48 protein-coding genes and 1 pseudogene (2 of these 49 running past the window's edge) are annotated in these 57,671 nt (G+C 73.0%); 35 read left to right on the top strand and 14 right to left on the bottom strand.

Translation table 11 applies throughout. The features are described 5' to 3' along the window. The 3 genes from recN to ACWDD7_RS26160 all read left to right on the top strand — a co-directional run. On the top strand, window positions 1-959 hold the 3' portion of the coding sequence (gene recN / locus ACWDD7_RS26170) for a DNA repair protein RecN (protein WP_450459169.1). The gene continues 760 nt to the left of window position 1, outside the view; 959 of the gene's 1,719 nt are visible here — the last part of the coding sequence; the start codon falls outside the window, past its left edge; its stop codon occupies window positions 957-959. Window positions 960-978: 19 nt separating this feature from the next. Next, window positions 979-1,725, top strand: coding sequence for a hypothetical protein (locus ACWDD7_RS26165; RefSeq protein ID WP_450459157.1), 747 nt, complete (start codon window positions 979-981; stop codon window positions 1,723-1,725). Window positions 1,726-1,995: 270 nt separating this feature from the next. After that, window positions 1,996-3,126 (top strand): glycosyltransferase family 4 protein, encoded by a 1,131-nt coding sequence (locus ACWDD7_RS26160; protein WP_450459156.1) that lies wholly within the window; start codon window positions 1,996-1,998, stop codon window positions 3,124-3,126. Window positions 3,127-3,131: 5 nt separating this feature from the next. On the opposite strand, the gene ACWDD7_RS26155 is transcribed toward ACWDD7_RS26160, so the two are convergent. From ACWDD7_RS26155 to ACWDD7_RS26145, 3 genes are all read right to left on the bottom strand, one after another. After that, window positions 3,132-4,814 carry a PucR family transcriptional regulator gene (locus ACWDD7_RS26155; RefSeq protein ID WP_392219354.1) on the bottom strand — a complete coding sequence of 561 codons (1,683 nt, stop codon included), beginning with the start codon at window positions 4,812-4,814 and terminating at the stop codon, window positions 3,132-3,134. Window positions 4,815-4,880: 66 nt separating this feature from the next. After that, the gene (locus ACWDD7_RS26150) at window positions 4,881-6,263 is read right to left on the bottom strand and encodes an FAD-binding oxidoreductase (protein WP_450459155.1); all 1,383 of its coding nucleotides are present in this window, start codon (window positions 6,261-6,263) and stop codon (window positions 4,881-4,883) included. Window positions 6,264-6,314: 51 nt separating this feature from the next. Further along, window positions 6,315-8,117: a glycoside hydrolase family 15 protein gene (locus tag ACWDD7_RS26145; protein ID WP_450459168.1), complete on the bottom strand. Its 1,803-nt coding sequence runs from the start codon at window positions 8,115-8,117 to the stop codon at window positions 6,315-6,317. A 605-nt stretch (window positions 8,118-8,722) separates the two neighbouring features. On the opposite strand from ACWDD7_RS26145, the gene ACWDD7_RS26140 reads away from it, so the two are divergent. The 11 genes from ACWDD7_RS26140 (at window position 8,723) to ACWDD7_RS26090 (ending at window position 21,381) form a co-directional block, all read left to right on the top strand. Next, complete coding sequence (locus ACWDD7_RS26140; protein ID WP_450459154.1) at window positions 8,723-10,372, top strand: CTP synthase; 1,650 nt, start codon at window positions 8,723-8,725, stop codon at window positions 10,370-10,372. A gap of 83 nt (window positions 10,373-10,455) precedes the next feature. After that, on the top strand, window positions 10,456-11,085 hold the full coding sequence (locus tag ACWDD7_RS26135) for an NUDIX hydrolase (protein WP_351876986.1): 630 nt from the start codon (window positions 10,456-10,458) through the stop codon (window positions 11,083-11,085). A gap of 183 nt (window positions 11,086-11,268) precedes the next feature. Continuing rightward, the gene (locus ACWDD7_RS26130; RefSeq protein WP_450459153.1) at window positions 11,269-13,356 is read left to right on the top strand and encodes a tetratricopeptide repeat protein; all 2,088 of its coding nucleotides are present in this window, start codon (window positions 11,269-11,271) and stop codon (window positions 13,354-13,356) included. Between the two features lie 136 nt (window positions 13,357-13,492). Further along, a complete protein-coding gene (gene ald / locus ACWDD7_RS26125) occupies window positions 13,493-14,617 on the top strand; it encodes an alanine dehydrogenase (RefSeq protein ID WP_351876984.1) in 1,125 nt (374 codons plus the stop codon). A 414-nt stretch (window positions 14,618-15,031) separates the two neighbouring features. Then, entirely contained in the window at window positions 15,032-16,165 is a 1,134-nt protein-coding gene (locus ACWDD7_RS26120) for a ParA family protein (RefSeq protein ID WP_450459151.1), read from the top strand. Continuing rightward, the gene (locus tag ACWDD7_RS26115; RefSeq protein ID WP_450459150.1) at window positions 16,150-16,692 is read left to right on the top strand and encodes a hypothetical protein; all 543 of its coding nucleotides are present in this window, start codon (window positions 16,150-16,152) and stop codon (window positions 16,690-16,692) included. The genes ACWDD7_RS26120 and ACWDD7_RS26115 overlap by 16 nt, the downstream gene beginning before the upstream one ends. Before the next feature lie 18 nt (window positions 16,693-16,710). Then, on the top strand, window positions 16,711-17,766 hold the full coding sequence (locus ACWDD7_RS26110; protein ID WP_450459149.1) for a segregation and condensation protein A: 1,056 nt from the start codon (window positions 16,711-16,713) through the stop codon (window positions 17,764-17,766). Then, entirely contained in the window at window positions 17,763-18,419 is a 657-nt protein-coding gene (gene scpB, locus ACWDD7_RS26105) for an SMC-Scp complex subunit ScpB (RefSeq protein WP_450459148.1), read from the top strand. Before ACWDD7_RS26110 ends, scpB begins: the two co-directional genes overlap by 4 nt. A gap of 12 nt (window positions 18,420-18,431) precedes the next feature. Continuing rightward, window positions 18,432-19,493, top strand: coding sequence for a pseudouridine synthase (locus ACWDD7_RS26100; RefSeq protein WP_351876979.1), 1,062 nt, complete (start codon window positions 18,432-18,434; stop codon window positions 19,491-19,493). An 87-nt stretch (window positions 19,494-19,580) separates the two neighbouring features. Beyond that, complete coding sequence (locus tag ACWDD7_RS26095) at window positions 19,581-20,588, top strand: ADP-ribosylglycohydrolase family protein (RefSeq protein WP_450459147.1); 1,008 nt, start codon at window positions 19,581-19,583, stop codon at window positions 20,586-20,588. A 4-nt stretch (window positions 20,589-20,592) separates the two neighbouring features. Continuing rightward, a complete protein-coding gene (locus ACWDD7_RS26090; protein WP_450459145.1) occupies window positions 20,593-21,381 on the top strand; it encodes a nucleotidyltransferase domain-containing protein in 789 nt (262 codons plus the stop codon). Window positions 21,382-21,875: 494 nt separating this feature from the next. Here ACWDD7_RS26090 and ACWDD7_RS26085 read toward each other — a convergent pair whose 3' ends face one another. Next, a complete protein-coding gene (locus ACWDD7_RS26085) occupies window positions 21,876-22,574 on the bottom strand; it encodes a nucleotidyltransferase domain-containing protein (RefSeq protein WP_351881008.1) in 699 nt (232 codons plus the stop codon). Window positions 22,575-22,595: 21 nt separating this feature from the next. Continuing rightward, on the bottom strand, window positions 22,596-23,075 hold the full coding sequence (locus tag ACWDD7_RS26080; protein ID WP_450459144.1) for a Rieske (2Fe-2S) protein: 480 nt from the start codon (window positions 23,073-23,075) through the stop codon (window positions 22,596-22,598). Window positions 23,076-23,273: 198 nt separating this feature from the next. Between ACWDD7_RS26080 and aroH the strand changes: the two genes are divergently transcribed. The 5 genes from aroH (at window position 23,274) to der (ending at window position 27,846) form a co-directional block, all read left to right on the top strand. Then, a complete protein-coding gene (aroH, locus tag ACWDD7_RS26075; protein WP_450459142.1) occupies window positions 23,274-23,636 on the top strand; it encodes a chorismate mutase in 363 nt (120 codons plus the stop codon). Beyond that, a complete protein-coding gene (locus tag ACWDD7_RS26070; RefSeq protein WP_351881017.1) occupies window positions 23,633-24,718 on the top strand; it encodes a prephenate dehydrogenase in 1,086 nt (361 codons plus the stop codon). Before aroH ends, ACWDD7_RS26070 begins: the two co-directional genes overlap by 4 nt. Before the next feature lie 189 nt (window positions 24,719-24,907). Continuing rightward, entirely contained in the window at window positions 24,908-25,603 is a 696-nt protein-coding gene (gene cmk, locus ACWDD7_RS26065) for a (d)CMP kinase (protein WP_450459141.1), read from the top strand. After that, complete coding sequence (locus tag ACWDD7_RS26060) at window positions 25,561-26,271, top strand: lysophospholipid acyltransferase family protein (protein WP_392217243.1); 711 nt, start codon at window positions 25,561-25,563, stop codon at window positions 26,269-26,271. Before cmk ends, ACWDD7_RS26060 begins: the two co-directional genes overlap by 43 nt. A 93-nt stretch (window positions 26,272-26,364) precedes the next feature. Then, window positions 26,365-27,846, top strand: a complete 1,482-nt coding sequence (der, locus tag ACWDD7_RS26055; protein WP_450459140.1) for a ribosome biogenesis GTPase Der — start codon at window positions 26,365-26,367, stop codon at window positions 27,844-27,846. Window positions 27,847-27,906: 60 nt separating this feature from the next. Here the strand turns inward: der and ACWDD7_RS26050 are convergent, their stop codons facing one another. Both ACWDD7_RS26050 and ACWDD7_RS26045 read right to left on the bottom strand, forming a co-directional pair. Continuing rightward, complete coding sequence (locus tag ACWDD7_RS26050) at window positions 27,907-28,305, bottom strand: hypothetical protein (protein WP_392217244.1); 399 nt, start codon at window positions 28,303-28,305, stop codon at window positions 27,907-27,909. Window positions 28,306-28,367: 62 nt separating this feature from the next. After that, window positions 28,368-29,150, bottom strand: a complete 783-nt coding sequence (locus ACWDD7_RS26045) for a hypothetical protein (protein WP_351881583.1) — start codon at window positions 29,148-29,150, stop codon at window positions 28,368-28,370. 538 nt (window positions 29,151-29,688) lie between these two features. Between ACWDD7_RS26045 and ACWDD7_RS26040 the strand changes: the two genes are divergently transcribed. Both ACWDD7_RS26040 and ACWDD7_RS26035 read left to right on the top strand, forming a co-directional pair. Then, window positions 29,689-30,351, top strand: coding sequence for a transglycosylase family protein (locus tag ACWDD7_RS26040; protein ID WP_450459139.1), 663 nt, complete (start codon window positions 29,689-29,691; stop codon window positions 30,349-30,351). A 416-nt stretch (window positions 30,352-30,767) separates the two neighbouring features. Further along, a complete protein-coding gene (locus ACWDD7_RS26035) occupies window positions 30,768-30,983 on the top strand; it encodes an I78 family peptidase inhibitor (protein ID WP_285562498.1) in 216 nt (71 codons plus the stop codon). 100 nt (window positions 30,984-31,083) lie between these two features. Here ACWDD7_RS26035 and ACWDD7_RS26030 read toward each other — a convergent pair whose 3' ends face one another. After that, window positions 31,084-32,109 (bottom strand): phosphatase PAP2 family protein, encoded by a 1,026-nt coding sequence (locus tag ACWDD7_RS26030; RefSeq protein ID WP_450459137.1) that lies wholly within the window; start codon window positions 32,107-32,109, stop codon window positions 31,084-31,086. A 238-nt stretch (window positions 32,110-32,347) separates the two neighbouring features. Further along, window positions 32,348-33,697: a mannosyltransferase family protein gene (locus tag ACWDD7_RS26025; protein WP_450459136.1), complete on the bottom strand. Its 1,350-nt coding sequence runs from the start codon at window positions 33,695-33,697 to the stop codon at window positions 32,348-32,350. Between the two features lie 256 nt (window positions 33,698-33,953). Here ACWDD7_RS26025 and ACWDD7_RS26020 point away from each other — a divergent pair, with 256 nt between their 5' ends. Together ACWDD7_RS26020 and ACWDD7_RS26015 are read left to right on the top strand one after the other, a co-directional pair. After that, the gene (locus tag ACWDD7_RS26020) at window positions 33,954-35,702 is read left to right on the top strand and encodes an MFS transporter (RefSeq protein ID WP_450459135.1); all 1,749 of its coding nucleotides are present in this window, start codon (window positions 33,954-33,956) and stop codon (window positions 35,700-35,702) included. Between the two features lie 88 nt (window positions 35,703-35,790). Further along, entirely contained in the window at window positions 35,791-36,975 is a 1,185-nt protein-coding gene (locus tag ACWDD7_RS26015) for an acyl-CoA dehydrogenase family protein (RefSeq protein ID WP_450459134.1), read from the top strand. Window positions 36,976-37,012: 37 nt separating this feature from the next. On the opposite strand, the gene ACWDD7_RS26010 is transcribed toward ACWDD7_RS26015, so the two are convergent. Next, entirely contained in the window at window positions 37,013-37,450 is a 438-nt protein-coding gene (locus tag ACWDD7_RS26010; protein ID WP_285562494.1) for a cell division protein SepF, read from the bottom strand. Between the two features lie 267 nt (window positions 37,451-37,717). On the opposite strand from ACWDD7_RS26010, the gene ACWDD7_RS26005 reads away from it, so the two are divergent. Continuing rightward, window positions 37,718-38,923, top strand: a complete 1,206-nt coding sequence (locus tag ACWDD7_RS26005; protein ID WP_450459133.1) for a DUF5685 family protein — start codon at window positions 37,718-37,720, stop codon at window positions 38,921-38,923. A 7-nt stretch (window positions 38,924-38,930) separates the two neighbouring features. On the opposite strand, the gene ACWDD7_RS26000 is transcribed toward ACWDD7_RS26005, so the two are convergent. Beyond that, window positions 38,931-39,878, bottom strand: coding sequence for an ABC transporter substrate-binding protein (locus ACWDD7_RS26000; RefSeq protein ID WP_450459132.1), 948 nt, complete (start codon window positions 39,876-39,878; stop codon window positions 38,931-38,933). Between the two features lie 443 nt (window positions 39,879-40,321). Between ACWDD7_RS26000 and ACWDD7_RS25995 the strand changes: the two genes are divergently transcribed. From ACWDD7_RS25995 to ACWDD7_RS25950, 10 genes and pseudogenes are all read left to right on the top strand, one after another. After that, on the top strand, window positions 40,322-41,185 hold the full coding sequence (locus tag ACWDD7_RS25995; protein ID WP_450459131.1) for an amino acid ABC transporter permease: 864 nt from the start codon (window positions 40,322-40,324) through the stop codon (window positions 41,183-41,185). Next, window positions 41,182-42,939: an FAD/NAD(P)-binding protein gene (locus ACWDD7_RS25990; RefSeq protein ID WP_450459129.1), complete on the top strand. Its 1,758-nt coding sequence runs from the start codon at window positions 41,182-41,184 to the stop codon at window positions 42,937-42,939. The genes ACWDD7_RS25995 and ACWDD7_RS25990 overlap by 4 nt, the downstream gene beginning before the upstream one ends. 29 nt (window positions 42,940-42,968) lie before the next feature. Beyond that, entirely contained in the window at window positions 42,969-43,730 is a 762-nt protein-coding gene (locus ACWDD7_RS25985; RefSeq protein WP_351877790.1) for an amino acid ABC transporter ATP-binding protein, read from the top strand. Between the two features lie 1,207 nt (window positions 43,731-44,937). After that, complete coding sequence (locus tag ACWDD7_RS25980) at window positions 44,938-45,720, top strand: DUF1684 domain-containing protein (protein ID WP_450459166.1); 783 nt, start codon at window positions 44,938-44,940, stop codon at window positions 45,718-45,720. A gap of 216 nt (window positions 45,721-45,936) precedes the next feature. Beyond that, window positions 45,937-46,836: a S1 family peptidase gene (locus tag ACWDD7_RS25975; RefSeq protein WP_450459127.1), complete on the top strand. Its 900-nt coding sequence runs from the start codon at window positions 45,937-45,939 to the stop codon at window positions 46,834-46,836. 354 nt (window positions 46,837-47,190) lie between these two features. Further along, window positions 47,191-48,272 (top strand): annotated as a pseudogene (locus ACWDD7_RS25970) (S1 family peptidase). Window positions 48,273-48,522: 250 nt separating this feature from the next. Further along, window positions 48,523-51,975 (top strand): DNA polymerase III subunit alpha, encoded by a 3,453-nt coding sequence (locus tag ACWDD7_RS25965; RefSeq protein WP_450459126.1) that lies wholly within the window; start codon window positions 48,523-48,525, stop codon window positions 51,973-51,975. Further along, on the top strand, window positions 51,972-53,000 hold the full coding sequence (locus tag ACWDD7_RS25960; RefSeq protein WP_450459125.1) for a DNA polymerase Y family protein: 1,029 nt from the start codon (window positions 51,972-51,974) through the stop codon (window positions 52,998-53,000). Before ACWDD7_RS25965 ends, ACWDD7_RS25960 begins: the two co-directional genes overlap by 4 nt. Window positions 53,001-53,750: 750 nt before the next feature. After that, entirely contained in the window at window positions 53,751-54,611 is an 861-nt protein-coding gene (locus tag ACWDD7_RS25955; protein ID WP_450459124.1) for an esterase/lipase family protein, read from the top strand. 69 nt (window positions 54,612-54,680) lie between these two features. Continuing rightward, complete coding sequence (locus ACWDD7_RS25950; protein ID WP_450459123.1) at window positions 54,681-55,301, top strand: class I SAM-dependent methyltransferase; 621 nt, start codon at window positions 54,681-54,683, stop codon at window positions 55,299-55,301. Window positions 55,302-55,368: 67 nt separating this feature from the next. Here the strand turns inward: ACWDD7_RS25950 and ACWDD7_RS25945 are convergent, their stop codons facing one another. Both ACWDD7_RS25945 and ACWDD7_RS25940 read right to left on the bottom strand, forming a co-directional pair. Continuing rightward, window positions 55,369-55,869, bottom strand: coding sequence for a DUF402 domain-containing protein (locus ACWDD7_RS25945; RefSeq protein WP_351876301.1), 501 nt, complete (start codon window positions 55,867-55,869; stop codon window positions 55,369-55,371). Next, window positions 55,850-56,779 carry an N-acetyltransferase family protein gene (locus tag ACWDD7_RS25940; RefSeq protein ID WP_450459122.1) on the bottom strand — a complete coding sequence of 310 codons (930 nt, stop codon included), beginning with the start codon at window positions 56,777-56,779 and terminating at the stop codon, window positions 55,850-55,852. The genes ACWDD7_RS25945 and ACWDD7_RS25940 overlap by 20 nt, the downstream gene beginning before the upstream one ends. A gap of 72 nt (window positions 56,780-56,851) precedes the next feature. Here ACWDD7_RS25940 and ACWDD7_RS25935 point away from each other — a divergent pair, with 72 nt between their 5' ends. Then, complete coding sequence (locus ACWDD7_RS25935; protein ID WP_351876305.1) at window positions 56,852-57,226, top strand: GntR family transcriptional regulator; 375 nt, start codon at window positions 56,852-56,854, stop codon at window positions 57,224-57,226. A gap of 8 nt (window positions 57,227-57,234) precedes the next feature. On the opposite strand, the gene ACWDD7_RS25930 is transcribed toward ACWDD7_RS25935, so the two are convergent. Continuing rightward, on the bottom strand, window positions 57,235-57,671 hold the 3' portion of the coding sequence (locus tag ACWDD7_RS25930) for a DUF72 domain-containing protein (RefSeq protein WP_351876307.1). Its footprint extends 334 nt past the window's final position; the window shows 437 of its 771 coding nt (coding positions 335-771); its start codon lies off the right edge, out of view; the stop codon is at window positions 57,235-57,237.

The raw sequence follows: 57,671 nt of genomic DNA, 5'->3' as shown, positions 1-57,671 counted from the left end.
GGGCCCTGGAGACCGTACGCTCCCACGACCCGGCGCTGGCCGCGCTCGCCGAACGGATCGGGGAGATCGGCATCCTGCTCGGCGACGTGGCCGGTGAGCTGGCCGGATACGCCGACGACCTGGACGCCGACCCGCTGCGGCTCGCCGCCGTCGAGGAGCGCCGCGCCGCCCTCAACGCGCTGACCCGCAAGTACGGCGAGGACGTGAACGCCGTGCTCGCGTGGGCCGAGCAGAGCGCCGCGCGGCTGACCGAGCTGGACGGCGACGACGAGCGGATCGCCGAGCTGACCGCCGAGCGGGACGCGCTGAGCACCGAACTGGGCGCCCTCGCCCAGGCGCTGACCGACGCCCGTGCCGAGGCCGCCGAGCGGTTCGCCGCCGCGGTGACCGCGGAACTGGCCTCGCTGGCCATGCCGCACGCGCGTGTCTCCTTCGACATCCGGCAGACCGAGGACCCCGAGGGCGTCGAGGTCGGCGGGCGCACGGTCGCCTACGGCCCCTCGGGCGTGGACGAGGTCGAGCTGCTGCTCGCCCCGCACCCGGGCGCCCCGCCGCGGCCCATCGCCAAGGGCGCGTCCGGCGGTGAGCTGTCCCGGGTGATGCTCGCGGTGGAGGTCGTCTTCGCGGGCACGGACCCGGTGCCGACGTACCTGTTCGACGAGGTCGACGCGGGCGTCGGCGGCAAGGCCGCGGTCGAGATCGGCCGCCGTCTGGCCAAGCTCGCCAAGAGCGCCCAGGTCGTCGTCGTCACCCACCTGCCCCAGGTCGCCGCCTTCGCCGACCGGCAGCTGCTGGTCGAGAAGACCAACGACGGCTCCGTCACCCGCTCCGGCGTCAAGGTCCTGGAGGGCGAGGACCGCATCCGTGAACTCTCCCGCATGCTGGCGGGCCAGGAGGACTCGGAGACGGCCCGCGCCCACGCGGAGGAGCTGCTGGCGACGGCGCGGGCGGACCAGTAGGGGGACTTAGGGTGTCGGGATGACCGGCACCCGAAAGTCCCGCTCCTTCCTGCTGTCCGCCGCGCTCACCCGGGCCGGCTACGTCCTGCTGCGCGCCACGGCGCCCGGGCGGCCCGCGCGTTGGGAACGGGAGAACCACGCGGGGCGGACCGTCGAGCTGTACGCCGGGCCCGCGGCGGCGGTCGGTACGGCCGTCGCCGCCGCGCGGGTGCACCCCGGGGCCGGGCTCGCCGTGCTGGCGGCGGGGGCGTGCGGGGCGTACGACGACGCGGCCGGCGACCACCGCCGCGGCCTGCGCGCCCACCTCGGCGCCCTGCGCGACGGTGAAGTCACCAGCGGCGCGGTCAAGCTGTTCGGGATCTCCGCGGCCGGGCTCGTGGCGGGCGCGCTGCTGAAGGAGCGGCCGCTGGACAGGCTGCTCGCCGGAGTCGTCATCGCGGGGGCGGCGCACTTCGTGAACCTGGTCGACGTACGACCGGGACGGGCGCTCGGCGCGGTCCTCGCGCTCGGCGCGCCGGGGCTGCCGCGCGGGGGAGCCGGCGGGGAGCTGGCCGCCGTCGCGATGGGCGGCGCGGCGGCCGTGCTGCGCGAGGACGCAGGCGGGCGGACGATGCTCGGGGACACGGGGGCGCACGCGCTCGGCGCCGCGCTGGGGGCGGCCGTGGTGGCGGGCAACGGGCGCACGGGGCTGCTCGCGCACGCCGTCGCTGTCGTGGCCGCCGCCGTATACGGCGACCGGATCACCCTGTGGGCACGGGCGCTGTGACCGTCTGACCTCGGGGGACGCGAGGGAGGTCCGGTCATCCCGGGACCGACCTCATTCACCCGTGTGAGTGATGTGCTCCGGCGCATTGCCCCGGCCCGCCGCCCCGTGCGCCCGCCCGGTATTCCCCCGACGGCCCTGCCTGCTGGCATGCTGGGCGGGGACACCGGCCGCGTGGGAGGCGCGCGGGGCACGTCCCACCGCCTCTGTGCGCCCGCTACCTTCTGTACGTTGCCTCGTGACCGCCCCACGCCGAACCAGGAGCCCGGCCTCGTGAGCCCCCTGAGCAGCAACGCACCGCACGGCCGGCCGCCGCTGCGCACCGTGCAGGTGCTGGGCGGGGGCAACGCCGGCGGGAGCGCGCATGTGCGCTCCCTGTCCGCGGGACTGGTCGCCCGGGGCGTGCGGGTCACGGTGTGCGCCCCCGCCGAGGCCGACCGCGCCTACGACTTCGCCGGCACCGGCGCCGGCCATGTGCATGTGCCGCGCAGCAGCGACCCCGCCTCGGTGGCGGCGCTCCGGGCCGTCTGCGCCGACGCCGATCTGGTGCACGCGCACGGCCTGCACGCCTCCTTCCGGGCCGTCCTCGCGCTCGGCGGGCGCACCACCCCACTGGTCGTCACCTGGCACAACCGGGCGTACGCCGAGGGCGCGCGGGCCCATCTGCTGCGCCTGCTGGAGCGGCGCGTGGCCCGCGCCGCGACCGTGGTCCTGGGCACCAGCCCGGACCTGGTCGACCGCGCCCGCCGCACCGGCGCCCGGGACGCCCGGCTCGCCGCCGTGACCCTGCCCCGCCGGCCCACGGCCGTTGCGGACGACCCCGACCGGCTGCGGCCCAAGGCCCGCGCGGAACTCGGCGCCACGGAACGCCCGTTGCTCCTCGCCGCGGGCCCCCTCGACCGGCACCGCGGCCACGAGACCCTGCTGGACGCGGCCCGCGCCTGGCGGGACCTCGACCCCGCGCCGCTGGTCGTCGTCGCGGGGGAGGGCCCGCTGCGACCGCTGCTCCAGCGGCGCATCGAGACCGAGCGGCTCCCGGTACGGCTCCTCGGCCACCGCGAGGACCTCTCCGAACTGCTCGCCGCCGCCGACCTGGCCCTGCTCACCAGCCGCTGGGAGTCCCGGTCCGCCCTCGCCCAGGAGGCGCTGCACGCCGGCGTCCCCCTGGTCGCCACCCGCGTCGGCGGCATCCCCCACCTCGTGGGCGACGCCGCCGAACTCGTCCCGTACGGCGACCCGTCGGCCCTCGCCGACACCGTCGGGCGCCTGCTCGCCGACCCCTCCCGCCGGGAACTGCTGCGGGAACGAGGCGTGCGACAGGCCGCCGGGTGGCCGACCGAGGACGACACCGTCGCCCAAGTCCTCAGCGTGTACGACGAGTTGACCCAGCCGATGATTCTCTGAACGGGCTAGGGCACATGGCGCCGGGCCCGCAGCGCGAGGCTCAACGCCAGGACGGTCTGCGGGTCGTCGAGGTCGGTGCCCAGCAGCTCGCCGATGCGGGCGAGGCGGTTGTACAACGTCTGCCGGTTCAGGTGGAGTTCACGGGCGGTCTCGGCCTTGCGGCCCGCGTGCGCGAGATACGTCTCCAGGGTGGGCAGCAGCGGCGGCTTGGAGCGGCGGTCGTGGTCGCGCAGCGGGCCGATCGCCCGGTCCACGAAGGCCGCGAGGTCCGGGTGCTCGCGCAGCCGCCACAGCAACAGGTCGATGTCGAGGCGGCGGGCGTCGTGCCAGGGACGGTCGGTCAGCCCCTGCGCGGCCGCCGCCGTCTCCGCCGCGTGCCGCAGCCCCGCCGAGGCCGCCGCCCAGCCGCCGGCCATCCCGACGACCACCACCGGCGGCGGGGTGCCGGGCCGCCGCATCCCGGCGCGCTCCAGCCCCGCCCGCAGCGCCGCCGCCACCCGGTCCGCGACCGTCGCGCGCTCCGCTTCCGAGCGCAGCCCGAGCAGCACCAGCACCCGGCTCTCCACCGGCCGCACGCCCAGCAGCACCGGCACGCCCACGGCGGCCAGTTCCTCGGAGACCGCGCGGGCGAGGACCGCCCAGCCTCCCCCACGCTCGTCTCCGCTCGCGCGGGCGGTACCCCCGGCGGGGGAGAGGGGATCGCCGACCCGCATCACCACCGGCAGCAGCGGGCCGCCGCCGGGCTTGAAGCCGAGGACCCGGGCCTGGGCGGGCGCGTCCTGCGCGGAGACACGGCCCTCCGCGAGATCGGTGAGGAAGTCGCCGCGCCCGCGCGCCGCCAGCTCCTCCTCCTGCCGGGCCTGCATCAGCACCACGGCCAGGATGCCCGCGGCCCGCTCCGCGGCGATCCGGTGCACCGGTGCCAGCGGCGAGCACACCGGCAGCAGCACGAGGCGGGCGCGCACCGAGCCCGCCGTGCCGGGACCACCGCCCGGGACGTCCACCAGCACCGAACCGGCGGGTGGCGGCGCTTTCTTGTGCGGGCCGCGCAGCCCCTCCCACACCTGGAGCGGGTCCGCGCCCTCGGGCCCCTCGCCGGCCGCGTACACCAGCCGGCCGTCGGCGGTCTCCAGGAACACCGGGTTGCCGCTGAAGCCGGCCAGGATGCCCAGCACCTGCGGCACCCCGCCGCCGCCCAGCAGCGCCTCGGTACAGCGCCGGTGCACTTCTTCGGCCCGCTGGAGCAGCGCGTAGTGGCCGTTGACGATCTCGGTGTGGATCTCCTCGGTGACCGCCACGAACGGCACCTCGCGGTGCAGCTGCACCAGCGGCAGGTCGGCCGCCCGCGCGGTGTCCACCAGCGCGGCCGGCAGCCGGCTGAAGCGCGGGCCCAGCTCCACCACCAGCGCGGCGATCCCGCGCTCGGCCAGCGTGCGCACGAACGCCCGCTGCTCGGCCGGCCGGGTGCCGAGCCCGTAGCCCGTGGTCAGCAGCAGCTCGCCGCCCTTGAGCAGCGAGGCGATGTTCGGCACCTCGCCCGCGTGCACCCAGCGCACGGTACGGCTGAGCCGGTCCGCGCCCGCGACGATCTCCGGCAGTCCACTGCGCAGTCCGGGCAGCTCCAGTGCCCGCTGAACGGTGATGCCCGCGCCCTGGGTGGCGGGTCTGCTGTCCGTACCGCTGTCCATGAAGCGGACGCTACCTGCGAAAACGCCGGAAGAACATCTCCTGGCGGGACCGGTCCGACGCCGGGGCTAGACCGGCCTGATGTTGTGGTTGAAGCGGAAGACGTTGTCGGGGTCGTAGCGCCGCTTCACCTTCTCCAGGCGCAGGGTGTTCCCCTCGCCCAGGCCCGCGCGGACCCGCTCGGGGCCCTCGTCGCCGATGAAGTTCAGGTAGACGTCCCCCGTGCTCCAGGGCCGTACGGCCGCGCACACCTCCCGCACCCAGCCGACGCACCGCTCGTCGTCCGCCGGGTCCGCCCAGATGCCGAACGGGTGCACCGCCCAGGGCGCGTCCCGGTACGGCACCGGGTACGCGTGCGGCCCCCTCGCGACGGCCCCGCCCTGCGGGAGCAGCACGTGCTGGGTGGGGGTCGGGGTCGGCACCCCGTGCCCGAGGGCGCAGAAGACGTCCACCGCGTCGTCCGGGAGATCGCCGAGGTACTCCGCGGACCAGTAGTTCCGCAGCCCCGCCGGAGCGTCGAGCATGCGCTGCACCTCGGTGTACGGCCGCGCGCCCACGACCTGTGCCTCGTGCGGCAGCGCCAGCAGCGGCCCGGCCAGCTCGCGCAGCTCCTCCTCGCCGCCCGCGTACGTCAGCAGCGCCATGTACAGCGGCCGGCCCACCAGCGGGGGCGGTACGAAGTCCGCCGGCGGGCCGGTGACGTACAGCACCGCTCCGCCCACCGCGTCCGGGCCGGTGCGCAGGATCTCCCGGAAGGCGCGGACCACCGCAGGACCCGACTCCGGCAGGCACAGCGCCAGCGCCACGGAGAACAGCGGAAGCTCGTGCAGCTCCAGGGTGAGCGCGGTGGCGACGCCGAAGTTGCCGCCCCCGCCGTGCAGCGCCCAGAACAGCTCAGGGTTCTCGTCGGCGCTCGCGTGCACCCGCTCGGCGTCCGCGGTCACCAGCTCCACGGCGACGAGGTTGTCCACGGCCAGCCCGAACGCGCGGTCCAGCCAGCCGGTGCCCCCGCCCAGGACGAAACCGCCGACCCCGGTGGTCGACGCCCGGCCCCCGGTCGTGGCCAGCCCGTACGGCTGCGTCGCCCGGTCCAGCTCGCTCATCGTGGCCCCGCCCTCGACCCGGACCGCCTCCGCGGCCGGATCGACCGTGACCCCCCGCATCCGCCGCAGATCCACCACCAGCGCGCCGTCACCGAGCGCGGAGCCCGCCACGCCGTGCCCGCCGCCGCGCACCGCGACCGGCAGATCCAGCTCGCGCGCACACCACACCGACCGCACGACATCGGCCGCGTTCGCACACCGCGCGATCACGGCCGGGCGCCGGTCGATCATCCCGTTGAAGACGGCACGGGCGTCGTCGTAGCCCGGGTCCTCCGGGGCGAGGGCGTCGCCGACGAGATCGTCGCGAAGGGCGGCGAGGGCGGTACGGGCCTTGGAACGGGACGCCATGGCAGCCCCCTTCCGAAAAGGGGGGATTCGTGCGCTTTCAGCCTAGAGGGTCTAGCCCCCGTACGCCCCCGAAGCCGTCAGCCGCAGCGCCGTGTCGATCAACGGCACATGGCTGAACGCCTGCGGGAAGTTGCCGACCTGCCGCTTGAGCCGCGGGTCCCACTCCTCCGCCAGCAGACCGAGGTCGTTCCGCAGTGCGAGGAGCCTCTCGAAGAGCTTGCGGGCCTCGTCGACGCGGCCGATCATCGCGAGGTCGTCGGCCATCCAGAACGAGCACGCGAGGAACGCGCCCTCGTCGCCCGGCAGGCCGTCGACACCCTCGTCCTGGCCCTCCGTGGGGTAGCGCAGGATGAAGCCGTCCGAGGTCGACAGCTCGCGCTGGATCGCCTCGATGGTGCCGATGACGCGCTTGTCGTCCGGCGGCAGGAAGCCCATCTGCGGGATCAGCAGCAGGGAGGCGTCCAGCTCCTGGGAGCCGTAGGACTGGGTGAAGGTGTTGCGCTCCTTGTCGTAGCCCTTCTCGCACACGTCCCGGTGGATGTCGTCGCGCAGCTCGCGCCAGCGCTCCAGCGGGCCGTCCGCGTCGCCGGACTCGATCAGCTTGATGGTGCGGTCCACCGCGACCCAGGCCATCACCTTGGAGTGCACGAAGTGCCGGCGCGGGCCGCGCACCTCCCAGATGCCCTCGTCCGGCTCCTGCCAGTGGTCCTCCAGGTAGCGGATCAGCTTCAGCTGGAGCAGGGACGCGTAGTCGTTGCGGGCCAGGCCCGTCATGTGGGCCAGGTGCAGGGCCTCGGTGACCTCGCCGTACACGTCCAGTTGGAGCTGGTGGGCCGCGCCGTTGCCCACCCGGACCGGGGCCGAGTCCTCGTAGCCCGGCAGCCAGTCCAGCTCGGCCTCGCCCAGCTCGCGCTCGCCGGCGATGCCGTACATGATCTGGAGGTTCTCGGGGTCGCCGGCGACCGCGCGCAGCAGCCACTCACGCCAGGCGCGCGCCTCCTCGCGGTAGCCGGTGCGCAGCAGCGAGGACAGGGTGATCGCGGCGTCGCGCAGCCAGGTGTAGCGGTAGTCCCAGTTGCGCACGCCCCCGATGTCCTCGGGCAGCGAGGTGGTGGGGGCGGCGACGATGCCGCCGGTGGGGGCGTACGTCAGTGCCTTGAGGGTGATCAGCGAGCGGATCACGGCCTCGCGGTACGGCCCGTGGTACGTGCACTGCTCGACCCACTCGCGCCAGAAGTTCTCCGTGGCCTCCAGCGACTGCTCCGGCTCCGGCAGGGCGGGCGGCCGCTTGTGCGAGGGCTCCCAGGAGATCGTGAACGCGATCCGGTCGCCCGGGGCGACGGTGAAGTCGGCGTAGGTGGTCAGCGACTTGCCGTAGGTCTCGGCCTCGGTGTCGAACCACACCGAGTCGGGTCCGGCGACGGCGACCGTGCGGCCCTCGTGCTTGTGCACCCAGGGCACCACGCGGCCGTAGGAGAAACGCATCCGCAGTGCCGAGCGCATCGGCACCCGGCCGGTGACGCCCTCCACGATCCGGATCAGCTGGGGCGCGCCGTCGCGCGGGGGCATGAAATCGGTCACGCGGACCGTGCCGCGCGGGGTGTCCCACTCCGACTCCAGGATCAGCGAGTCGCCGCGGTAGCTCCGGCGGGCGGCCGTGGGCGGCTGGACGTCGGCCGCGTGCGCCGGGCCGAGCCGCCAGAAGCCGTGCTCCTCGGTGCCCAGCAGGCCGGCGAAGATGGCATGCGAGTCGAAGCGGGGCAGGCACAGCCAGTCGACCGTGCCGTCCCGGCAGACCAGTGCGGCGGTCTGCATGTCTCCGATGAGTGCGTAGTCTTCGATGCGCCCGGCCACGTGCAACTCCAGTCGAACGGCCACGTCACACCCCCGCGCGAGGGGGCTGTCGCTAGTGCGGTCAAGGGGTCGTTGTTGTGCGTCGTTGAGCTGTGAAGCAAAGCAGTCCGCCGAGCCCTGAGGCAAAACGACAGTCTTTGCTCAACGAACTGCCGCGCTCTCGTTGTTCCGGGTGATGCAGGCGGGGGTGTGCCGTCGTCCGGCCGGGCCCGGCAGTGAATGTCCGAGCAGGATACGACGCACCCGGATGATCCGCGTGCCGCTCCGGGCAACCCGTGTGCGCCGAACGAGTGACTCCCCGGTGATGCTCGTGTGTGTCGCGCGGGACTGTGCTGACCCCTGGGGCCCCTGGGCGGGCTGTGTCGTCGTATCTCCCCGGTACGGGCCGCTTCGTGCTCGGTCACGTGCGGAAGGTGGCCGAAAGTCGACGCCTCCGTGCACGGAGCGTGGCCGGAAGCCATCCCCTCCGGGCGCTGATACCCTGGTAGCCCGTGGACCGGTGGGCCCGAAACCCCCGAACCGCAGCGACGGCACCCTCGGAGCGATCCGGGACGTACAAGCCGCACCGCACGACAGCCAGCGACCACGGGAGCCCCCTCTTGGCCATGCCGCCCAAATCCACGACGACCAAGCACATCTTCGTCACCGGGGGTGTCGCCTCCTCGCTCGGCAAGGGCCTCACCGCCTCCAGCCTGGGCATGCTGCTCAAGGCCCGCGGACTGCGCGTCGTGATGCAGAAGCTCGACCCGTACCTGAACGTCGACCCGGGCACGATGAACCCCTTCCAGCACGGTGAGGTGTTCGTCACGAACGACGGCGCCGAGACGGACCTGGACATCGGCCACTACGAGCGCTTCCTCGACCGCGACCTCGACGGCTCGGCCAACGTCACCACCGGCCAGGTGTACTCGACGGTGATCGCCAAGGAGCGCCGCGGCGAGTACCTCGGCGACACCGTGCAGGTCATCCCGCACATCACCAACGAGATCAAGCACCGCATCCGGCGCATGGCCACCGACGAGGTGGACGTCGTCATCACCGAGGTCGGCGGCACCGTCGGCGACATCGAGTCGCTGCCGTTCCTGGAGACCGTCCGCCAGGTCCGCCACGAGGTGGGCCGGGACAACGTCTTCGTGGTGCACATCTCCCTGCTGCCCTACATCGGCCCCTCCGGCGAGCTGAAGACCAAGCCGACCCAGCACTCGGTCGCCGCCCTGCGCAACATCGGCATCCAGCCGGACGCCATCGTGCTGCGCTGCGACCGCGAGGTCCCCACCGCCATCAAGCGCAAGATCTCGCTGATGTGCGACGTCGACGAGGCCGCGGTCGTGGCCTGCCCGGACGCCCGTTCGATCTACGACATCCCGAAGGTCGTGCACGCCGAGGGCCTGGACGCCTACGTCGTGCGCAAGCTCGACCTGCCCTTCCGGGACGTCGACTGGACGACCTGGGACGACCTGCTGGACCGCGTCCACAACCCCGACCACGAGGTCACCCTCGCCCTGGTCGGCAAGTACATCGACCTGCCCGACGCCTACCTGTCGGTCACCGAGGCGCTGCGCGCCGGCGGCTTCGCCAACCGCGCCCGCGTCAAGATCAAGTGGGTCACCTCCGACGACTGCAAGACCCCGGCCGGCGCCAGGGCGCAGCTCGCCGACGTCGACGGCATCTGCATCCCGGGCGGCTTCGGCGACCGCGGTGTGCTCGGCAAGGTCGGCGCCATCCGCTACGCCCGCGAGAACAAGATCCCGCTGCTCGGCCTCTGCCTCGGCCTCCAGTGCATCGTGATCGAGGCCGCGCGCAACCTGGCCGACATCGCGGACGCCAACTCCACCGAGTTCGACCCGGCCACCGCCCACCCGGTCATCTCCACCATGGCCGAGCAGCTGGACATCGTGGCCGGCGAGGGCGACATGGGCGGCACCATGCGCCTGGGCATGTACCCGGCCAAGCTGGCCGAGGGCTCCATCGTGCGCGAGGTGTACGACGGCAAGGAGTACGTCGAGGAGCGCCACCGCCACCGCTACGAGGTGAACAACGCCTACCGCGCGGAGCTGGAGAAGAAGGCGGGCATCCTGTTCTCCGGCACCTCCCCGGACGGCAAGCTCGTGGAGTACGTCGAGTACCCGCGTGACGTGCACCCCTACCTGGTCGCCACCCAGGCCCACCCGGAGCTGCGCTCGCGTCCGACCCGCCCGCACCCGCTCTTCGCCGGCCTGGTGAAGGCGGCGGTCGAGCGGAAGATCGCCAAGTAACCCGGGAGTTGTACGGTGGCCGGGGCGCGCGCATCCGGGAGGAGCGTGCCCCGGCCACTCGCGCACATGGGGAAGGACAGGGCATGACGACGATCAAGGACACCCCCGAGGAGTGGGAGATCCGGGCGACGGAGACCCCCTTCGTCGGCAACAAGACGTCGGTGCGCACCGACGACGTGGTGATGCCCGACGGCTCGGTGGTCCACCGCGACTACCAGGTCCATCCGGGTTCGGTCGCCGTCCTCGCCCTGGACGAGGAGGACCGGGTGCTCCTGATCAACCAGTACCGCCACCCCGTGCGCCAGAAGCTGTGGGAGATCCCGGCCGGACTGCTCGACGTGCCCGGCGAGAACCCGCTGCACGCCGCCCAGCGCGAGCTGTACGAGGAGGCGCACGTCAAGGCCGAGGACTGGCGGGTGCTGACCGACGTTTACACCACCCCCGGCGGCTGCGACGAGGCCGTACGGGTCTTCCTCGCCCGTGAGCTGTCCGAGGCCGAGGGGGAGCGCTTCGCGGCGGAGCACGAGGAGACCGACATGGAGCACGCGCGGGTGCCGGTCGACGAGCTGGTGCGCCGGGTCCTCGCCGGTGACGTGCACAACAACTGCCTGGTCGTCGGCGTGCTGTCCCTGGTGGCCGCGCGCGGCGGGGACGGTCTGGACGCCCTGCGCCCGGCGGACGCGCCGTGGCCGGCCCGCCCCTTCACCTCCTGATCCCTCTCGCCGAGGCCGTCGCCCGCATTGGTGTGACCATCGCCTGATCCGATCGGGCGATGTCCCCCGCCGTCCCCGCCGTGCTCCGAGCGGAACGTCGCAGAGCGTGAACTAGGCTCTTGAACGCCCGTCCCGGAAGATCCGGCGGGCTTGCGCGTGCGGTGTGGGACGGGAGTGTGGCCCGTGACGGATCAGGCGGTGGACACAGGCGGTGCGCGGCTGTCCGCGCCCTCGGCCGACGGGGACCGATTCCTGGGCCGTACACGGGAGTTGAAGGAGCTGTGCGCCGACATCGAGCGCGCGGGCCTGGACACCCTGGCCGGCCGCAAGGCCCCCCGCGCGCGGGTGCTGCTGATCGCCGGCCGCCCCGGTTCCGGCCGCACCACCCTCGCCGGGGAACTCGTCCGCCAGGTTGCCCACCGTTACCCCGACGGGGTGCTGCGGACCCGGCTCGCCGAGCCCGACGGCACCCCCGTACCGGTCGATCGGGCCGCCCGCGAGCTGCTCGCCGCGCTGCGGGTGCCCGCCCCGGCCGGCGCCGCCGAGGAGGATCTCTCCGAGGCCCTGCGCACGGCCCTCACCGGCCGCCGGTGGCTGCTGCTCCTGGACGACGCCACCGGCGCCGAACAGGTCGACGCCCTCCTGCCGGACGCCCCGGACTGCCTGGTCGTGGCCGTCTCCAAGGGTCCGCTCACCGGCATCTCGGACGTCCGCCCCTGCACCCTGGGCGGCCTCGACACCAAGTCCGCCGTGGAACTCCTCACCCGCTACACCGGATCGGTCCGCGTCACCGTGGACCCGCGCTCCGCCGAGAGCCTGGTGGAGGCGTGCCAGGGCCACCCCGCCACGCTGGTGCTGGCCGGCGGCTGGCTCGCCGCCCGCCCCAAGGCGTCGGTCTCCGACCTCGCCAAGCGGATGCACACCTACCCGCAGGACGGCGCGGAGGAGACGGACGCCTCCCCGCTGGCCCGGATCTTCCGGCTGATCCACGAGGACCTGCCCGGACCCGCCGCCCGGATACTGCGACTGCTGAGCCTCGCCCCGGCCGGTCCGGTCGACGACCACACCGCCTCCGCGCTCGCCGGCTGCTCCGTCGAGGCCGCCCGCGCCACTCTGGACGACTTCGTCGCCCTCGGCCTGCTGCGCCCGGTCGACTCCCCGCTCGCCGAGTACGACATCCCCGGCTGGCTGCATCCGCTGCTGCGCGGCCTCGCCGAGGCCCAGGAGCGGCCGGGGGAGCTCCAGCTGGCCCGCGCGCGGATGCTGGAGCGGACCGTGCGGCTGCTGCACTCCTGCCGGGCCATCACCGAGACGGACAGCCCCCAGTCCCGGGAGAAGATCCAGGCTCTGCCCTCGGCGCTGCGCTTCGCCGACCCCCGCGCCGCCGCCGACTGGCTGCGCGTCCGCAAGCCCGCGCTGCTGGCCTCCGCCCGGCTCGCGGTGGCCGACGGAGAGCTGGACACCCTCGCGAGGCGGCTGCTGTCGCAGCTGGTCAGGGCCGTGGCCGCGCATGTCGGCACCCAGGCGGCCGCCGTCGACCTGTACGGCGTCCACGGCCTCGTGCTCGACGTCGCCGAGCGGCGCGGACTGCCCCGGGAGCGGGCGGCGGCCCTGCTGAACCTGGGTGATCTGGACGCCCAGACCGGCCGTACCCGGGACGCGCTGGCCCGCTACCGGGCCGCGCTGGACGCCGGACGCGCGGCGAACGACCCGTACGCGACCGGCCGCGCGATGGAATCCGTAGGCGGCGCGCACCTGGAGCTGGGGGACTACGACCGGGCCGCCGACTGGTTCGGGCGCGCGCTGGCCGACCGGCTGGCCCGCGGGGAGCGCGCCGAGGCCGCCCGGCTCTACGGCCGGATCGCCACCGCCCACACCTACGCGGGCCGCTACGGCGAGGCGCTGCGCAACTGGCGGGCGGCCTGCGCGGCCTACCGCAAGATCGGTGATGTCGCCGCCCACGCACGGGCGTTGAGCGAGACGGCCCGGGTGCAGGAGTACGCCGGACGGCCCCAGGAGTCGCTGGCCACCTGCCAGGAGGCGGTGGAGTGGGCACGGCGTGCGGACGACCTCCGGTTGCAGGCCGCGCTGGAACTGCGTCTCGCCGACACCCTGGAGCACCTCGGCGACCCTACGGCGGCCCGGTTGCACCGCGCGGCCGCCGGGCGTCTGCTGGGCGAGGAGGCACCGGAGCAGCCGTCGGACACGGCTACAAGCCCGGAACCGGACGGGAACACCTGCGAAATCCGCAGTGCATCCGATGAAGATTGATGCAATGAAAGGCTAGACAGGCGGAACACCTTCATTAAACTGGCTCTGCCGCATCTTCCTGCGGCCTCTCCCGGTATGCCTAGGCATGTCTGGGTACGTCTGTAATGCACCCCCCATACCCTCTGAGCCAAGGACCGTGATCGACGTGAAGGTCGGCATCCCCCGCGAGGTCAAGAACAACGAGTTCCGGGTGGCCATCACCCCCGCCGGCGTGCACGAGCTGGTGCGCAACGGCCACCAGGTCGTCATCGAGCGGGGCGCCGGCCTCGGCTCCTCGATCACGGACGACGAGTACGTGGCCGCCGGCGGCCGGATCCTGGACACCGCCGACGAGGTCTGGGCCGCCGCCGACCTGCTGCTCAAGGTCAAGGAGCCGGTCGCGGAGGAGTACCACCGCCTCCGCAAGGACCAGATCCTCTTCACGTACCTGCACCTGGCCGCGTCCAAGGAGTGCACGGACGCGCTGATCGAGTCCGGCACCACCGCCATCGCCTACGAGACGGTCGAGCTGCCGAACCGCGCGCTCCCGCTGCTCGCCCCGATGTCCGAGGTCGCGGGCCGGCTGGCCCCGCAGGTCGGCGCCTACCAGCTGATGCGCGCCAACGGCGGCCGCGGCGTGCTGCCCGGCGGTGTCCCGGGTGTGACCCCGGCCAAGGCCGTGGTCATCGGCGGCGGCGTCTCCGGCTGGAACGCCACCCAGGTCGCCGTCGGCATGGGCTTCGACGTGACCCTGCTGGACCGCGACATCAACAAGCTGCGCGAGGCCGACAAGATCTTCGGTACGAAGGTCAAGGCGATCATGTCCAACACCTTCGAGCTGGAGAAGGCCGTCCTGGACGCCGACCTGGTCATCGGCGCGGTGCTGATCCCGGGCGCCAAGGCCCCGAAGCTCGTCACCAACGAGCTGGTGGCCCGCATGAAGCCCGGAAGTGTCCTTGTCGACATCGCGATCGACCAGGGCGGCTGCTTCGAGGACTCCCGTCCCACCACCCACGCCGAGCCGACCTTCGAGGTCCACAACTCGGTCTTCTACTGCGTCGCCAACATGCCGGGCGGTGTGCCGAACACCTCCACCAACGCGCTCACCAACGCGACGCTGCCGTACATCGTCTCCCTCGCCAACAACGGCTGGGTCGAGGCGCTGCGCCGCGACGCCGCGCTCGCCAAGGGTCTCAACACCCATGACGGCAAGGTCGTTTACAAGGAGGTCGCCGAGGCCCACGGCCTGGAGCACGTCGAGCTGGCCTCGCTGCTCGGCTGACCCTCGTGACCTGGTGGGTCGCTAAGTCACCCACAGGCAAAAGGCGATTCGTCAACACGTCTCGTCAACCGCCCACGTCCGGCCGGACCTTGCCCGACAAGGTCCGGCCGGATGTGTGTATGGTCACTTTGCGACGCTCGGTCAACTCGCCTCGAACGTAACCGTTCAACCGATTCGCACCCCGGTGAAACCTGCTGTGCGACGGCCGTACGCCCTTGACAGCGACATGTTTCATTGCCGACACATCCTGCCGGGTCCGGCGGATTGTGTTGCTGCGGACCGCCGACACGCCATAGAGTCGCCAACCGTCGGCATGGTGCCACGCTGACCTTGTCTAGAAGTTTCCTGGTCACCAAGGAGGTAAGACGACTTGTGAATGAGTCGACATTTTCTCCCGGGGGTGGTCAACCAGGAATGTCCGCAGGAGGCCAGGGGCCCGCGGGATTCGAGGCTGTCGGCTCCGTAGCTGTGCGCACCTTCGCAGCCCACCAGAGTCCGGGATCTCCGATGCCCCGGACAGCACACCAGAGCATGGATGGCCATCACGTGAACGCCATGGCCGGCGACGGAAGTGGCGCGCCCCACAACCACTTCGCCGACTACGACGAACTGCCCGAGGGGCACTTCTACGACCCCGACGCCGAGTACGAGCCCGATCCGGAGTACGCGGCCACGCTCGCGCCCGACGCGGCCCGCCAGCGCCGTGAGCGCATCGGTCCCACCGGACGCCCGCTGCCGTACTTCCCGATCCCGGGCCCGCTGACCGACCACGGCCCCGCGAAGATCATCGCGATGTGCAACCAGAAGGGCGGCGTCGGCAAGACGACGTCGACCATCAACCTGGGTGCCGCGCTCGCCGAGTACGGCCGGCGCGTGCTGCTCGTGGACTTCGACCCGCAGGGCGCGCTGTCGGTGGGTCTCGGCGTCAACCCCATGGAACTCGACCTCACCGTCTACAACCTGCTCATGGAGCGGGGCATGTCCGCGGACGAGGTCCTGCTGAAGACCGCGGTCCCCAACATGGACCTGCTGCCCTCCAACATCGACCTGTCGGCCGCCGAGGTCCAGCTGGTCTCCGAGGTCGCCCGCGAGTCCACGCTCCAACGGGCGCTCAAGCCGCTGCTGCCCGACTACGACTACATCGTGATCGACTGCCAGCCCTCGCTGGGCCTGCTCACGGTGAACGCGCTGACCGCCGCGCACAAGGTGATCGTGCCGCTGGAGTGCGAGTTCTTCGCGCTGCGCGGTGTGGCCCTGCTGACCGAGACCATCGAGAAGGTCCAGGAACGGCTCAACCCCGACCTGGAGCTGGACGGCATCCTCGCCACCATGTACGACTCGCGCACGGTCCACAGCCGCGAGGTGCTGGCCCGCGTGGTCGGGGCGTTTGACGACCACGTCTACCACACGGTCATCGGGCGTACGGTCCGCTTCCCGGAGACCACGGTCGCCGGTGAGCCGATCACCACCTACGCCTCCAACTCCGTCGGCGCCGCCGCCTACCGCCAGCTCGCCAGGGAGGTGCTCGCCCGGTGTCACGCCGAGTGAGTCTGCCGGGGGCCGACGAACTCTTCCGTACGACAGGGGGCACGGCGCTTCAGCCGTCGACCCCCCGGCGCGCCGCGGGCGGTGAGGCGCGGGTGCCGGCACCCGCGCCGGACAGCGACGACGTGGCCGCCGAGGACGCGCCGCAGGCCGTGCCCGTGCGGAACGGGGACGGCGAGGGCGCGGAGCACGTGGCGGCGGAGGCGGACTCCGCCGACGCCGAGGCCCGTGGCCGGCGCCGGCAGTCCGCGCCGGACGGTGCCGCTGCCGCCGCCCAGCCGCGCAAGCAGCGGGGGCGGGCGGCGAACCGGCGGCCCAGCGGGCGCGAGCGGCACGACGAGAAGATCACGGTGTACGTCTCCGCCGAGGAACTGATGGACCTGGAGCACGCGCGTCTGGTGCTCCGGGGCGAGCACGGGCTGGCGGTGGACCGCGGCCGCATCGTGCGCGAGGCGGTGGCCGTGGTGCTGGCCGACCTGGAGTCCCGGGGGGACGCGAGCATCCTCGTACGGCGGCTGCGCGGGCGTTAGCGGTAGCCTGCGGGGGCCATGACCTCGTACGACCGCTCCGTCCTCCCCGGCGACGCCGGCCGTCGGCGTGCGCTCGGGCGGGGACCGGGGGTGTCCCGACAGGCGCCCGGAACCGTCGTCACCGAGGAGCCGGCCGGCGCGGCCGACGCGGCCGAAGCGCCCGCCGTCGTAGCCGTCACCGAGGAACCCGGCGCGCCCGCGGAGCCCGCGCCCGCGGAGCCCGCGCCCGCCGAACCCGGGGAGACCGTCCCCGAAGAGGCGCCCGACGGTGTCTTCAAGGTGCGCCTCGCCAACTTCGAGGGCCCCTTCGACCTGCTCCTCCAGCTGATCTCCAAGCACAAGCTGGACGTCACCGAGGTCGCGCTGTCCAAGGTCACCGACGAGTTCATGGCGCACATCCGCGCGATGGGCCCGGACTGGGACCTGGACCAGACGACCGAGTTCCTGGTCGTCGCGGCCACCCTGCTCGATCTGAAGGCGGCCCGGCTGCTGCCCGCCGCCGAGGTGGAGGACGAGGGCGACCTGGCGCTGCTGGAGGCGCGGGACCTGCTGTTCGCGCGGCTGCTCCAGTACCGGGCGTACAAGCGGATCGCCGACATCTTCGACGCGCGCGTCGTGGAGGAGGCCCGACGGTACCCCCGTACCGTCGGCCTGGAGCCCGAGCACGCCGACCTGCTGCCCGAGGTCGTGATCAGCATCGGGCCCGAGGGGTTCGCGAAGCTCGCGGTCAAGGCGATGCAGCCCCGGCCCGAGCCGCAGGTGTACGTCGACCACATCCACGCCCCGCTGGTCAGCGTGCAGGAGCAGGCGGGGATCGTGGTCGCGCGGCTGCGCGAGCTGGGGGAGGCCAGCTTCCGGGCGCTGGTGGAGGACACCGACGACACGCTCACCGTCGTGGCCCGTTTCCTGGCGCTCCTGGAGCTGTACCGGGAGAAGGCCGTCGCCCTGGAGCAGGAGGCCGCCCTGGGCGAGCTGCTGGTGCGCTGGACCGGCGGGGCGGGGGCCGCGGCCCCGGTGGTCACCGACGAGTTCGACCGGCCGCCCGAGCAGCCCGAGGAGGAGAGGAAGCCGTGAGCGAGACCACCGAGACCCCCGAGACCCCGGCGGGTCCGGACGTCGTCGCGGAGCTGGAGCTGCGGCCCGCCCTGGAGGCCGTTCTCATGGTCGTGGACGAGCCCGCGACCGAGGAGCACCTCGCCGGCATCCTGGAGCGGCCGCGGCGGCAGATCGCGGACGCGCTGCGCGCGCTGGCCGACGAGTACACCGTGCAGGGCCGCGGCTTCGAGCTGCGCCAGGTCGCGGGCGGCTGGCGCTTCTACACCCGCGCCGCCTACGCGCCCGCCGTGGAACGCCTGGTCCTGGACGGCCGGACCGCCCGGCTCACCCAGGCCGCGCTGGAGACCCTCGCGGTCGTCGCCTACCGGCAGCCGGTCAGCCGCAGCCGGGTCTCCGCCGTGCGCGGAGTGAACTGCGACGGTGTGATGCGCACCCTGCTCCAGCGCGGTCTGATCGAGGAGGCGGGCGCGGAACCCGAAACAGGTGCGATCCTGTACAGGACGACGAACTACTTTCTGGAGCGGATGGGCCTGCGCGGCCTGGACGAGCTTCCGGAACTCGCGCCCTTCCTCCCGGAGGCGGAGGCGATCGAGGCCGAGACCCAGGAAGGTGTTCCGTCGTTCGACCCGGACGCGCCCGACGCGCCGGGTGCAGAGGACGCAGACGACTAAGACGGAACTTTGATGCGAAGCAGCGGCAGCGGCAAGAGTGGCGGGCGCGGTAACTACCGCGGCGCCGGCAACAACCGGGACGAGCGGCAGGGGCAGGGCCGTCCCCGCAAGCCCCGCCCGGAGGAGCGCCGCTACGACGTGGGCCCCGGCGCGACCCAGGACGGCCCCAAGTCCGGGCGCGGCGGCGCGGCGCGCGGCGGAGCCAAGGGCGGTCCGAAGCGGCCCCAGCAGGGCGGCCGTACGACGCCCTCCCGCTCGCGCGAGTACGAGACGCGGGTCGAGGAGCGCAACCGGGACCGGTACGCGGACAAGAAGGACATCAAGCTGCCCAAGACCTTCCCGGGCGCCGAGCAGGAGGGCGAGCGGCTCCAGAAGGTCCTCGCCCGCGCGGGCTACGGCTCCCGGCGCGCCTGCGAGGAACTGATCGAGCAGTGCCGCGTCGAGGTCAACGGCGAGATCGTCACCGAGCAGGGCAAGCGGGTCGACCCGGAGAAGGACGAGGTCAAGGTCGACGGCCTGACCGTGGCGACCCAGTCGTACCAGTTCTTCTCGCTGAACAAGCCCGCCGGTGTCGTCTCCACCATGGAGGACCCGGAGGGCCGCCAGTGCCTCGGCGACTACGTCACCAACCGTGAGACGCGGCTCTTCCACGTCGGCCGGCTCGACACCGAGACCGAGGGCGTCATCCTGCTCACCAACCACGGCGAGCTGGCGCACCGCCTCACCCACCCCAAGTACGGCGTGCAGAAGACGTACCTCGCGCACATCGTCGGCCCGATCCCGCGCGACCTCGGCAAGCGGCTCAAGGACGGCATCCAGCTGGAGGACGGCTACGCGCGCGCGGACCACTTCCGGGTGGTGGAGCAGACCGGCAAGAACTACCTGGTCGAGGTGACCCTGCACGAGGGCCGCAAGCACATCGTGCGCCGCATGCTCGCCGAGGCCGGTTTCCCGGTCGACAAGCTGGTGCGCACCGCCTTCGGCCCGATCACCCTGGGCGACCAGAAGTCCGGCTGGCTGCGCCGCCTGTCGAACACCGAGGTCGGCATGCTGATGAAGGAAGTCGATCTCTAGGCGGCCCCGGGCGGTCTCCGGACGCGTCTTGCGCTGATCACCGTCCCCCTTTATTGTCACCATGACGATAAAGGGGGATGATCTTATATGTCCAAGCGGCCCGCGACCGGCTCGCTCCTCGGCCTCGCCCTCGGGGACGCCCTCGGCTTCCCGACCGAGTTCAAGACCGTCGAGCTGATCGAGTCGATGTTCGGACCCTGGCGGGAGATGCCGCTGCCGCAGCGCGCCCGCGTCTCCGACGACACCCAGATGACCCTCGCCCTCGGCCGGGGCCTGCGTACCGCCATGGAACGCGGCTACCTCGCCCCCCGGCGGCTGGAGCGGCCGGTGCGCGAGGAGTTCGTGGACTGGTACCACTCGCCCGACAACAACCGGGCCCCGGGCAACACCTGCCTCACCGCCTGCGGGCTGCTGGAGGCCGGGAACCGTGCCTGGCAGGACGCCAGCCAGGTCGGCTCCAAGGGCTGCGGCGCCAACATGCGCGTCGCGCCCATCGGGCTCGCCCCCGGCCTCAGCGACGAACAGCGCGCGGGCGCCGCCCAGTTGCAGTCCGGACTCACCCACGGCCACCCCACCGCGCTGGCCGCCTCCGACCTCACCGCCCGCGCCGTCCGGTTGCTCGCCCGGGGCACGGAACCGGCCGCCCTCGTCGGGGAGTTGCGCGACTACGCCCTCGCGCACCGCACCCGCTACGACCACACCTGGCTCGGCGACCTGTGGGCCCGTGCCCAGGACCCCAGCCCCGAGCACTTCATCGCGCGCGGCTGGGACGAGTGCCTGGCGATCCTGGACCGGCTCCAGGCGGCCGTGCGCACCCACCGCCCGGCGGCCGACCCGTGCCTGGCCACCGGCGAGGGCTGGATCGCCGAGGAGGCCCTCGCCACCGGGCTGCTGTGCTTCCTGCTCTTCCCCGACGAGCCGCTGAGCGCCCTGCGCCGGGCCGCCTGCACCGCCGGCGACTCGGACTCCATCGCCTGCCTGACCGGCGCTTTCGCGGGCGCGTGGCTCGGCGCGGACGCCTGGCCCGCCGACTGGGTCGAGCGCATCGAGTACCGGGAGGATCTGTTGGCGCTGGGCACACTCTGGGACGCTTAGGCCCATGATCGACAACCTCGACATAGACCTCGCGCCCGTGGTCGCCGAACAGCCCGACCCCCTGCTGTTCGCCACCGTCTCCGGGGCCCATCTGTACGGCTTCCCCTCGCGGGACTCGGACGTGGACCTCAGAGGCGTCCATCTGCTGCCCGCCGCCGAACTCGTGGGCCTGCGCGAGCCGGAGGAGACCCGGTCGAAGACCTGGGTGCGCCACGGCGCCGAGCTGGACCTCGTCACGCACGACCTGCGCAAGTTCGTACGGCTGATGCTGCGCCGCAACGGCTATGTGCTGGAGCAGCTGCTGTCCCCGCTCGTCGTGCACACCACCGACGCGCACCGGGAGCTCGCCGCACTCGCCCCGGGCGTGATCACCAGCCATCACGCCCACCACTACCGGGGGTTCGCGGCCACCCAGTGGCGGCTGTTCGAGAAGACCGGTGAACTCAAGCCGCTGCTCTACACGTTCCGCGTGCTGCTCACCGGCATCCACCTCATGCGCACCGGCGAGGTGCAGGCCCACCTGCCCACGCTGATCAAGGAGTCGGACGCGCCCTCCTACGTGTCCGAGCTGATCGCCGCCAAGGCGGAGCGGGAGCACGGGACGTTCTCCGGCGTCGACCAGGTGCGTGTCGCCGCCGACGTGGAGCGTCTGCACACGGCCCTCGACGAGGCCCAGTCCACCTCCGCCCTGCCGGACACGGCCACCGGCCACGAGGCGCTGCACGACTTCGTCGTACGGGTGCGTCTGGACGACCGCGGCGTCGGCTCGGCCCCGGTCCCGCCGGGCGACTGAGGCGTCCGCCCCGGCCCCCGCCCGGCGGGGCCGGGGCGTCCGGGGCGGCACCCGCCCGGCGGCGTGGGTGCGGGGCTTCCGGGCCGGTATGCCGGGCGGCTCCGAGGGGGTGGGTTCCAGGGGCGGCCCCGTGCGCGGCTGACGTGCTCGGTCCCCTGCGTGGCTGCGTGGCTGCGTGGCTGCGGGCTTCAGGGCCCGCCCCCTGCCCGCTTGGTGGGCGCGGGCCTCTGGGGGCCGCCCTGTGGGTGCGGGCCTCCGGGTACGGCTTGCGGGTGGGGGATGCCCGGCGGCTCATGGGGTGGCGCTCCGTCCGGTCGTCCGCCCGCGCCGGGAGCCCTCTGGGCGGGGCCGGCGCGGGCGGACGGTTCGGGCGCCGGGCACCGACGAGGCGGCCGGGCCGGCCGCACCCGCGCGCGGTCCGCCGAGACACCCGTTGAACCGGCTCCGGCCCTCGCCCCGGCCCTCGCCCCGGCGCGCGGCACGGGCCGGACGCGTCACGCGAGCCGGGCCGACTCCAGGGCCGAGGCCCGGCGGGTGCGGAACAGGAAGTCGGCCACCCGGGCGTGGTCCGGTTCGGGTGGCAGGGGGGTGCGGTGCAGGGCTTCCTCGGCCTCGGCGCCGAGCCGGGCCATCCATGCCTCGGCCTCGGTCCAGGGCACCTCGCCCCGCTTCACCGCCAGCAGCGGCTCGCGCTCCTCGCCCACGTCGATGCGCAACTCGCCGGTGCGCAGCAGATCGCGGCAGCTCATCAGCAGCCGCAGCAGGTGCATGGCGTGCTTCCAGCGCGGGGCACCCGTCGTCCGTACGTCCGCGTCCAGCTTCCTGCGCTGGCCGAGGGCGTAGCGGGTGAAGGTGTCGTACGCCTTGCGGGAGAGGAACGCGCCGCGCAGGGACAGCAGTTCGCGGCCGGTGTCGTCCAGGTGCTCCACCAGCGGGGAGTGCAGGCACTCCAGGATGTTCGGGTTGCCGCGCAGCGCCAGCTCGCAGAACCGCTCCAACTCCCAGGAGAACCGTTCCTCGCCCGGCCCCTCCACATGCGTCGGCGGCTTCTCGAACCGCCAGAACAGGGCGGTGGGCGCGAGGTACACGCCCCGCCGGTCGGTGTCGCTCGCGTCCGTGGCCAGGCCGAAGGCCCGGGACCCCATGACGCAGGCGTAGATCGTGTGGTCGCGTACCAGGTCCTCGGGCTGCATGCCCGGAGCCTACGCGGCACCTCAGCCCAGCTGGATGGAGTTTCCGGCGACCTTGATCGGGTGCTCGGCCAGCGGCTTGGTCGCGGGACCTTCGGCCACCGAACCGTCCTCGATCTTGAAGCGGCTGCCGTGACAGGGGCAGTCGATGGTGCCGTTCTGCACCCGGCTCACCGTGCAGCCCATGTGCGTGCAGACCGCCGAGAACGCCTTGAACCGACCCTTCGACGGCTGCGTCACCACGATCTTCTGCGCGTCGAAGACCTTGCCGCCGCCCTCGGGGATGTCGCTGGTGTTCGCCAGCTTCTTCCCGCCGGGCGCCGCGGAGGTGCCCGTCGCGGTCGGGGACGCCGTGGTCATGGGACTCGTCGGATGCGTCGGCGAGGGGCTGCCGGTGCTGTCGGCCGCGGCGCTCGTGTCGCCGCCGTTGTTGCTGCCGCAGCCGGCCGCGAGCGCCGCCGCGCCCGTCGCGATCACCGTGCGCCGCGTCGCGCCCTGGTTCATGTCACCACTCCGTACACATGTCGGGATGCGGATACTGATGCCTGGATGCAGGCACTGGAACCTGAACACAGGCGTGGAAACCGGATAAAACCGGCCCTGCGCATCGTCTCAGCGATCGGGCGTCGCGCGCCCTGCCCACGCGGGCTGACTACGCTGGACGGGCGAGCACGACAACACCTGTCAGCGAGGAGCAGCGCCGTGGCGGTACGAGCGGTCCGGGGGGCCGTCCAACTGGAGCGGGACGAGGCCGGTCACATGAGCGAGCAGGTCGGAGCCCTGCTCACCGCCGTCCTGGAGCGGAACGGACTGACCGCGGACGACCTGATCAGCATCTGGTTCACCGCCACCCCCGACCTGCACAGCGACTTCCCGGCGGCCGCCGCCCGGGGGCTCGGCATCGTCGACGTGCCCCTGATCTGCGCCCAGGAACTGGACATCGCCGGCGCCATGCCCCGCGTCGTCCGCGTCCTCGCCCACATCGAATCGGACCGGCCCCGCGCCGACATCGCCCACGTCTACCTCGGCGCCGCGGCCGCCCTGCGCAAGGACATCGCCCAGTGAGAACCGCCCTCGTCATCGGCACCGGCCTGATCGGTACCTCCGCCGCGCTGGCCCTGACGCAGCGTGGCGTCACCGTGCACCTCGCCGACCACGACCCGGAGCAGGCCCGCACCGCCGCCGCGCTCGGCGCCGGCACCGAGGCGCCCCCCGAGGGCCCCGTCGACCTGGCGATCGTCGCCGCGCCGCCCGCCCACGTGGCCGCGGTACTCGCCGACGCCATGCGCCGGGGAGTGGCCCGCGGCTACCTGGACGTGGCCAGTGTCAAGGGCGGCCCGCGCCGCGAGCTGGAGGCGCTCGGCCTGGACCTCTCGGCCTACCTCGGCACGCACCCGATGTCCGGCCGGGAGAAGTCGGGCCCGCTGGCCGCCACCGGCGACCTCTTCGAGGGCCGCCCCTGGGTGCTCACCCCCACCCGGGACACCGACACCGAGGTGCTCAACCTCGCCCTGGAACTGGTCTCGCACTGCCGGGCCGTCCCCGTCGTCATGGACGCCGACGCCCACGACCGCGCCGTCGCCCTCGTCTCCCACATGCCCCACCTGGTCTCCAGCATGGTCGCCGCGCGCCTGGAGCACGCCGACGAGGCCGCCGTACGGCTGTGCGGGCAGGGCATCCGGGACGTGACCCGGATCGCCGCCTCCGACCCGCGCATGTGGATCGACATCCTCTCCGCCAACCCGGGCCCGGTCGCCGACCTGCTCGCCGACGTGGCCGTGGACCTGGAGGAGACCGTGGGCGCCCTGCGCGCCCTCCAGTCCTCCGACGAGGACAAGCGCCGTATCGGCGGCACCGGCATCGAGGCCCTGCTGCGCCGCGGCAACGCGGGCCAGGTCCGGGTACCCGGCAAGCACGGGAGCGCGCCGCGGGTGTACGAGACCGTCGTCGTGCTCATCGACGACCAGCCCGGCCAGCTGGCGCGCATCTTCGCCGACGCGGGCCGCGCCGGGGTCAACATCGAGGACGTGCGCATCGAGCACGCCACCGGACAGCAGGCCGGTCTGGTGCAGCTCATGGTGGAACCGCAGGCTGTGCCGGTGCTCTCCAGCGCGCTGCGCGAGCGGGGCTGGGCACTGCGGCAGTAGCCCGGCGCGGGCCGGGGCCGGGCGGCGGGGCGCGGGAGGGACGGCGGAAGCCGGGCGGCCATGAGCGTGAGGCGGTCACGAAGGCCGGCGGCGATGTGCGTCCGGACGAGTGACCCACACCCAGTAACCTTGTGCGGGGCGCTCTCGCACCCCGACCCCGCCCACACCGCACCAGGAAGGTGTCCCCCCGTGGAAAACGGCGCCGCCCCGACCGCCAAGCCCGTGATCGTCGCGATCGACGGTCCCTCCGGCACGGGCAAGTCGAGCACGTCGAAGGCCGTGGCCGCGCAGCTCGGCCTGAGCTACCTGGACACCGGCGCCCAGTACCGGGCGATCACCTGGTGGATGGTGCACAACGGCATCGACCTGGCGGACCCGACCGCCATCGCGGCCGTCGCCGGCAAGCCCGAGATCGTCTCCGGCACCGACCCGTCCGCCCCGACCATCACGGTCGACGGCGTCGACGTGTCCGCGCCGATCCGCACCCAGGAGGTCACCTCCAAGGTCAGCGCGGTCAGCGCGGTGCCCGAGGTGCGCACCCGGATCACCGAGCTGCAGCGCTCGCTGGCCGGCGGCGCCGAGCGGGGCATCGTGGTCGAGGGCCGCGACATCGGTACGACCGTGCTGCCCGACGCCGACCTGAAGATCTTCCTCACCGCCTCCCCCGAGGCCCGCGCCGCCCGGCGCAGCGGTGAGCTGAAGGGCGCCGACCTGCACGCCACCCGCGAGGCGCTGATCAAGCGCGACGCCGCCGACTCCAGCCGCAAGACCTCCCCGCTCGCCAAGGCCGACGACGCGGTCGAGGTGGACACCACCGAGCTCACCCTCGCCCAGGTCATCGAGTGCGTCGTCACCCTGGTCGAGGAGAAGCGGGCGGCGAAGTGAGTCTGCCCTCCGGGAGACGAGACGTGGGGCTTCCCTCCGAAAGGGGCGCCGAGGTCGGCCGGCGCATCGGCGTCGGCCTGATGTACGGGCTGTGGAGGCCGCGCGTGCTGGGCGCCTGGAAGGTGCCCGCCAGCGGCCCGGTGATCCTCGCGGTCAACCACTCCCACAACGTCGACGGACCCATGGTCATGGGCGTGGCGCCCCGCCCGGCGCACTTCCTGATCAAGAAGGAGGCGTTCGTCGGCCCGCTGGACGCCTTCCTGACCGGCATCGGCCAGGTGAAGGTGGACCGCGCGGCCGCCGACCGCACCGCCATCACCCAGGCCCTCGGGATCCTGGACGCCGGGGGAGTCCTCGGCATCTTCCCGGAGGGCACCCGGGGCGACGGCGACTTCGCCTCGCTGCGCGCGGGCCTCGCCTACTTCGCGGTCCGCAGCGGAGCGCCGATCGTGCCCGTGGCCGTGCTGGGAAGCTCCCACCGGCCGGGGCGGTTGATAAAGGCGCTGCCCCCGCTGCGCTCGCGCGTCGACGTCGTCTTCGGCGACCCGTTCGACGCGGGCGACGGCTCCGGGCGGCGCACGCGCCGGGCGCTGGACGAGGCGACCGAGCGCATCCAGAAGCAGCTCACCGGCCACCTGGAAAACGCCAGGCGCCTGACCGGGCGCTAGGCGACACTTGAGTAGTGGATCAGCCCATCGAGGGATATGCCCACCAGGGCCTGTTCCACCGATCACCACGATGAACGACGAGGTACGGACTTCATGAACGACGACATCCAGCCCGACGGCTCGGCAGAGCACGAGTACGAGCACGGGGCTCTCGGCGACGCCGAGTACGCGGAGTTCATGGAGCTCGCCGCGGTAGAGGGCTTCGACATCGAGGACGTCGAGGGCGCCATCGAGGCGGCGGGCCACGGCCCGCTGCCCGTGCTCGCCGTCGTCGGCCGCCCCAATGTCGGCAAGTCGACCCTGGTGAACCGGATCATCGGCCGCCGCGAGGCGGTCGTCGAGGACAAGCCCGGCGTCACCCGCGACCGCGTCACCTACGAGGCCGAGTGGGCCGGCCGCCGCTTCAAGGTCGTCGACACCGGCGGCTGGGAGCAGGACGTCCTCGGCATCGACGCCTCCGTGGCCGCCCAGGCCGAGTACGCGATCGAGGCCGCCGACGCGGTGGTCTTCGTGGTCGACGCCAAGGTCGGCGCGACCGACACCGACGAGGCGGTCGTACGACTGCTGCGCAAGGCCGGCAAGCCCGTGGTGCTGTGCGCCAACAAGGTCGACGGCCCGAGCGGCGAGGCCGACGCGGCGTACCTGTGGAACCTGGGCCTCGGCGAGCCCCACCCGGTCTCCGCGCTGCACGGCCGCGGCACCGGCGACATGCTGGACGCCGTCCTGGAGGCGCTGCCCGAGGCGCCCGCGCAGTCCTTCGGCACCGCCGTCGGCGGCCCCCGCCGCATCGCGCTCATCGGCCGCCCGAACGTCGGCAAGTCCTCCCTGCTGAACAAGGTCGCCGGCGAGGAGCGCGTCGTCGTCAACGAGCTGGCGGGCACCACCCGCGACCCGGTCGACGAGATGATCGAACTGGGCGGCGTCACCTGGAAGTTCGTGGACACCGCGGGCATCCGCAAGCGCGTCCACCTCCAGCAGGGCGCCGACTACTACGCCTCGCTGCGCACCGCGGCGGCCGTGGAGAAGGCCGAGGTCGCGGTCGTCCTGATCGACGCCTCGGAGAACATCTCGGTCCAGGACCAGCGGATCGTCACCATGGCCGTGGAGGCGGGCCGTGCGATGGTCATCGCCTACAACAAGTGGGACACGCTGGACGAGGAGCGCCGCTACTACCTGGAGCGGGAGATCGAGACCGAGCTGGCCCAGGTCGCCTGGGCGCCCCGGGTGAACGTGTCGGCGCGTACCGGCCGCCACATGGAGAAGCTGGTCCCGGCCATCGAGACCGCCCTCGCCGGCTGGGAGACCCGCGTCCCCACCGGCCGGCTCAACGCCTTCTTCGGCGAGCTGGTCGCGTCCCACCCGCACCCGGTCCGGGGTGGCAAGCAGCCGCGCATCCTCTTCGGCACCCAGGCCGGCACCAAGCCCCCGCGGTTCGTGCTCTTCGCCTCCGGCTTCATCGAGGCGGGCTACCGGCGCTTCATCGAGCGCCGCCTGCGCGAGGAGTTCGGCTTCGAGGGCACCCCGATCCACATCTCGGTCCGGGTGCGCGAGAAGCGCGGCACGAAGAAGAAGTAAGCGCGGTACGACGCGGAGGGCGGCCCCTGGGAACAGGGGCCGCCCTCTTGTGCGCGGGGGTCACGCGCCGCGGCGCGGTCCGGGTGGCAGCGCCGCGGGCACATGGTGCATCCCGGTGTCCTGCTGCGGCCGTCCGATGGTGCCGACGCGCTGCCACTGCGACTGCTGGCGGGCGCTGTACGCCCCCGCGCTGTAGGCGCTGTACGAGCTGCTGAACGACCCCGCCCGGTGGCCGCCGTACGACCACCCCGTGCGGTCCGGCAGACCGAAGGGCACGAACCTCATCCCCTCCTCGCCGCTGCGGTCACCCGGCAGCGTGCGAAAGGCCTTGACCCACTCCGCGGCGAGCATGTCGAAGATCGGCGTGGCCGAGGCACCACCCGCCCCTTCCTGCCCCGTCCGGGCGGACGGAACGGAGGAGAACGAGGACCGTCGGGGCGAAGTGTCGTATGCGTGCACGTATGTCCAAACGACGGTGCACGGGAAGAGATGCGGTTTCGCAACCTTCCTTTGCGTGTGGCTCAGGTCCCCGCGAGCGGCAGCGCGGCCGCCACCAACCTGCCGTTGGCCGCGGCCTTGTCGAGGGAGTCCCGCAGCAGGTCCTCACGCGGCTGGCGGCCGATGGAGCCCACCGGTGCGGCGAACATCAGTACCTGCTGGTGCTTGTTGGCCGCGGCCCGCCAGCCGTCGGTGACCTGGAGCGGCTGGTGGGCCTGCCACCAGGCGACCGGGTGGCCGCCGGGCGGGCCCGGCTGGAGGACCGCGTGCAGCTGGCCCACGGCCAGCAGCACCGACCAGCCGTGCAGCACCGGCGGCACCGCGACCAGCTCGTTCACCGGCATGAAGCCCTGCTCGACGAGGAGCGGCAGGAAGTCGTCGCCGACGCCGGCGGTGCCCGGACGCACGATGGGTGAGGTCGGCTCGACCACCAGCGCGGGGTGCAACTCGCCCTCGATCAGGACGAGTCCGCTGGTCACGCCGAGCACCGCCTGCTCGGGCGCGGGCCGCTGAGGCTCACCGCCCTGGAGCTGTGCGCCGATGGAGCGGACGGCGCCCTGCAACTGCTCCTCGGTGACCTGGACGACCTGCGAGGGCAGGCAGCTGGCGTGGGCGAAGGCGAGGACCGCGGTCTCCTCGCCGACGAACAGGACGGTGCTGGTGCGCTCCTGCTCGGAGTCGCCCGGGGTGCGGCAGGACGTGCAGTCGTAACTGCCCGGGGCGTTCTCTCCGGCGAGCAGCCGGTCGGCTTCTTCGTCGCCGATCTCGGCGCGTACGGCGTCACTGACGTCGAGCATGCGCGGCACGGGTGGCTCCCTTGGGATGCGTGCTGGACCGGTCGGGTGGCTCCCGGCCGATGAGCCCCAGGGTTCCGGGCTCATGAAGAAGACAACGGGCGTCCTGTGGTGGGGGTCACGCATGGCGGAGCACCGGTTCGAACCGACCGCCGCGCAGGGTCACCTTCGGTGCGGAATCGGCCACTCCCCGTCAACTCGCCGCCGCGTCAAGCCGCTTGAACGGGTGAAGTGGCTCACAGGAGGTCGTCGGGTGGAGGTGGAAAGTCGGTAAATCAGCGGATGTAGTGGGTGTCCGGAAATCGCCGATACCGGCGGTAACCGCCAACTGGCCTGGCACGACGGTCATTTGGTTGATGTCCGGCGCGCGCGTTCCCTACATTCCTCCGCCGTGTGCAACGAGCACCGCTCGGGTTCGTCCGTCACCCGGCACCGGCAGCGCGTCATCGCCGGCACCGGGGCACGGACGGGGCGGGCGCGACGAACCGCGGTCCTGCGCGGGAAGACGCGCTCCGCCCGGGGGAACCCGGGTTGTCCGAGAGGGAGTTACATGTCCGAGTGTGCCGATACCAGCCGTACCACCGTCCGTGACGACAGCGCGCGCAGGGGCCGTACGACGGCCGTGCTCGCCGGCGCCGCGCTGCTGGCCCCGCTGGGGCTGCTGGCCGCGACCGGCGACGCCGCCGCCGCGGACAACGGAGTGTGGGACCGCATCGCCCAGTGCGAGAGCGGCGGCAACTGGCACATCAACACCGGCAACGGCTACTACGGCGGACTTCAGTTCTCCGCCCACACCTGGCGCGCGTACGGTGGCGCCGCGTACGCTCCCACGGCCGACCGGGCCTCCAGGGGCGCGCAGATCGCCGTCGCGACGCGGGTCCAGCGGGCCCAGGGCTGGGGCGCCTGGCCGGTCTGCTCCAGGCGCGCGGGAGCGATCGGCTCCGCCCCCTCGCAGGTGAGCCTCGACAAGGGCAGCACCACGAAGCAGCCGGCCCCTTCCCGGACCCCGAAGGCGCCGAGGACGCCGAAGGCGTCGAAGACCCCGCGGCACCCGTCCCGGGGCACGGGCGGCTACACCGTGCGCGCGGGCGACACCCTGTCCGGGATCGCCTCACGGCACGGCGTCGACTGGCACCGCCTCTACGCGGCCAACAAGGCCGTCGTCGGCAACGACCCCGACCTCATCGTTCCCGGCACGCACCTGACCCTCTGAGCCGACGGCGACCGCGGGTGCGCGTCGTCGCACCCCGGGCCGGCGCGCGGCGCGGATACCCGCGAGCGCCCGCGGCACACATGCCGCGCACCGGCATGTGCGGAATCCGTGAAATTTCCTATGGTCTGTCAGCTCCGGTGGTGTGGCGCCGGATTCCCCCGGGGAATCATGCTTCGGGGACCCGCCCCGGTCCTCGCCGCGGCACTTTCCGCCGGGCAATTCGAGGGGGCGTCGCGACATGCGGGAATTCCGTTCGAATCCCTCGTTGGGCGGTACGGAAACCCCCGATCGAGTGAGGGAGTTCGACCGAAACGAGCCCCTGGAATCTGTGACAGAAGTGTGACGGGAGTCTGATGTTGCTCTTACCCTGCCGCGCCCGGCTTCCGTCACCGCGTGTGTCGCCCTAGCGTGGCCGTATGGCACCGATTCCCACTCCGCCAGCGGAGCCCCAGGACAGCCCGGACGGGTACGTCGGCCTCGACGCCGAGCAGGCCGAACGGCTCGCCCGGGAGCGTGGCTGGTCGACCGTGCGGTCGCTGCCGCCGGGCGCGATCATCACCATGGAGTACCGGGTGGGGCGGCTCAATTTCGAGGTGCGGGACGGCCGGGTGGCCCGCTCCTGGAAGGGCTGACCCCACCGGCGTGGACATGACGAAGGCCCCGCTCCCGAGGAAGGGAGCGGGGCCTTCGCCGAGGCGCGGGCCGTGGTGCGTACCGGAGCCCGCCTGGCCGTCAGCCGCCGGTGAGGGGGCGGGCCGGGGAGGTGCCGCGCGGTGCCCGGTCGGCGCCCGGCGGGCGGCGGGGGCCCGCCGGGGTGACCGGGCTGCGTTCCGAACGTGCCGTGTGCGGTCCGGGCGCCAGGTGCGCCAGGCCCCGGGAGGCGCGGGTCGAGGAGACCGGCTCGCGGGCCGGCGCGGACTGCTCGGCCGGGGTGCCGCGCGGCGAGGTGAACACCACCGGGGCGACGGGGAGGACCGGTTCGGGCAGGGGTCGGCTGCGGCGGGCGCGCCAGCGGTCCCGCAGGTCGAACAGCCACACCTCGGTCCGGGCGATCAGCGGCTCGAACCAGGGCAATGCGAGCAGGATCAGCAGGCCGGCGGCCCAGCCGAGGAGCACGTCGCTGAGCCAGTGCGTACCGAGGTAGACGGTGGTGAGGCCGACGCCGAGCGAGGTGATCGCGGAGACCGCCGAAAGCCAGCGGCGGGCGCGGGGGGTGGAGGCCAGATAGGCCAGGATGCCCCAGGTGACCACCGCGTTGGCGGTGTGGCCGCTGGGAAATATATCGCCGCCCCGGACCATCTCGTTCGAGCCGATCACGGTCGCGTAGTGCGGACCGAGCCGCCCCATGCCGTACTTGGCGGCGCCGACCGTGACGTTCAGCAGCAGGAGCGAGGTGGCGAGGGTGAGCAGCGGACGGAGCGTGTGCTGCCGCCAGGAGCGCCAGCCGAGCCAGGCCGCGACCATCACGGCGGTGGGGCCGCGCTGGCCGAGCACCACGTAGTAGTCGAGGAAGGCGTGGATCTGCGGCCACTGCTGGTACGGCCGGAAGAACATGACCTGCCAGTCGAGCCGGACGAGCCAGGAGGTGGTCACCACGGCCCACACGATCGCCAGATAGAAGGCGAGGGTCGCGGAGAACAACACGACCCGGTGCCGGCTCATCACCGGCACATCGATATGGGCCGGCCGTTCCGGCTCGCGGTCCAGCCTGGCGAACACCCGGTCCAGACGCCGGGTGAGGTTCCGTTCGGTACGCACCCAATCGACGTTACAGCGAGTGAGCTGTGGTCCCGGTCGAAACAGCGGCTTTGTGATGACGATGTGATGTGGGAAACCTCTCAAGGGCGGCCGAATTTCACCGGATTACGCAATCGGGCGAGGCCGTCCTCTGTAATTCCTTTGATCATGCCGGGTGTTGTTTATATGGCACTTATAAATGCGTTAACCCGGTCCTGGGCCGCAATTCTCCGGGGTGTCATCGGGCGGCCCGAGTGGATCACGGAGGCCCCGAGCCGTTCAGCCAGAACGCCCCGTAGACCGCGGAGACGATCGCCAACCCTGCCGTGACCAGGGCGGATCGGGGGGTCCGCAGCCTGGCGAGCGCGGCGGCGAGGGGGAAGAGGACCGGGAAGGCGGGCAGCAGCATCCGGGGCTTGGACCCGAAGTAGCTCGACGCACACAGCGCGAGCGCGAGCACGACGCCGGTGTACACGAGCAGTCCGAGCGGCTGGCCCCGGCGCACGCCGGTGACGTACAGCCAGAGCAGCAGCGCGACGCCGACGGTCAGGCCGACGCCGGCGAGCGCGGCGGGGAATGACGTGAACTTCTCGGCCACGAAGCGCGCGAAGGCGTACCCGCCGTCGAAGCCGTTGCGCCAACCGGCCTGCACGTCCAGATAGCCGAGCGGGCCCTTGCCGGTGCGGTGACCGACCCACAGGACGTAGCCGGCCGCGCCGAGCGGGGCGACGACCACGCCGAGGAGACGGCGGACGGCGGACGACAGGGGAGCGGTGGATGAAGGCGAAGGGGCAGCGATGAGCGAAGAGGGGGCGCTGGGTGAAGAGGGGGCGCTGGGTGAAGAGGGAGCGGTGGAACAAGAGGGAGCGCTGGGTGAAGAGGGAGCGGTGGAACAAGAGGGGGCGCGTGTCGGCGGTCGGGCGCCGGCCGTGCGCGCCGCGCTTCGGTCCCGCACGAACGAGACCGCGGCCGTGACCCACACCGCCGCCACCACCGCACCGCCCACCGGCCGGGTCAGCCCCGCGAGCGCCGCGAGCAGACCCGCGCTCACCCACCGCCCGGTCAGCACCGCGTACAGCGCCCAGGCGGCCAGCGCCGTGAACAGCGACTCGCTGTACGCCATCGACTGCACGGCCGCGACCGGCAGGACGGCCCACAGGAGTACGGCGCACACACCCACCCGTGGCCCGTACACGTGCTCGGCCACGGCGAAGATCCCCGCCGCCGCGGCGAGCGAGGCCACGAGGCTCACCACGAGACCCGCGTGCGCGTACGGCAGCGGCGTGGCCGCGTGCAGCAGTCGCTCCAGCCAGGGCAGCAGCGGGAAGAACGCCAGATTCGAGTGGACGTCGCCGTTCGGCAGCCGCACCTGGTAGCCGTAGCCCAGTTCGGCGACCCGCGTGTACCAGAGGGAGTCCCAGCGCGCGCTCAGCAGCGTCAGCGCGCTCTTGCCGCGCGCGGCGCTCCACACCGCGAGCACCACCAGCCCGAGGACGCGGACCGCCGCGTAGCCGAGGACGGCCGGCAGCGCCCGGCGCGGCAGCGGTGCGGAGGGCGGGGCGTGGGGCGGGGCGTGGGGTGCGGCCACGCCGGTCCTCAGATCGGTCACGGGCTCGATTATCGACCGGACGGGGGAAGGGACCGTCCGCCGGGGCGCGGTCAAGCCGGTGCGACGTGGTGTACCGCACAAGGGTTCCCTCTGCCAGGTGAGAGGTCCGCCACGTGCGGCCGCGGCGGACTCGCGTAGGCTGACGAGTCATCCCCGTGGGTCAAGCGCGGGCCGGGGACACCGTTCTTCCCGGCCGTACGACAAGGGAGCCCCTGTCGCTGCGCCCCACGCGAGGGAAGATCTGGGAGGTACGTACATGTCCGGGACGACCACGGCCGGTGTCCGGCCGCGCGGTCGGGCGACCGGGCCCGGTGCCAACCGCTGGGTCGTCCTCGTCGTCCTCTGCGTCAGCCTGCTGCTCGTCGCCCTCGACGCGACCGTGCTGCACGTGGCGGTCCCCGCGGTCAGCGAGGACCTGCGGCCCGGCGCCGTCCAGCTGCTCTGGATCGTCGACGTCTACCCGCTGGTCTGCGCCTCGCTGCTGATCCTCTTCGGCACCCTCGGCGACCGCGTCGGACGCAGACGGGTCCTCCTGCTCGGCTACGGCCTCTTCGGCGTGGCCTCCGCCGTGGCGGCGTGCGCGCACACGGCCGAGGTGCTGATCCTCGCCCGCGCCCTGCTCGGCGTCGGCGGTGCCATGATCATGCCCGCGACCCTGTCGATCCTGCGCCAGTCCTTCCCCGACCGGCGCGAGCGCGCGCTCGCCATCGGCGTGTGGAGCGCGGTCGCGGCGGTCGGCGCGGCGGTCGGCCCGCTGCTCGGCGGCTTCCTGCTGGAGCACTTCTGGTGGGGCTCGGTCTTCCTGATCAACATCCCGCTGATGCTGATCAGCCTCCCCGTCGGACGCATCCTGCTGCCCGAGTCCCGGGGCGGGGCCGACGGCCCCTGGGACGTGACCGGCGCGCTGATGGCGGCGGCCGGCCTGTTCGGCGTCGTCCTCGGCGTCAAACGGCTCGGCGGCGGCGAGGCCCCCGTGAGCCCGGGAACCCTGCTGCCGCTGCTGGTCGGCGCGGCCCTCCTCGTCGTCTTCGTGCGACGGCAGCGGCGGCTGCCGCATCCGCTGGTGGACCTGTGCATGTTCCGCAGGCCCGCCTTCAGCACCTCGGTGGGCTGCATCGTGCTGGCGATGCTCGCCCTGGTCGGCCTGGAGCTGATCGCCGCGCAGTACCTCCAGCTGGTGCTCGGACTCTCGCCGCTCGCCACCGGACTGCGGCTGCTGCCGCTGACCGTGGCCGCGATGGCGGCGGGCCTGCTGGGCGCGCGCGTGCTGCGCCGGTTCGGGCCGCGCCGGATGGTGTGTGTCGGGTTCTGCCTGACGGCGGCCGCGGTGCTGACCCTGACCGCGATGGGCGGCACCGACAACGCGCCGCTGCTGCTGTCCGGCTTCGTACTGCTCGGCTTCGGCCTGGAGACCACGCTGTTCGGCGCCTACGAGTCGATGCTCAGCGAGGCTCCGGCGGACCGGGCCGGTGGCGCGGCGGCGATCGGCGAGACCTCGTACCAGCTGGGCGCCGGCATCGGCATCGCGCTGCTCGGCAGCGTGATGAACGCCGCCTACACCCCCCGGCTGCGTTCGGTCCCCGGCGTCTCCGCCCCGGACGCGGCCCGCGCCGGGCACTCGCTGGGCGAGGCCTACGACGTCGCCGACCGGCTCGGCGGCCCCGCCGGGGCGGCGCTGCGCCAGGTGGCGCGGGACTCCTTCGTGCACGGGCTGCACCTGACGCTGCTGGTGAGCGCGGGCCTGTTGCTGCTGGGCGCGGTGATGGCGCTGCGGCTGCCGCGGATCATGCAGTGCGACGCGGAGACGGACGCGCAGACGGTGCCGGGCGGCGCCGAGCCGGAGGCCGTGCGGGGCCGTGGCGGGCCGGACGCGGTGCCGGGCGGCGCCGAGCCGAAGATCCTGCCGGGGGGTCCGGAAGCGGACGCCGTGCCGGCCGTCGCCGGGCCGCTCGCGGCCGGGGTGCCCGCCCCGCGCCCCGCCGAGAAGCCGCGGGTCTCCGCCTGACCCCTCTGGACGTGCGGGAAACTGCCCCGTAACGTCGGCTGCGAAGCCGTAACTAGCGCTGCTAGTTTTTAGTACCGGAGGGTGTCCCATGTCCGCGAAGCTGCCCCCGTTCGACGCCACCGACCCGCTGGGGATCGACGATCTGCTGGACCCGGAGGACCTGGCGATCCGGGACACCGTCCGCGGCTGGGCAGCCGACCGCGTGCTGCCGTACGTCGCCGACTGGTACGAGAAGGGCGAGCTGCCGCAGATCCGGGAACTCGCCCGCGAGCTGGGCGGCCTCGGCGCCCTCGGGATGTCCCTCAGCGGGTACGGCTGCGCGGGCGCGTCGGCCGTCCAGTACGGCCTGGCCTGCCTGGAGCTGGAGGCGGCCGACTCCGGCATCCGCTCGCTGGTCTCCGTGCAGGGCTCCCTCGCGATGTACGCCATCCACCGCTTCGGCAGCGAGGAGCAGAAGCAGGAGTGGCTGCCGCGGATGGCCGCCGGCGAGGTGATCGGCTGCTTCGGCCTCACCGAGCCGGACCACGGTTCCGACCCCGCCTCGATGCGGACCCACGCCAAGCGGGACGGCGAGGACTGGGTGCTCAACGGGCGCAAGATGTGGATCACCAACGGCTCGGTCGCCGGGGTGGCCGTCGTCTGGGCCCAGACCGAGGAGGGCATCCGCGGTTTCGTCGTACCGACAAACACGCCCGGTTTCTCGGCGCCCGAGATCAAGCACAAGTGGTCGCTGCGCGCCTCCGTCACCAGTGAGCTCGTCCTGGACGACGTGCGGTTGCCCGCGAGCGCGGTGCTGCCGGAGGTCGTCGGGCTGCGCGGCCCGCTGAGCTGTCTGTCGCACGCCCGCTACGGCATCGTCTGGGGCGCGATGGGCGCCGCGCGCAGCAGCTTCGAGGCGGCCGTGGAGTACGCGAAGACCCGCGAGCAGTTCGGGCGGCCCATCGGCGGCTTCCAGCTCACCCAGGCCAAGCTCGCCGACATGGCGGTCGAACTGCACAAGGGCATCCTGCTCGCCCACCATCTGGGGCGGCGGATGGACGCCGGCCGGCTGCGCCCGGAGCAGGTCAGCTTCGGCAAGCTCAACAACGTCCGCGAGGCCATCGAGATCTGCCGTACGGCGCGGACGATCCTCGGTGCCAACGGGATCTCCCTCGAATACCCCGTGATGCGGCACGCGACCAACCTTGAGTCGGTGCTCACCTACGAGGGCACCGTCGAGATGCACCAGCTGGTGCTGGGCAAGGCGCTCACCGGGCTCGACGCGTTCCGGTGAGCCACCGGATGGGGCGGGGCCGGTGAGCGGCCCCGCCTCAGCTCTGGTTGAAGAAGCCGTCCGAGCGGTGCGCGGACGCCTCACCGCTGATGATCTCCGTGTCGGCCGGCGTCAGCAGGAACACCCGGGTGGAGACCCGGTCGATGGAGCCGCGCAGACCGAAGATCAGACCCGCCGCGAAGTCCACGACCCGCTTGGCGTCGCCGGGCTCCATGCCGGTGAGGTTCATGATGACCGGGACCCCGTCCCGGAACAGCTCGCCGATGGCACGGGCGTCCCGGAAGCTGTCCGGGGTGACCGTGGCGATCCGCCGGCTCCTCTCCTCGGCCTTGTCCGTGGCCACCTGCACCCGGGGGTCGGTCACCCAGGCGTCCCCGGACGCGGTGCCCTCGGAGTAGTCGTCGTCGTAGTAGCGCTCGTCATCGTTGTCGTCGACGAGGCCGAGCCACGCACTCGCCTTGCGTACCGATCCCATGGACGCCTCCTCTCACAGCGGTCTCTCGTGCTGTCCGTTCCCCTATGGTCATCCATGATGCTGACAACGCGCCAAGTGGATAGTCGCCGCGCGGGGGGTTTGTGACGGTACTGGTGCACAGCCGATCCGTCGAGACGCCTTGTCCCCCAAGGGTTGTGACACGTACGGCTGCTGACTGTGAGTGAAATATGATGGTCGGCGGCGGATGGGTGACGCTCGGTGCGTCCGGGTGAAGCCGATGACACGTCAACGCACGGGGGAAACGCTGTGTTCGGAATAGTCAGGCCCTGCTCGCACCGGCTCGGTGACCGCTTCAAGGCCGAGTGGATGGCGCATCTGTGCGGACTCTGCCTCGCGTTGCGCGGCGACCATGGTCAGCTCGCACGTGTTGTCACCAACTATGACGGTTTGTTGATCTCCGTGTTGACGGAGGCTCAGCTCGGTCGCGGCGAGGGCGGACGGCGGACGGCGGGGCCGTGCGCGCTGCGCGGGATGCGGACGGCGTCGGTCGCGCAGGGTGAGGGCGCGCGGCTCGCCGCAGCCGTCTCCCTGGTGCTCGCCGCGGCGAAGGTCCGCGACCATGTCGCCGACCGGGACGGACTCCTGGCCCGCAGGCCGGTGGCCGCCGCCGCCCGCAAGGTCGCGGCGAGCTGGGGCCGGGCCGGGGAGCACAGCGGGTCGGCGGTCGGCTTCGACACCGGTGTCCTGGTGGACGCCGTCGACCGCCAGCTCGGCATCGAGACGCTGGCCGGGCCCGGCACCCCGATCCTGACCGTCACCGAGCCCACCGAGACGGCCACCGCCGCCGCCTTCGCGCACACCGCGCGGCTGGCCGGCCGGCCCGGCAACGCGGTGCCGCTCGCCGAGACCGGGCGGCTCTTCGGGCGGCTCGCGCATCTGCTGGACGCGGTCGAGGACCGGGAGGCCGACGCCGAGAGCGGCGCCTGGAACCCGCTGACCGCCACCGGCACCTCCCTCGCCGAGGCCCGCAGGCTCGCCGACGACGCCGTGCACGGCATCCGACTGGCCCTGAAGGACACCGAGTTCCGCGACGGCGCGCTGGTCCATCTGCTGCTGGTGCACGAGCTGCGGCGCTCGGTGGACCGGGCGTTCGGCACGACGTCCTGCGGACACACCGCTCCGGAGGCCGCGTTCGGGCCGCCGACGGGGCCGTACGCGCCGGGGAACCCGGGCACGCAGGGGCCGTACGCGCCGGGCGACCCGCACGGCAACCCCTACGGCGGCCCGTCGAAGGGCCCGGACAAGCGGGGCTTCTGGGCCGGTTGCGCCGCCGCGCTCGCCGTGTGCTGCACCTGCAAGGTGTGCTGCGCCGACGAGTTCGAGGGCCCGTGGTCGCGGAAGCGGCGCGAGGGCTGCTGCGCCTCCTGCGACTGCAACTGCGACTGGTCGTGCTGCGAGGCCCTTGAGTGCTGCGAGTGCTGCGAGTGCTGTACCTGCGACTGCGGCTGCTGACCCCCGCTCAGTTCCCGAGCTCGGGCGGGGAGATCCGTGACTTCGTGATCGCCGAGCCCGTCGTGCCCCACTTCTCCAGGATCTTGTCGTAGGTGCCGTCGGCGATCAGCCGGTTCACCGCGGCCTGGAAGGCGGGCGCCAACGTGGTGCCCTTCTTGAAGGCGAAGCCGACGTCGAGCCGGTGGAACTCGTTGAGGAACTTCAGGCCGCTCTGGCGGGCGACGGCGTAGCGCAGGCCGTTGATCGTGGACATCACCACGTCGCTGCGGCCCTGTTGCACCGAGGACCAGATCGCGCTGGGCTCGGCGTACGTCTGCACCCGGTACGGCTTCTCGCCCGCATCGGCGCACAGGTGCTCGTTCTCCTCCAGCGTGGCCTCGAACGTCGTGCCGGCGCCGGTCGCCACGTTCAGTCCGCACAGCTGCTTCAGATCGGTGATCCTGGTCAGCCTGCTGTCCTTGCGGGTGGCGAAACCCTGGCCGTCGTTGATGTAGGTGACGAAGTCGATGGTCTTGCGGCGCTCGTCGGTGACCCCGAAGTTGCTCGCGCCGAAGTCGTACTTGCCGCTGTCCAGGGCGGGCAGGATCGCCTCGAAACTCGCCTGCTCCACGGTCAGTTCGACGCCGAGCACCTTGGCGACCGCCTTGGCGAAGTCGACGTCCTGGCCGGTCAGCGTTCTGCCGTCGGCGAGGTAGGTGGTGCCGGGCGGGGTGCCGCCGACGCTGATCGCGACGGTGAGGTGCTTGGTGCCGGCGGGCAGCAGCCCCGCCGCCGCGGGGTCCGTCTTCTCGGCCGACACCACGTCCGTGGTCGGCACCGCGTCGGACGCGGCCGCCACCCCGGGGGCGTCCGCCCCGCCCGCGGCGCCGGAGCCCGAGCCGCAGGCGGTGAGGAGCAGGGTGGCCGAGGTCAGGGCGGTGAAGGGCATGACGAATCGATAGATCGACGTACGCATCGGAGGCGTTCTCCTGAACGGAAAAGGGTGTGCGAGAGCGCGAGGGGAGGGGGCGCGTGTGAAGGCACGGTGGAGCGAGGAAGGCGCGGAAACGCGGGGAAAAAGCGGAGAGCGCCGAGGAGGCCCGCCGGCGGCGGGCATGCGCAGGGGGTCAGCTCAACAGGAGGAGGACCACACGCGACCGAAGTCGATGTGGGAGCGGGTGACCAGCCACTGCTGTGGATGCATGGGGCAAGTGGAACAGGCATCCGGTTCCGCGTCAACCGACTTGAGACGTACCGCTCACCATACGGACACCCTTGACAGCGCGGGCGACCGCTTGCGTACTCTCGGTGCACGGCCCTGCTGAGGGGCTCGGCCGTGACCGCGCCATGTGTACGGCGCACCCGTGTGAAGGCATCACCCGTTCCGACGTTCGACCGATCGCGTCACGGAGCCTTCGCATGTCATCCGACACCCTCGCCCACGCGTCCACCGCCCCGGAGATACCCGGTCCCGCGGCCGTCCCCGTCCCCCGGATCGTGCCCCAGCGCCGCTACGGACAGTGGACCGCCGCCGTCGCCGTCCTCGTCCTGCTCGGCCTCGCCCTCACCTCCGTCGTGCGCAACCAGGCGTTCCAGTGGGACGTCGTCGCCGACTACTTCACCACCGGCGCGGTGCTGCGCGGACTGTGGCTCACGCTCTGGCTGACCGCCGTGGTGATGGTCCTCGGCTTCGCCCTCGGCACCCTGCTCGCCGCCTTCCGGCTGTCCGCCAACCCCGTGCTTCGCGCGGTCGGTTCCGGATACGTCTGGCTGTTCCGGTCGATCCCGATCCTGGTGCAGCTGCTGCTGTGGTTCAACATCGGGGCGCTGTACCCGACGGTGCTCGGGGTCAGGACGGTCAACCTGCTCAGCCCGGTCGCCGTCGCCGTCGTCGGCCTCACCCTGCACGAGGCCGCCTACGCCGCCGAGGTCGTGCGCGGCGGCATCCTCTCCGTCGACCGGGGCCAGATCGAGGCCGCCCAGGCGCTCGGCCTGAGCCGCCGGCGCCGCTGGTGGCGGATCGTGCTGCCGCAGGCGATGCGCTCCATCGTGCCGCCCGCCGGCAACATGCTGATCGGCACCCTCAAGGGCACCTCCATCGTCAGCGTCATCGCGGTCGACGACCTGCTGTTCTCCGCCCAGTTGATCTACCACCGCACCTACCAGGTCATCCCGCTGCTGATGGTCGCCACCCTCTGGTACGCCGTCGTCACCAGCGTGCTCGGCATCGGCCAGCACTACGTGGAGAAGTACTACGCCCGCGGCACGGAGCAGGCCCGATGAGGCCCCGGCTGGTGATCGTGGGCGCCGGGCCGCGGGGGACCGGCCTCCTCGAACGCGTCGCCGCCAACGCCCCGGAGCTGTACGCGGGTTCGGGTCTCGACATCCATCTCGTGGACCCGCATCCACCGGGCGGCGGACGCATCTGGCGCGAGGAGCAGTCGCCGCTGCTGTGGATGAACTCGCACGCCGAGGACGTCACGATGTTCACCGACGACACGGTGCGCATGGACGGACCGGTGCGCGAGGGCCCCACGCTGCACGAGTGGGCCGCGCTGGACGGCCGCACCTTCGCCGACCGCCGGATCCAGGGCCGCTACCTGCGCTTCGTGTACGAGCGGGCCCTGGCCGAGCTGCCCCCCCACATCACCGTGCGCCACCACCCCACCCGCGCCCTGCGCGTCGGCGGCCCCCGCGAGGGGCGCCAGCAGGTGTGGCTGGAGGGCAGGACCCGCCCCCTCCTCGCCGACCTGGTGATCCTCGCCCTCGGCCACCTCGACGCCGAACTCGAACCGGAACAGGCCGAGCTGGCGGCGTACGCCCGCGCGCACGGCCTCGTGCACCTGCCGCCCGACTTCACCGCCGACAGCGACCTGTCCGCCCTGGGGCCCGGCGAACCGGTGCTCGTACGGGGCTTCGGACTGGCCTTCGTCGACCTGATGGTGCTGCTCACCGAGGGCCGCGGCGGACGGTACGACGGCGACACCTACCTCCCCTCGGGCCGGGAGCCGGTGCTGTACGTCGGTTCGCGGCGCGGGGTGCCGTACCACTCGAAGATCGGCTACGACTGGACCGGCGACCGGCCCCCGCTGCCCCGCTTCCTCGGCCCCGCCGAGATCCGGGAACTGCGCTCCCGGCCGGACGGCTTCGACTTCCGGCGCGATGTGTGGCCGCTGGTCGAGAAGGAGTTGGGCTTCGCCCACTACCACCGGCTGTTCACCGCCCACCCGGAGCGCACGGCGAGCGCCTGGGCCGACTTCGAGGAGAAGTACGCGGCCGCCTCCGGCCCCGCCGATCTGGACGCGCTGATCGCCGCCGCCGTACCCGACCCCGCCGACCGGCTCGACCTCACCGCGCTCGACCACCCGCTCGCCGGAGTGCGCCACGCCTCGCCCGAGGACTTCCAGGGCGGCCTGCGCGCCTACATCGAGGCCGATCTGGCGAGACGTCACGATCCTTCCTTCAGCCCCGACCTGGGTGTCTTCCTCGGACTGCTGTCGGTCTACGGGCAGTTGGTGCGGCTCGGGGACATCGGGCCCTGGTGGCACGGGTTCTTCAGCTGCCTGGCGTCCGGGCCGCCCGGCCCCCGGCTGCGGCAGATGCTCGCGCTGTCCCGGGCGGGGCTGCTGCGGTTCCTCGGCGCCGACATGGCCGTCACCGCCGAGGACGGGGTGTTCCGGGCGTCCAGCCCCACCGTGCCGGGCCACTCGGTCACGGCACGGGCGCTGGTCGAGGCCCGGCTGCCCGCGCCCACCGTCGGCCGCGCCCGCGACCCCCTGCTGCGCGAACTGCACGCCGACGGCGCGGCCGAGACCCCCGAGGGGCTGCTGCGGGTCGACCCCCGCGACGGCCGCGTCCTCGACGGCGCCGGGCGCCCGCACCCCCGCCGCTTCGCACTCGGCCCCTACACCGACGCCCGCACCCCCGGCGCCTTCACCCGGCCGCGCACCGGTGGCCCGGCCTTCCGCCAGAACGACGCCACCGCGCGGGCGGCGCTGGCCTTCCTGCGGGCCGGGGCCGGACACGCCGCCGCATGAACCTCCCTCCTGCACAAAGGAATCACGTCATGACCGTCATGGTCGACATCAGGTCGGTGCACAAGAGCTTCGGCCCGCTCGACGTCCTCAAGGGCATCGACCTCCAGGTCCGCACCGGCGAGGTCACCGTCGTGCTCGGCCCCTCCGGCTCCGGCAAGTCCACGCTGCTGCGCACCATCAACCACCTGGAGAAGGCGGACCGCGGCGAGATCACGGTGGACGGCTCGCCGATCGGATACCGGCGCGCCGGGGACCGGCTGTACGAACTGCCCGAACGGAAAGTCCTGCGCCGGCGGACCAGGATCGGCTTCGTCTTCCAGGACTTCCGCCTCTTCCCGCACCTCACCGTCCTGGACAACGTGGTCGAGGCGCCGGTGTCCGCGCTGAGGCGGCCCCGCGAGGAAGCGGAGGAGCACGCGCACCGGCTGCTCGCACGGGTGGGACTCGCGGACAAGTCCCATGCCTATCCGGGGCAGTTGTCCGGTGGGCAGCAGCAGCGCGTCGCCATCGCACGGGCGCTGGCGCTCAGGCCCCGGCTGCTGCTCTTCGACGAGCCGACCTCGGCACTCGATCCCGAACTGGTCGGCGAGGTCCTCGACGTCATCCGCGATCTCGCCGCCCAGGGCACCACGATGATCGTCGTCACCCATGAGATCGCGTTCGCGCGGGAGGTCGCCGACACGGTGGTCTTCATGGCCGACGGGCGGATCGTCGAACAGGGGCCGCCGGACGCGGTGTTGGGAGCGCCGCGGGAGGAGCGGACACGGGCGTTCCTGGCGAAGGTGTTGTGAGGATGGGAGCGGACGCGGGGCGCGTGCCACCGGGGCGGGGAAGGGGACGGGCCCGCGGAGCGCGGTGGCCGGAGGCGGGCGGATGAGCGGGCGGTACCGCCGCGGGATGCTGCATCTGGCCGCCGCCGTCGACCTGCCGGACCGTCCCGGCGCAGGCTCCCGCACCGAACTGGTACGACTCGCCGAGCACGGCCGGCTGGACTTCGTGACCCTGGCCGACTCGACCGGACGGCCGGGACCCGAGGTGCTCGACCTGCTGGCCGCGGTGGCGTCGGCGACGCGGCGGATCGGGTTGGTGGGGGTGGTGCCGGGTGCGGTCACCCTGCGGGCGGCGCCGGCCGCTCCGGAACCGACGGCCCCGGCCGCCCTGGAGTCGGCCGCCTGGGCCGTCCTCGACCGGGTCGCCGGGGGGCGCGCGGGCCGGTGGATCGAGGCGCCGGGTACGGAGGAGGCGGCGCGGGCGGCCGACCGTACCGTCCCCGGGGCGGCCGGACCGGCAGGTACCGCACGGGGGTCGTGGGACGTCCCGGAAGGTGCCGCCGAAGGGGTGCGGGACGTACCGGAGACCGCCGTCGGCGTCCGGGGGCCGACGGCACCCTCCGGGGCCGCGCCCGTCCGGGACCCCCTGGACCCCCTCGCCCCCCTCACCCCCCTCACCCCCGTCTTCCCCCGTACCCACCCCGTCCGCGTCGCCGACGCCGGCACCCGCCCCGCCCGAGCCCTCGCCGCCCGGTTCGCCGACGTGGCCCTGGTCCGCGCCGCGACCCCGGCGCAGGCGGCCGCCGTGCGCGAGGAACTGCGGTCGCGGGCAGCTCGGTCCGGGCGGGACCCGGGTGCCCTGCGGGTCCTGGTGAGCCTGCGGGTCGACCTCGGCGGCGGGGAGCGCGCGGCCGAGCCCGGTCACGGCGGGGGCGGCCCCCGGCCCACCGTGCGGGGCCCGCTGTACCGGGGCGGGCCGGTCGACCTCGCGGACCTGCTCACCGCCTGGCACACCGAGGGCGCCGTCGACGGCTTCCACCTGGTCCCCGTCGAACCCCGCCGCGACCTGGAGCGACTGGTCAACGGCACGGTGGCGCTGCTCCAGCACCGCGGCCTGTTCCGCACCTTCTATCCGGGTGGCACCCTGCGCGAGCACCTGGGCCTGGCCCGCCCCGTCCACCACTCTCCGCGGCCGAAGAAGACAAAGCACACAAAAGGATGGAACAGCATGGCAATCGACGCGTCCGACGCATGGAAGCAGTGGCGAGAGAAGCGGGAGGAATCGGTCACCGCGCCCTATGGGCCGCTCGCGCTGACCGCCACCCACTGGATCGAGGACCAGCCGGAGGGTCGACTTCCGGACATTCCGGGGACCTGGGCGGCGGACGGCGAGGGTGTGGTGCTGACGGCCGTCGAGGCCGACGGACTCCAGGTGGACCGCCGCCCCTTCGGCGGGGAGGTCCGGCTGACCGCCGATACCGGCCCGGAGGCCGCCGCCCGCGTCTCGCTCGGCGAGAAGCGACTGGTCGTGCTGGTCCGCGAGGGCGTGTGGGGGGTGCGGGTCTACGACCCCGGCGCCGAGGCCCGGCGCGCCTTCCGGGGCATCGAGGCCACCGCGTACGACCCCGGTTGGGCGGTGCCGGGCCGCTTCACGCCGTACGACGCGCGGCGCGTCGTGCGACTCGGCAACGCGGACGGCCGGGCCCGCGGGTTCGCGCTCGCCGGTGAACTCGCCTTCACCGTGGGCGGGCGGGAGTGGACGCTGGCCGTGGCGCGGCAGGGCGAGGGGCCGCTGTGGGCGGTGTTCGCCGACGCCACCAGCGGCGACACCAGTTTCCGGTTCCGCTTCCTGTTCCCGGAGGCGCCGGACGCGCAGGGGCGTACGACCGTCGACTTCAACCGGGCCCAACTCCCGCCCTGCGCCTTCGCCGACCACTTCCTCTGCCCCTTCCCGCCGCCCGGGAACACGCTGGACATCGCCGTCGAGGCGGGGGAGCGGGTGCTGAGCTGACACCAACGGAAGTTAAAGCGAGGGGTGTCGGGGCAAAGGAGGGCTAAAGTCCGACGGCCGAAAGGCACCCTTGTGCCTATCGGTCGTCCGGCCGAATACTCCCCCTCAGTGCCTGTCAGGGACATGTAAATCCGGAACCCCGGAGGTGTCCCTGGCTGCGCCTCACCGGGCCCCGACCCCACGCGGGCCCCCGAATCCCCATGGAGGGAACGAAACGTGAGGATCGAGCGCACCACTCCCCGCACCGGCTCGGCGAGACGGACCCGGCTGATCGCCGTGGCCGCGGGCTTCCTGGCCGCGGCCGCCTTCGCCGCCCCCACCGCGAGCGCCAGCGACGCCCACCCCTTCAGCGCCGCCCAGCTCACCCGGGCGAGCGACTCGGTGATGAAGGCGGACGTCCCCGGCACCGCCTGGGCCGTCGACGCCAAGAACAACCACGTCGTCGTCACCGTCGACAGCACGGTCTCCAAGGCCGAGATCGCCAAGATCAAGAAGCAGGCCGGCGCCGAAGCGGGCGCGCTCACCATCAAGCGCACGGCCGGCACGTTCAACAAGCTGATCAGCGGCGGCGACGCCATCTACGGCGGCCAGTACCGCTGCTCGCTCGGCTTCAACGTGCACAGCGGCAGCACGTACTACTTCCTGACCGCAGGGCACTGCGGCCAGGTCGCCTCCACCTGGTACAGCGACTCCAGCCACAGCACGGTGCTCGGCACCAACGTGGGCTACAGCTTCCCGGGCAACGACTTCGCGCTCGTCAAGTACACCAACTCCGCGATCTCCCACCCGAGCGCGGTCGGCAGCCAGACCATCTCCAGCGCGGCCACCCCGAGCGTGGGCCAGACCGTCTACCGGCGCGGTTCCACCACCGGTACGCACAGCGGCAAGGTCACCGCGCTCAACACCACCGTCAACTACGGCAGCGGCGACATCGTCTCCGGCCTGATCCAGACCACGGTCTGCGCCGAGGGCGGCGACAGCGGCGGTCCGCTGTACAACGGCACCGTGGCCTACGGTCTGACCTCCGGCGGCAGCGGCGACTGCACCTCCGGCGGCACGACCTTCTTCCAGCCGGTGACCGAGGCCCTGAGCTACTACGGCGTCACGCTCCCCTAACCGGCACCGGCTTCGGCCCGGCTGCCGTGAGCCCCCGCACATATGCGTGTGTGCGGGGGCTTCTTCATGCCCGCCTCGTGGAGGAAGGGAGCAGGCGGTGAACAGGAACAAGCCATGATGCGCCGTCACGTTCGGGTGAGGGCTACTCGCTCGTAGTGTTTGCACCCCGAAATTTCCTGGGTGGTGACGGTCGGTCACCCGTGAGCGGGCGCGGACAGGCCCTTCCGTCGCGCGTCCGGAACTCGGCCTTGTGTGTCCCCTGTGGGTTTCGGAAGAGTGGGCGCCCGTCAACCAGCCTTCCGGCCGTCGGGTCCCCACAACCCGGACGGCCGTCCCCCCACAGGAGGACGTGAGTTGAAGCACCGACGCATATCCAGGCGCCGGCTCGTCATGGCCGGCGCGGGTGTCGCCGCACTGGCGCGACGGGTGTCACCTTGCAGAATGCGAACGCCAGCGAGCCCGCGAAGCCGGTGTCCCGGCCCCGGCTGATGTCCGCTCCGGCGGCCGCGACGCTGGCCTCCGACCTGAGTGCGCGCCTCGGTTCGGACGCGGCGGGCAGCTACTACGACGCCGAGGCCAGGAGCCTCGTCGTGAACGTGCTCGACAAGGCCGCCGCGAAGGCCGTCGAGGCCAAGGGCGCCAAGGCCAGAATCGTCACCCACACGCTGGCCCAGCTCGACGGCGCCCGTGCGACGCTGAAGAAGGACGCGACCATCCCGGGCACGTCCTGGTCCATCGACCCGGTGTCGAACAAGGTCGTCGTCACGGCCGACAAGTCGGTCACCGGCGCCCGCTGGGACAAGCTGAGCAAGGTGGTCGACGGGCTCGGCGGCAGGGCCGAACTCAAGCGTTTCCAGGGCGAGTACAAGCCCTTCGTCGCCGGCGGCGACGCCATCAACGGCTCCGGCGGCCGCTGCTCGCTCGGCTTCAACGTGGTCAAGGACGGGCAGCCGTACTTCCTGACCGCCGGGCACTGCACGGCGGCCATCTCCACCTGGTCGGACGCCGACGGCAACGAGATCGGGCAGAACGCGGAGTCCCACTTCCCGGGCACCGACTTCGGTCTGGTCAAGTACACCTCGGACGCCGCCCGCCCGAGCGAGGTCGACCTCTACGACGGCTCGACCCAGAAGATCACCGGCGCCGCCGAGGCCACGGTGGGCATGAAGGTCACGCGCAGCGGGTCCACCACCCATGTGCACGACGGCACGGTCACCGGCCTGAACGCCACCGTCAACTACCAGGAGGGCACGGTCAGCGGGCTGATCCAGACCGACGTCTGCGCCGAGCCCGGTGACAGCGGCGGTTCCCTGTTCTCCGGCAGCGACGCGATCGGCCTGACCTCCGGCGGCAGCGGCGACTGCACCTCCGGCGGGGAGACCTTCTTCCAGCCGGTCACCGCGGCCCTCTCCGCCACCGGCACCGAGATCGGCTGACCGAAGCCGTTCGGCCGGCGGCCCCCGGTCGAACGGCTCCCGCGGCATCCCGTCCCGAGTCCTCGGGGCGGGATGCCGCGTTTCGGCCGACGCCCACTCCCGCTCACGCCCTCTTACGCACCGTAAATAATCATCCATCTGTTCGAATGCACTCGCCGACCAGCGCCGATGGAGTTACAGTATTCGAACGAGCGTACGATGAACGTATCGGGCGTATGGCTGAAAAGGGGTGGAGTGAGGGAGGTGCGGCATGGCGGGCTTCGCTCATCTGCATGTCGCGTCCGGTTACTCCGCCCGCTACGGCGCCGCCCACCCGGAGCAGCTGGTGCGCCGGGCCGCCGAGCGGGGTATGGCGGTGCTCGCGCTGACCGACCGGGACACCGTCACCGGCGTTGTCCGATTCGCGCAGGCGTGTGCGAGGGAAGGGGTGCGGCCGGTCTTCGGCGTCGACCTCGCGGTGGAGGCGCTCGCCCCGCCGCCGCCCGGCCGGCGGGGCCGTACCCCGGCGCGTGGCGGCGCCCACGTGGTCGAGCCGCCGCTGCGCGTCGTGCTGCTCGCCCGGGACCGTGAGGGCTGGGCGCGGCTGTGTCGGATCACCTCGGCCGCGCACGCCGACGCCCTCGGCGGCCGGGCGCCCGTGGTGCCGTGGACCGCGCTGCGGGAGCACGGCGGCCCCGGCCTGATCGTCCTGCTCGGCCCGCTCTCGGAGCCGGTGCGGGCGCTGTCGGCGGGCCGGGAGGATGTCGCGGTACGGCTGCTGGCGCCGTGGCGGGAGGTCTTCGGGGGAGAGGTCCGGCTGGAAGTCGTCGCGCAGAAACGTTTTGGCGTGGGTCCGGGCTCCCTCCGTCTCGCCGCCCGCACCCTCGCGCTCGCCGACCGCACCGGCACGACCGCCGTCCTCACCAATGCCGTCCGCTACGCCGACCCCGACCAGCACCGCCTCGCCGACGTCCTGGACGCCGCCCGGCTGCTGCGGCCCATCGACCGGCGCCGCCTGGACAGCGGGCAGCGCTGGATCAAGGACGAGCGGGCGATGACGGTCCTCGCGCGCATGGTCGCCGAGTGCGCCGGGGCCGACGAGCGGCGGGCCCGCCGACTGCTCGCCGACACCGCGGCCACGGCGGCCCGGTGCGCCCTCGACCCCGCCGCGGACCTGGGCCTCGGCACCCGGCACTTCCCCGAGCCCGCGCTCTTCGGTGCCGGGCCCGGGGCGGACGGCGCCGCCCGGTTGCTGCGCCGGCGCTGCGAGGAGGGCCTCGCCCGCCGGGGCCTCGACCACGATCCGGCGGCGCTCGCCCGCCTCGACGAGGAACTCGCCGTGATCTCCCGGCTGTGCTACGACTCGTACTTCCTCGCCGTCGGCCAGGTCGTCGCCGACATCCGCGCCAAGGGCATCCGGGTCGCGGCCCGCGGCTCGGGCGCCGGCTCGATGGTCTGCCACGTGCTGGACATCGCCACCGCCAACCCGCTCGACCACCGCCTGCTGTTCGAACGGTTCCTCAGCGTGCGCCGGGCCTCGCTGCCCGACATCGACATCGACGTGGAGTCCGCGCGCCGCCTGGAGTGCTACGACGCGATCTTCGAACGGTTCGGCAAGGAGCGGGTCGCGGTCACCGCGATGCCCGAGACCTACCGGGCGCGCCGGGCCCTGCGCGACACCGGCCTCGCCCTCGGCATCGCGCCCGCGGAGGTCGACCGGATCGCCAAGAGCTTCCCGCACCTGCGGGCCTCCGACATCACCGGCGCCCTCGCCGAACTGCCCGAACTGCGCCGGCTCGCTTCCGAGGCGGGCCGGTTCGGGCCGCTGTGGGAGCTGGCCGAGGGGCTCGACTCCCTGGTCCACGGCATGGCCATGCACCCCTGCGGCGTGGTCGTCAGCGACGCCGGCCTGCTGGACCGGCTGCCGGTGCAGCCCACCCCGCAGGGCGACTACCCGATGGCCATGGCGGCGAAGGAGGAGATCGAGGCGCTCGGCAACATCAAGCTCGACGTCCTGGGTGTGCGGATGCAGTCCGCGATGGCCCACGCCGTGGCCGAGATCGAGCGGACCACCGGTGACCGCATCGACCTGGACGACCCCGAACAGGTGCCGCTGGACGACGTGTTCGCGTTCAAGCTGATCCAGGAGAGCCAGACCCTCGGCCTGTTCCAGCTGGAGTCGCCCGGCCAGCAGGACCTGCTGTCCCGGCTCCAGCCGCGCAACCAGCAGGACGTCATCGCCGACATCAGCCTCTTCCGCCCGGGGCCGGTCGCGGGCGGCATGCCCGAGCGGTACATCGCCGCCCGGCACGGCGGCACCCCCGTGTACGCCCACCCGGACCTGGAGCCGGTGCTCGCCGACACCTACGGCGTGACCATCTGGCACGAGCAGGTCATCGAGACGCTGCGGGTGCTGACCGGCTGCGACCGGGCCTTCGCGGAGATCACCCGGCGGGCGCTCGGCGACCGGGAACGGCTGCCCGAGATCAGGGAGTGGTTCCACCGGCGGGCCGGCGCGCGCGGCTACAGCGAGTCCGTACGGGAGGAGGTGTGGAGGACGGTCGAGGCCTTCGGGGCGTACGGCTTCTGCCGGGCGCACGCGGTCGCCTTCGCCGTCCCCGCCCTGCAGAGTGCCTGGCTCAAGGCGCACCATCCGGCCTTCCTGCTGGCCGGGCTGCTCGAACACGATCCCGGGATGTGGCCCAAGCGGGTCCTGGTCGCCGACGCGCGCCGGCGCGGGGTGCCGGTGCTGCCCGTCGACGTCAACCGGTCCAGGGCGCGGCACACCGTGGAGAAGGCCGACGGAGACCGGTGGGGTGTACGCCTCGCCCTGTCCGCCGTGCACGGGATCGGCGAGCAGGAGTGCGCGCGGATCGAGGAGGGGCAGCCGTACGCATCGCTGTCGGACTTCTGGCAGCGGGCCCGGCCCAGCAGACCGGTCGCCGAACGCCTCGCGGAGATCGGCGCGTTGGGCTGCCTGCACGACGGCCGGCTCACCCGGCGCGATCTGCTGCTCCAGATCGCCGAACTCCACCGGGCCGCCCGCAACCGGTCCGCCGGCACCGGTCAACTGCCTCTGATCGCGGGCGCGGTCGGCGGCTCGGAGCCGAGCGGGCTGCCGGAGATGACCGGCCGCGAGGCGCTCGGCGCCGAGCTGAACAGCCTCGGCATCGATGTCTCCCGGCACCTGATGGAGCACCACCACCGGCTGCTGCGGGAGGTCGGCGCGACCGACGCGGCGCACCTGGCCGGGCTGCGCGCCGGTCAGCGGGTCCTCGTCGCCGGGGTGCGGGCCTCCACCCAGACCCCGCCGATCGCCAGCGGCAAGCGGATCATCTTCGTCACCCTGGAGGACGGCTCCGGCCTGGTCGACCTGGCGTTCTTCGAGGACTCCCACCCGGCCTGCGCGTACACCGTCTTCCACAGCGGGCTGCTGCTGGTGCGCGGCACGGTGCAGGTGCGCGGCACCCGTCGTACCGTCGTCGGCACCATGGCCTGGGACCTGGACCGGATCGCCGCCGCCCGCCGCGACCACGGGCCCGAGGCCGCGCTCGCCCTCCTCGGTGAGAGCCGCCCGCACCCGACCCCCGCCCAGCCGCGGCGCACCCTGGCCAACGGCACCACCGGCGCCCGCCTGCACCCGTACGCCGATCTGCTGCCCGCCGGCAGCCGCTCGGCCGACCTGAAGAAGTTCGGTTACACCAGTCCGGGGAGTGCGGGATGAGCAACCGTCAGCGGCACATCGCCCATCTGTATCTGCACGGCTCGCTGAGCGAGGAGCAGTACGGTCATGTAATCGAACTGGTGTCTGGCATCACGCCCCATGTGCAGGAGATGCCGCCCGACGCCGTGCAGTTGGACCTGACCTCGGCGCTCCGGTACTTCGGCCTGTCCCCCTATGACGTGGTCCAGATGACGATGATGCGCCTGAAGGCCCTCCACGGCATCGACGGCAGCGCCGGGCTCGCGGGCAACCGGATGCTCGCGGCGATGGCGGCCGACGCGTCCGCGCCGGGGGAGACCACCTGGGTGCCCGCCGAGCGGGCCGCCGAGTGGCTTCGCCCCCGGCCGGTCACCGCGCTGCCGGGGATCGGCCGCGCCACGGCGGCGACGCTCGGCCGGTACGGCCTGCACAGCATCGGCCAGGTCGCCGACCTGTCCCCGGCGACCCTGCAACGCCTCCTCGGCGCGGGCACCGCTCGGCTGCTGGCCGAACGCGTCCGCGGCCACGACCCGCGCCCCGTCCTGCCCAGGGAGCCGGCGGTCCAGCTGACCGCCGACCGCGTGCTGGACCGGGACTGCCTCGACCCCGCGGAGCAGCACCGGTCGGTCCTCGGGCTCGCCGACCGGATCGGCCGACTCCTGCGCGGCGAGCGGCGGGTGGCGAGCCGGGTCACCCTCACCGTGCGCTACGCCGACCGCAGCTCCAGCACCCGGACGCGCGCCCTGCCGGAGCCCACCGACCACTCGCCCGCCCTCACCGCGGCGGCCCTCGGCCTGCTGTCCTCCCTGGGCCTGCAACGGGCCCGGGTCCGCGCCTTCACCCTGCGCGCCGACGGCCTCCGCCCGACCACCGACGCCTACCACCAGCTCTCCCTGGACCCCGCCGACACCCGCGCCCGCGCCGCCGAGGCCGCGGCGGACCGGGCGCGCCGCCGGTTCGGTCCGGACGCGGTCCGGCCCGCCGCGACGGCGCGCTTCACCGGTGACACCTCGGGTGGCGGGGTCGGTTGGTCCAGGGCGGGGTGATCCGGCTGCCGTCCGCCGGTTCGGCGTGAGGCCGACGGGGGGTGGTCCCCGGAGAGGGGTGTGTGGCCGGTCGGGTTCTCCGGGCCCGGGGTGGCCTCGGCGTCGGCGATCACCGTGTCGCCCGCGCGCCCGCGCCCGGTGCGGCCGTCGAGCGTGATGAGCGGTTCGCCGTCACCGCTGCCTGCTGCCGGTGAGCGGGGTGGCGTACGAGACGAAGCGGGGGTCGTGGATCTCATGGGGCGGGGCGACCGTCACCGAACGCGCCGCGCACCGGGGCGGGGCGACCGTCACCGAACGCGCCGCGCACCCCGGGGTGACCGGGCAGGCGGCGCGCCGGCGGGTGGACGAGGTGGTGCGCGAGGGGTCCGCCGAGCGGCGGCCGCATCCGGGGGGACGCGCGGGTGCGGCCGATCGTGCCGGCCGAGCGCGGACGGGCCTGCGCCCGGGCGGTGGAGGAGACGGCGGCGGAGGAGACGGCTGCGGAGGCCGTCGAGGGGAGGACCGGGCTGCCGGGTGAGGGGGGAAGTGCGGTGCCTGCGGGCGGGCTTGGCGAAGCTCGCGCCCCACGGGCCGGTGCGGCCCGTCCGGTGACGGCGCGTCACGTCATTGGTTGACGCCGGAAGTTTTACTTGCGCGTAACTTCCCCCGTCGGCTACTCGCCCGTAACTTGACGGATGAACAGCATCCCCGTGATCCGGATCACAGGGCAAGGCCGCCGTACTTCCCCTTGAGCCGCAAGGAGATCACCCGATGCCGCCCTGGAAGCGAGTGCTCAGACCCCTCGCCGCCCTTCTCCTGTCCGCCGCCGCCGTCATCCTGCCCGCCACGGCCGCGCACGCCGACACCGCCACCCACAGTGGCTGGAACGACTACTCCTGCAAGCCCTCCACCGCCCATCCCCGTCCCGTCGTCCTGGTCCACGGAACCCTCGGCAACTCGGTCGACAACTGGCTCGGCCTCGCCCCCTATCTGGAGGCCCGCGGGTACTGCGTCTTCTCCCTCGACTACGGCCGACTTCCCGGCGTCCCCGTCTTCTTCGGCCTGGGCCCCATCGACCAGTCGGCCGCGCAGCTCGCCACGTTCGTGGACCAGGTGCGCTCCGCCACCGGCGCCGCCAAGGTCGACCTCGTCGGGCACTCCCAGGGCGGCATGATGCCCCGTTACTACCTGAAGTTCCTCGGCGGCGCGGACAAGGTGAACGCGCTCGTCGGCATCGCCCCCGACAACCACGGCGCCACCCTCAGCGGGCTCACCAACCTGCTGCCGTACTTCCCCGGCGCGGCGGACCTGATCAAGGCCACCACCCCCGGCCTCGCCGACCAGATCCCCGACTCCGCCTTCCTCGCCAAGCTCAACGCGGGCGGCGACACCGTCCCCGGAGTGCACTACACGGTCATCGCGACCCGGTACGACGAGGTGGCCACCCCCTGGCGCAGCCAGTACCTCAGCGGCTCCGACGTCCGCAACGTCCTGCTCCAGGACCTGTGCCCGCTGGACCTCTCCGAACACCTGGCGATCGCCCTGACCGACCGCGTCGCCTTCCACGAGGTCGCCAACGCCCTCGACCCGGCGCACGCCAGCGCCACCACCTGCGCCTCCGCCCTCAGCTGACGACCCGGCGCGGGGTCAGCCGTCGGGCCACCGTCCGGGACTGTCAGTGGCGTGTGTCACTCTCCGGTCATGACCGATGAACGTGAGCACGGCGGTACGACCGTCCGGACCGTGGACTGGGACGCGCGGGCCGCCGGCTTCGACGAGGAGCCGGACCACGGCCTGCGCGATCCCGGTGTGCGGGCCGCCTGGTCGGCCAGACTCCGCTCCTGGCTGCCGGGGCACCCCGCCGACGTGCTCGACCTCGGCTGCGGCACCGGCAGCATGTCGCTCCTCGCGGCCGAGCAGGGACACCGGGTGACGGCCGTCGACCTGTCCCGGGCCATGACCGAGCGGGCCCGCGCCAAGCTCGCCGGGCACGGGGCCGAGGTGCTGCGCGGACCGGCCGAGGCCCCGCCCGTGGGGGAGCGTCGCTTCGACGTGATCCTCGTACGTCACGTCCTGTGGGCGCTGCCCGACCAGGCCCGTGTGCTGCGGCACTGGCGGGACCTGCTGCGCCCCGGCGGCCGGTTCGTGCTGGTCGAGGGCGTCTGGGGCGAGTCGCACCCCGTCGGCGTACCCGCGGACCGGCTCACCGCGCTGCTGGAGCCGCTGACGGCCGGGGCGCGCGTGGAGCGGCTGTCCGGTGACGCGGTGCTGTGGGGGAAGGAGGTGACGGACGAGCGGTACGCGGTGGTGGCGACCGTGTGAGGCGGGTGGCCGCGGATCGGGCCGGCCGCGCGGACCGGCCGTTTCCTGGAGGCGGCCCGCCGTCCGCTCACGCCAGCAGATCGCCGAAGCCGCCCGCGCGGGCGAGCCGCTCCAGTTCGCCGAGAGCGGCCACGGCGGCCGCGGCGGCCTCGGGGTCCGTCCCGGCCAGCCCGCTCGCGGCGAACTCGTCCTCGTCCAGGCGGCGTACGTCCCCGCCGTCGGCCGAGCGCCACAGGTCCAGGTCGAGGTCCTCGACCACCAGCTCCGTGCCGGTGCGCACCGCGGGCCGGGTGATGTCGCAGTACCAGCCCTTGACCGAGCCGTCCGCGGCGCGCACCTCCTTGACCGCGTACCACCGGTCGCGCCAGTAGTACTCGGTGAACACATCGCCCGGCTCGAAGCGTACGAACCCGAAGTCACGGGTGCCGGAGCCCGCCCAGGGCGCCCGGACCACGACCCGGGTGCCGTCGTCCCCGAGCAGCGCGGCCGGATAACGGATCTTCGTGCGGCCGCCCTTCACCAGCACGACCGTCAAGTCGGCCGTCGTGTCAGCCGAGTTCGTGGACATGGTGTACCTCCGTTGCGCAGATCTCGTACCCGAGCCATTTGTTGATCGCGATCATGGGGTCGTTGCCCGCGTCGTTGCCCGTGAACGCCTCGGTGACGCCGGCGGCACGGGCCCGGTGCAGGGAGTGCAGCTTGGCGAGCTTGGCCAGCCCCTTGCCGCGGTGGGCGCGGGCGGTGCCGGTCATCGCGGTGGAGTACCGGCCGTCGCCGTCGGTGTAGGCCGCGCTGAAGGCGACCGGACGGCCGTCGACGCACGCGGCCATGGTCAGCTCGCGGTTCAGCAGCGGATGGTCCCAGGTCCGCGCCAGCCAGTCGTCGTAGCCCCGGGACTCGAAGTCGAGGTCGCCCGGTTTGTCCTGAAGTGTCTCCGCGTCCAGCTCGAACAGCGGGCGCGGGTCGTCCGCGAAGTCCGCGGCCGAGCGCAGAGCGACGCCCGGCGGGGTGGGCGGCAGCGGCGGCAGGTCGGCGCCCACCAGGTCCAGGCGCAGGAAGTGCGCGGACCGGCCGGCCCGATAGCCGTGCCGCTCGGCGAAGGCCCGGTTGGCCGGCTCGTCCAGGACCCAGCTGAGCACCTTGGTCGCGCCCAGCGAGGCGAGGTACTCCTCGGCCGTGCGCAGCAGCAGCCCGCCCGCGCCGCGGCCCGCCCGGTCCGGCCGGACGTAGACGTTCAGCACGCCCTGGCCCGGCTCGCTGCTGTCGTACGCCAGCAGGACCTGGGCGGTGCCGATGATCTCGCCGTCCTCCTCCGCGACCAGGGGCCGGTAGTGGGCGTCGGGATGCGTGTGCAGCGCGTTGTGCCGGACCGATTCCGGGGTGAACAGGATGTACGGCAGGGCGAGTCGACGCACCCGGGCGAAGCCCTCGGGGTCGGCCGGCGCATCGGGGCGCAGGTCACGGACGATCAGTGTCATGGGGAGGGACCGTACGGGGAGATGTGCCGGGGATGCCTCTCATTTTTCCGTCCGTACGGGAGAATCGGGGCCGTGAGCCTGAAGATCCGCATCGATGACAGCGCGCCCCCCTACGAGCAGGTGCGGGCGCAGATTTCCGAGCAGGCGCGGTCCGGGGTGCTGCCCGTGGGGTACCGGCTGCCGACGGTACGCGGGCTGGCCGAGTCCCTGGGGCTCGCGGTGAACACGGTGGCCAAGGCGTACCGGGCGCTGGAGAGCGACGGGGTGATCGAGACACGCGGGCGCCGCGGCACGTACGTGGCCGCGGCCGGCTCCGCCGCGGAGCGTGAGGCGTCGTCGGCCGCGCAGGCGTATGCCGACCGGGTGCGGAGGCTGGGGCTGGGGGAGGAGGAGGCGCTGGCCGCGGTGCGGGACGCCCTGCGGGCCGCCTACGGGGGACAGGGGTAGCCGGAGCCTCACCGGAGCCGCGCGGGTTCCGGCACCCGCGTCACCGCCAGCCCCGCCCGCCGCGCCGCCCTCCCGAACGTCACCGCGTCCGCCACCGCCGCGCCGCCCGGGTCGTTGTTGAAGTAGGCGTGGACGTCCTCGCCGTCGGGGAACGCCGTGGCGACGCGGTCGACCCAGGTCTCCAGGGCGCGGCGGCCGTAGCGGGGCCAGGGGTGGGCGCGGCCCTGGTGGAACCGGACGTAGCCCCAGTCGGTGGTGCGCCACAGCGGGGTGACCGGGCGGGACAGGACGTCCGCCCAGCACAGGGCCGCGCCGCGGGAGGCGAGGACCCCGCGCACCTCCGGGGTCCACCAGGAGTCGTGACGGGGCTCCACCGCGACCCTCGTACCGCGCGGGAAACAGGCCAGGCAGGCGTCCAGCAGGGCCGGGTCGGCGCGCAGGGTCG

The organism is Streptomyces sp. NPDC001056, from assembly GCF_053598955.1.
Note: the sequence above shows the minus strand (reverse complement) of the source record. Positions and strands in the feature narration are given on the sequence as shown.

Excerpts from the sequence above, each read along its gene's own strand:
- ACWDD7_RS25965 (WP_450459126.1), top strand. The coding sequence starts at position 48,523 with ATGGCGGGCTTCGCTCATCTGCATGTCGCGTCCGGTTACTCCGCCCGC.
- der (WP_450459140.1), top strand. The coding sequence starts at position 26,365 with ATGAACGACGACATCCAGCCCGACGGCTCGGCAGAGCACGAGTACGAG.
- ACWDD7_RS26035 (WP_285562498.1), top strand. The coding sequence starts at position 30,768 with ATGGCACCGATTCCCACTCCGCCAGCGGAGCCCCAGGACAGCCCGGAC.
- ACWDD7_RS26000 (WP_450459132.1), bottom strand. The coding sequence starts at position 39,878 with ATGCGTACGTCGATCTATCGATTCGTCATGCCCTTCACCGCCCTGACC.
- ACWDD7_RS26090 (WP_450459145.1), top strand. The coding sequence starts at position 20,593 with ATGATCGACAACCTCGACATAGACCTCGCGCCCGTGGTCGCCGAACAG.
- ACWDD7_RS26015 (WP_450459134.1), top strand. The coding sequence starts at position 35,791 with ATGTCCGCGAAGCTGCCCCCGTTCGACGCCACCGACCCGCTGGGGATC.
- ACWDD7_RS25960 (WP_450459125.1), top strand. The coding sequence starts at position 51,972 with ATGAGCAACCGTCAGCGGCACATCGCCCATCTGTATCTGCACGGCTCG.
- ACWDD7_RS26165 (WP_450459157.1), top strand. The coding sequence starts at position 979 with ATGACCGGCACCCGAAAGTCCCGCTCCTTCCTGCTGTCCGCCGCGCTC.
- ACWDD7_RS26085 (WP_351881008.1), bottom strand. The coding sequence starts at position 22,574 with ATGCAGCCCGAGGACCTGGTACGCGACCACACGATCTACGCCTGCGTC.
- ACWDD7_RS25985 (WP_351877790.1), top strand. The coding sequence starts at position 42,969 with ATGACCGTCATGGTCGACATCAGGTCGGTGCACAAGAGCTTCGGCCCG.
- ACWDD7_RS25955 (WP_450459124.1), top strand. The coding sequence starts at position 53,751 with ATGCCGCCCTGGAAGCGAGTGCTCAGACCCCTCGCCGCCCTTCTCCTG.
- ACWDD7_RS26140 (WP_450459154.1), top strand. The coding sequence starts at position 8,723 with ATGCCGCCCAAATCCACGACGACCAAGCACATCTTCGTCACCGGGGGT.
- ACWDD7_RS25990 (WP_450459129.1), top strand. The coding sequence starts at position 41,182 with ATGAGGCCCCGGCTGGTGATCGTGGGCGCCGGGCCGCGGGGGACCGGC.
- ACWDD7_RS25940 (WP_450459122.1), bottom strand. The coding sequence starts at position 56,779 with ATGACACTGATCGTCCGTGACCTGCGCCCCGATGCGCCGGCCGACCCC.
- ACWDD7_RS26120 (WP_450459151.1), top strand. The coding sequence starts at position 15,032 with ATGTCCGCAGGAGGCCAGGGGCCCGCGGGATTCGAGGCTGTCGGCTCC.
- ACWDD7_RS26020 (WP_450459135.1), top strand. The coding sequence starts at position 33,954 with ATGTCCGGGACGACCACGGCCGGTGTCCGGCCGCGCGGTCGGGCGACC.
- ACWDD7_RS26150 (WP_450459155.1), bottom strand. The coding sequence starts at position 6,263 with ATGGCGTCCCGTTCCAAGGCCCGTACCGCCCTCGCCGCCCTTCGCGAC.
- ACWDD7_RS26100 (WP_351876979.1), top strand. The coding sequence starts at position 18,432 with ATGCGAAGCAGCGGCAGCGGCAAGAGTGGCGGGCGCGGTAACTACCGC.
- ACWDD7_RS25945 (WP_351876301.1), bottom strand. The coding sequence starts at position 55,869 with ATGTCCACGAACTCGGCTGACACGACGGCCGACTTGACGGTCGTGCTG.
- ACWDD7_RS25980 (WP_450459166.1), top strand. The coding sequence starts at position 44,938 with ATGGCAATCGACGCGTCCGACGCATGGAAGCAGTGGCGAGAGAAGCGG.
- ACWDD7_RS25995 (WP_450459131.1), top strand. The coding sequence starts at position 40,322 with ATGTCATCCGACACCCTCGCCCACGCGTCCACCGCCCCGGAGATACCC.
- ACWDD7_RS26040 (WP_450459139.1), top strand. The coding sequence starts at position 29,689 with ATGTCCGAGTGTGCCGATACCAGCCGTACCACCGTCCGTGACGACAGC.
- ACWDD7_RS26080 (WP_450459144.1), bottom strand. The coding sequence starts at position 23,075 with ATGAACCAGGGCGCGACGCGGCGCACGGTGATCGCGACGGGCGCGGCG.
- ACWDD7_RS26095 (WP_450459147.1), top strand. The coding sequence starts at position 19,581 with ATGTCCAAGCGGCCCGCGACCGGCTCGCTCCTCGGCCTCGCCCTCGGG.
- ACWDD7_RS26010 (WP_285562494.1), bottom strand. The coding sequence starts at position 37,450 with ATGGGATCGGTACGCAAGGCGAGTGCGTGGCTCGGCCTCGTCGACGAC.
- ACWDD7_RS26110 (WP_450459149.1), top strand. The coding sequence starts at position 16,711 with ATGACCTCGTACGACCGCTCCGTCCTCCCCGGCGACGCCGGCCGTCGG.
- ACWDD7_RS26135 (WP_351876986.1), top strand. The coding sequence starts at position 10,456 with ATGACGACGATCAAGGACACCCCCGAGGAGTGGGAGATCCGGGCGACG.
- ACWDD7_RS26155 (WP_392219354.1), bottom strand. The coding sequence starts at position 4,814 with ATGGACAGCGGTACGGACAGCAGACCCGCCACCCAGGGCGCGGGCATC.
- ACWDD7_RS25950 (WP_450459123.1), top strand. The coding sequence starts at position 54,681 with ATGACCGATGAACGTGAGCACGGCGGTACGACCGTCCGGACCGTGGAC.